This is a genomic window from Paraburkholderia sp. AV2 (assembly GCF_054968425.1).
The window spans coordinates 57,321-102,024 of sequence record NZ_JBANLK010000014.1; the positions used below are offsets into that span (position 1 = coordinate 57,321).

The 44,704-nt window shown below is 67.0% G+C and carries 41 protein-coding genes and 1 pseudogene (1 of these 42 running past the window's edge); 31 read left to right on the forward strand and 11 right to left on the reverse strand.

All coding sequences use genetic code 11. The features are described 5' to 3' along the window. The 4 genes from V8683_RS12680 to V8683_RS12695 all read left to right on the forward strand — a co-directional run. Positions 1–1,286, forward strand: partial view of an FGGY-family carbohydrate kinase gene (locus V8683_RS12680; protein ID WP_411191778.1) — the 3' portion only. Its footprint begins 256 nt before the window's first position; only the last 1,286 of its 1,542 coding nucleotides appear in the window; the start codon falls outside the window, past its left edge; the stop codon is at positions 1,284–1,286. Further along, entirely contained in the window at positions 1,283–3,022 is a 1,740-nt protein-coding gene (locus V8683_RS12685) for a glycerol-3-phosphate dehydrogenase/oxidase (RefSeq protein WP_411191777.1), read from the forward strand. Before V8683_RS12680 ends, V8683_RS12685 begins: the two co-directional genes overlap by 4 nt. 102 nt (positions 3,023–3,124) lie before the next feature. Then, positions 3,125–3,697, forward strand: a complete 573-nt coding sequence (locus V8683_RS12690) for a BON domain-containing protein (protein WP_411191776.1) — start codon at positions 3,125–3,127, stop codon at positions 3,695–3,697. 159 nt (positions 3,698–3,856) lie between these two features. Further along, complete coding sequence (locus V8683_RS12695; protein WP_462847912.1) at positions 3,857–4,084, forward strand: hypothetical protein; 228 nt, start codon at positions 3,857–3,859, stop codon at positions 4,082–4,084. Positions 4,085–4,124: 40 nt separating this feature from the next. Here the strand turns inward: V8683_RS12695 and V8683_RS12700 are convergent, their stop codons facing one another. Then, positions 4,125–5,321, reverse strand: a complete 1,197-nt coding sequence (locus V8683_RS12700; RefSeq protein WP_411191774.1) for a helix-turn-helix transcriptional regulator — start codon at positions 5,319–5,321, stop codon at positions 4,125–4,127. A 366-nt stretch (positions 5,322–5,687) separates the two neighbouring features. Here V8683_RS12700 and V8683_RS12705 point away from each other — a divergent pair, with 366 nt between their 5' ends. The 3 genes from V8683_RS12705 (at position 5,688) to V8683_RS12715 (ending at position 8,460) form a co-directional block, all read left to right on the forward strand. After that, on the forward strand, positions 5,688–5,915 hold the full coding sequence (locus tag V8683_RS12705) for a hypothetical protein (RefSeq protein WP_411191773.1): 228 nt from the start codon (positions 5,688–5,690) through the stop codon (positions 5,913–5,915). A gap of 101 nt (positions 5,916–6,016) precedes the next feature. Then, positions 6,017–6,307 carry an H-NS histone family protein gene (locus V8683_RS12710; protein WP_411191772.1) on the forward strand — a complete coding sequence of 97 codons (291 nt, stop codon included), beginning with the start codon at positions 6,017–6,019 and terminating at the stop codon, positions 6,305–6,307. A gap of 551 nt (positions 6,308–6,858) precedes the next feature. Further along, entirely contained in the window at positions 6,859–8,460 is a 1,602-nt protein-coding gene (locus tag V8683_RS12715) for a peptide chain release factor 3 (protein WP_411191771.1), read from the forward strand. 70 nt (positions 8,461–8,530) lie between these two features. On the opposite strand, the gene yedF is transcribed toward V8683_RS12715, so the two are convergent. From yedF to frmR, 5 genes are all read right to left on the reverse strand, one after another. Next, positions 8,531–8,770 carry a sulfurtransferase-like selenium metabolism protein YedF gene (gene yedF, locus V8683_RS12720; protein ID WP_411191770.1) on the reverse strand — a complete coding sequence of 80 codons (240 nt, stop codon included), beginning with the start codon at positions 8,768–8,770 and terminating at the stop codon, positions 8,531–8,533. Continuing rightward, positions 8,770–9,990, reverse strand: coding sequence for a selenium metabolism membrane protein YedE/FdhT (gene yedE, locus V8683_RS12725; RefSeq protein ID WP_411191769.1), 1,221 nt, complete (start codon positions 9,988–9,990; stop codon positions 8,770–8,772). The genes yedF and yedE overlap by 1 nt, the downstream gene beginning before the upstream one ends. A gap of 34 nt (positions 9,991–10,024) precedes the next feature. Then, the gene (fghA, locus tag V8683_RS12730) at positions 10,025–10,855 is read right to left on the reverse strand and encodes an S-formylglutathione hydrolase (protein WP_411191768.1); all 831 of its coding nucleotides are present in this window, start codon (positions 10,853–10,855) and stop codon (positions 10,025–10,027) included. 18 nt (positions 10,856–10,873) lie between these two features. Continuing rightward, a complete protein-coding gene (locus tag V8683_RS12735; RefSeq protein ID WP_411191767.1) occupies positions 10,874–11,983 on the reverse strand; it encodes an S-(hydroxymethyl)glutathione dehydrogenase/class III alcohol dehydrogenase in 1,110 nt (369 codons plus the stop codon). 68 nt (positions 11,984–12,051) lie between these two features. Then, entirely contained in the window at positions 12,052–12,327 is a 276-nt protein-coding gene (gene frmR, locus V8683_RS12740) for a formaldehyde-responsive transcriptional repressor FrmR (RefSeq protein WP_411191766.1), read from the reverse strand. 298 nt (positions 12,328–12,625) lie between these two features. Here frmR and V8683_RS12745 point away from each other — a divergent pair, with 298 nt between their 5' ends. The 3 genes from V8683_RS12745 to V8683_RS12755 all read left to right on the forward strand — a co-directional run bounded on the left by V8683_RS12745 (position 12,626) and on the right by V8683_RS12755 (position 16,821). Beyond that, a complete protein-coding gene (locus V8683_RS12745; RefSeq protein WP_411191765.1) occupies positions 12,626–13,594 on the forward strand; it encodes a helix-turn-helix domain-containing protein in 969 nt (322 codons plus the stop codon). Between the two features lie 132 nt (positions 13,595–13,726). Then, entirely contained in the window at positions 13,727–15,310 is a 1,584-nt protein-coding gene (locus V8683_RS12750) for a GMC family oxidoreductase (protein WP_411191764.1), read from the forward strand. Positions 15,311–15,324: 14 nt separating this feature from the next. Continuing rightward, complete coding sequence (locus tag V8683_RS12755; RefSeq protein ID WP_411191763.1) at positions 15,325–16,821, forward strand: aldehyde dehydrogenase family protein; 1,497 nt, start codon at positions 15,325–15,327, stop codon at positions 16,819–16,821. A gap of 12 nt (positions 16,822–16,833) precedes the next feature. Here V8683_RS12755 and V8683_RS12760 read toward each other — a convergent pair whose 3' ends face one another. Further along, complete coding sequence (locus V8683_RS12760) at positions 16,834–17,805, reverse strand: helix-turn-helix domain-containing protein (RefSeq protein ID WP_411191762.1); 972 nt, start codon at positions 17,803–17,805, stop codon at positions 16,834–16,836. A gap of 180 nt (positions 17,806–17,985) precedes the next feature. On the opposite strand from V8683_RS12760, the gene V8683_RS12765 reads away from it, so the two are divergent. The 4 genes from V8683_RS12765 to V8683_RS12780 all read left to right on the forward strand — a co-directional run bounded on the left by V8683_RS12765 (position 17,986) and on the right by V8683_RS12780 (position 23,401). Then, on the forward strand, positions 17,986–18,519 hold the full coding sequence (locus tag V8683_RS12765) for a 2,4'-dihydroxyacetophenone dioxygenase family protein (protein ID WP_411191761.1): 534 nt from the start codon (positions 17,986–17,988) through the stop codon (positions 18,517–18,519). 20 nt (positions 18,520–18,539) lie between these two features. Beyond that, entirely contained in the window at positions 18,540–19,835 is a 1,296-nt protein-coding gene (locus tag V8683_RS12770; protein WP_411191760.1) for an MFS transporter, read from the forward strand. A 2-nt stretch (positions 19,836–19,837) separates the two neighbouring features. After that, positions 19,838–20,914, forward strand: coding sequence for a 2,3-butanediol dehydrogenase (locus tag V8683_RS12775; protein ID WP_411191759.1), 1,077 nt, complete (start codon positions 19,838–19,840; stop codon positions 20,912–20,914). A 111-nt stretch (positions 20,915–21,025) separates the two neighbouring features. Further along, entirely contained in the window at positions 21,026–23,401 is a 2,376-nt protein-coding gene (locus tag V8683_RS12780) for a bifunctional acetate--CoA ligase family protein/GNAT family N-acetyltransferase (protein WP_411191758.1), read from the forward strand. 34 nt (positions 23,402–23,435) lie between these two features. Here the strand turns inward: V8683_RS12780 and V8683_RS12785 are convergent, their stop codons facing one another. Further along, positions 23,436–23,978, reverse strand: coding sequence for a hypothetical protein (locus V8683_RS12785; RefSeq protein WP_411191757.1), 543 nt, complete (start codon positions 23,976–23,978; stop codon positions 23,436–23,438). A 93-nt stretch (positions 23,979–24,071) separates the two neighbouring features. Then, complete coding sequence (locus tag V8683_RS12790; protein ID WP_411191756.1) at positions 24,072–24,908, reverse strand: IclR family transcriptional regulator; 837 nt, start codon at positions 24,906–24,908, stop codon at positions 24,072–24,074. A 355-nt stretch (positions 24,909–25,263) separates the two neighbouring features. Here V8683_RS12790 and V8683_RS12795 point away from each other — a divergent pair, with 355 nt between their 5' ends. The 9 genes from V8683_RS12795 to V8683_RS12835 all read left to right on the forward strand — a co-directional run bounded on the left by V8683_RS12795 (position 25,264) and on the right by V8683_RS12835 (position 34,291). Further along, the gene (locus tag V8683_RS12795; protein WP_411191755.1) at positions 25,264–26,343 is read left to right on the forward strand and encodes a sugar ABC transporter substrate-binding protein; all 1,080 of its coding nucleotides are present in this window, start codon (positions 25,264–25,266) and stop codon (positions 26,341–26,343) included. An 8-nt stretch (positions 26,344–26,351) separates the two neighbouring features. Next, the gene (locus tag V8683_RS12800; RefSeq protein ID WP_411191754.1) at positions 26,352–27,905 is read left to right on the forward strand and encodes a sugar ABC transporter ATP-binding protein; all 1,554 of its coding nucleotides are present in this window, start codon (positions 26,352–26,354) and stop codon (positions 27,903–27,905) included. Next, a complete protein-coding gene (locus V8683_RS12805) occupies positions 27,895–28,935 on the forward strand; it encodes an ABC transporter permease (protein ID WP_411191753.1) in 1,041 nt (346 codons plus the stop codon). Before V8683_RS12800 ends, V8683_RS12805 begins: the two co-directional genes overlap by 11 nt. 30 nt (positions 28,936–28,965) lie before the next feature. Continuing rightward, entirely contained in the window at positions 28,966–29,292 is a 327-nt protein-coding gene (locus tag V8683_RS12810; RefSeq protein WP_411191752.1) for a UxaA family hydrolase, read from the forward strand. A gap of 34 nt (positions 29,293–29,326) precedes the next feature. Continuing rightward, entirely contained in the window at positions 29,327–30,616 is a 1,290-nt protein-coding gene (locus V8683_RS12815; RefSeq protein ID WP_411191751.1) for a UxaA family hydrolase, read from the forward strand. A gap of 55 nt (positions 30,617–30,671) precedes the next feature. Then, complete coding sequence (locus V8683_RS12820) at positions 30,672–31,712, forward strand: aldo/keto reductase (protein ID WP_411191750.1); 1,041 nt, start codon at positions 30,672–30,674, stop codon at positions 31,710–31,712. A 1-nt stretch (position 31,713) separates the two neighbouring features. Next, complete coding sequence (locus V8683_RS12825) at positions 31,714–32,556, forward strand: amidohydrolase family protein (RefSeq protein ID WP_411191749.1); 843 nt, start codon at positions 31,714–31,716, stop codon at positions 32,554–32,556. A gap of 85 nt (positions 32,557–32,641) precedes the next feature. Next, positions 32,642–33,385, forward strand: coding sequence for an SDR family oxidoreductase (locus tag V8683_RS12830; protein WP_411191748.1), 744 nt, complete (start codon positions 32,642–32,644; stop codon positions 33,383–33,385). Between the two features lie 57 nt (positions 33,386–33,442). Beyond that, positions 33,443–34,291: an ureidoglycolate lyase gene (locus tag V8683_RS12835; protein WP_411191747.1), complete on the forward strand. Its 849-nt coding sequence runs from the start codon at positions 33,443–33,445 to the stop codon at positions 34,289–34,291. A gap of 60 nt (positions 34,292–34,351) precedes the next feature. Here the strand turns inward: V8683_RS12835 and V8683_RS12840 are convergent, their stop codons facing one another. Further along, complete coding sequence (locus tag V8683_RS12840) at positions 34,352–34,795, reverse strand: PaaI family thioesterase (protein WP_462880641.1); 444 nt, start codon at positions 34,793–34,795, stop codon at positions 34,352–34,354. Positions 34,796–35,082: 287 nt separating this feature from the next. On the opposite strand from V8683_RS12840, the gene V8683_RS12845 reads away from it, so the two are divergent. Further along, entirely contained in the window at positions 35,083–36,705 is a 1,623-nt protein-coding gene (locus V8683_RS12845; RefSeq protein ID WP_411191745.1) for a methyl-accepting chemotaxis protein, read from the forward strand. A gap of 24 nt (positions 36,706–36,729) precedes the next feature. Here V8683_RS12845 and V8683_RS12850 read toward each other — a convergent pair whose 3' ends face one another. After that, complete coding sequence (locus V8683_RS12850) at positions 36,730–37,824, reverse strand: AGE family epimerase/isomerase (RefSeq protein ID WP_411191744.1); 1,095 nt, start codon at positions 37,822–37,824, stop codon at positions 36,730–36,732. Between the two features lie 158 nt (positions 37,825–37,982). Here V8683_RS12850 and V8683_RS12855 point away from each other — a divergent pair, with 158 nt between their 5' ends. The 7 genes and pseudogenes from V8683_RS12855 to V8683_RS12885 all read left to right on the forward strand — a co-directional run. Beyond that, a complete protein-coding gene (locus tag V8683_RS12855; protein WP_411191743.1) occupies positions 37,983–38,669 on the forward strand; it encodes an MgtC/SapB family protein in 687 nt (228 codons plus the stop codon). Between the two features lie 162 nt (positions 38,670–38,831). After that, entirely contained in the window at positions 38,832–39,599 is a 768-nt protein-coding gene (locus tag V8683_RS12860) for a hypothetical protein (RefSeq protein ID WP_411191742.1), read from the forward strand. A 188-nt stretch (positions 39,600–39,787) separates the two neighbouring features. After that, positions 39,788–39,943: a hypothetical protein gene (locus V8683_RS12865; RefSeq protein WP_169740147.1), complete on the forward strand. Its 156-nt coding sequence runs from the start codon at positions 39,788–39,790 to the stop codon at positions 39,941–39,943. Positions 39,944–40,187: 244 nt separating this feature from the next. Continuing rightward, complete coding sequence (locus tag V8683_RS12870) at positions 40,188–41,108, forward strand: 3-hydroxyacyl-CoA dehydrogenase family protein (protein ID WP_411191741.1); 921 nt, start codon at positions 40,188–40,190, stop codon at positions 41,106–41,108. Between the two features lie 264 nt (positions 41,109–41,372). Continuing rightward, a complete protein-coding gene (locus V8683_RS12875; RefSeq protein ID WP_411191740.1) occupies positions 41,373–41,987 on the forward strand; it encodes a flavin reductase family protein in 615 nt (204 codons plus the stop codon). A 30-nt stretch (positions 41,988–42,017) separates the two neighbouring features. Beyond that, positions 42,018–42,317: a hypothetical protein gene (locus V8683_RS12880; RefSeq protein ID WP_411191739.1), complete on the forward strand. Its 300-nt coding sequence runs from the start codon at positions 42,018–42,020 to the stop codon at positions 42,315–42,317. A 151-nt stretch (positions 42,318–42,468) separates the two neighbouring features. Next, positions 42,469–44,704 (forward strand): annotated as a pseudogene (locus V8683_RS12885) (penicillin-binding protein 1A); the annotation flags it as partial.

The window sequence follows — 44,704 nt, forward strand, 5'->3', positions numbered from 1 at the left end:
ACCTCGTCGACCGCGAAGGGGCGCCGCTCGGCGCCGGAATCCTGTCGCTCGACAGCCGGGCCTCGGAGGTCCGCGATCAATGGCGCGACACCGGCGTGCTGCAACAGGCGCTGGAACTCACCGGGCAGCGTCCCTATCCGTATGCCGCCGTCAGCCTGCTCAAATGGATCGAGCTCAACGAGCCGCAGCGGTATGCGCGAATCGGGCATGTGTTCTTTTGCAAGGACTGGCTGCGTTTCTGTCTGACCGGCGTGCCGGCGACCGATCCCACCGAAGCCAGTTCCTCCTTCACCGAGGTCCGCACGCAACGCTACGGTAATGCGGTCCTCGAGCTTTACGGTATGGCGCCCCTCGGCCGCGCGCTGCCGGAAATCGTGCCGTCCGCCGCGCCGGCAGGACGCGTCACCGCGCAGGCCGCGCGGCAGACCGGGCTGAAAGAGGGCACGCCGGTCGCGTGCGGATTGCACGACGTCACGTCGAGTGCCGTGGGAATGGGCATTACGGAGCCGGGCACCGTCTCGATTACGGCGGGGACGTTCAGCATCAACGAGATCCTTTCCGATCGTCCGCAATGGGATCCGCGCTGGTCGTGCCGCAACGGCACGCGTGACGGCCAGTGGATGAACATGTCGATTTCTCCGGCCTCGTCGAGCAATGTCGACTGGTTTCTGCGGGAGTGCTTCGCGCTCGAAGCGCAACAGGCGGCGCAACGGGGGGGCTCGCTGTTCGACTTGATAGAGGACGAATTGCAGGCCGCATTTGCTGAACCGAGTTCCGTCATGTTTCATCCGTTCCTGTTCGGATCGCCGTTCGAGGAGTCCGCAAGCGCGTCATTCTTCGGAATCCGAAGCTGGCATCGTCGCGCCCATCTGGCGCGGGCCGTGCTCGAAGGCACCGTTTTCAATCACCGCTACCACGTCGAAGCGCTGACCAGCGCCTTTGCCGCGCAGCGGGCGGGCCTGACGGGAGGCGGGTCGTCAAGCCCCATGCTCGCGCAACTGTTCGCCGACATTCTGGGGATACGGATCGATATTCCCGAAAGCCAGGAAGCCAGCGCGCTCGGCGCAGCGCTTTGTGCGGGCGTGAGTACGGGGGTGTATGCGTCCTTGCCGCAGGCATGCGCGCAAGCCTGCCGGGTCCGGCGGACGCACGAACCGGATCGGGACCGTCACAACCAGTTCAGCGAAGCGTACGACCTCTACATGCAGCTTATTTCAGGCACGCGCCCGTCATGGCCGGCGCTCGACCGGGCCGCCGTGGCGCACGGTTCGCGAGACGGCCGATGATGCAGCGAACGCGCGAATCCGCTCTGGAGAGGCTGGCACGGCAACCGCGTGTCGGCGTGCTGATCGTCGGCGGCGGCATCAACGGCGCTGGTGTGTTCCGCGACTTGTCGTTGCAGCAGGTCGATTGTCTGCTGATCGACAAGGGGGACTTTGCCTCCGGCGCGAGTTCGGCCCCCTCGCGGCTGATTCACGGCGGCCTGAAGTATCTCGAGACAGGGGAATGGCGGCTCGTTGCCGAATCCACGCGGGAGCGCAACCGGCTGCTAAGGAATGCGCCGCACTTCGTGCTGCCTCTGGAGACCGTGCTGCCGATCCATTCGTTCTTTGGCGGCATCGTCCCTTCCGTGCTGCGATTCTTCGGTATGCAGACGAAGCTGGCCGACCGCGGAGCGATCATTTCGAAGCTCGGCCTGACCCTCTACGATTTCCTCGGACGTCACGAGCGCAGCATGCCGCGGCACCGGCTCGCGCTGAGAGCGCGTTCCCTGCGGGAGCTGCCCTCGCTCGATCCCACCATCAAGGCCACCGCCACCTATTTCGACGCCCAGGTGACCCAGGCCGAACGTCTCAACTACGAACTCGTCGCTGACGGCATGACCGCCGGCGACGGCGCGCTCGCGGCGAATTACGTGACGGTCGACCAGGTGAAGGGGGAGACGGTCTGGTTACGCGATCTCGTCTCGGACCGGCGCTTTCCCGTCATGCCGGACGTCGTCATCAATGCCGGCGGCGCCTGGATCGACAGCGTGAACCGGTCGCTCGGCATTCAGCGCAGGTACATAGGCGGGACCAAGGGCTCTCATCTGATCGTGGACCAGCCCGAACTTCATGCGCAATTGCGCGGCCGCATGGTCTATTTCGGTTCGAAGGACGGCCGGATCTGCCTTGTCTATCCCTTCATGGGAAAGCTTCTCGTGGGGTCGACCGATCTGCGCGTGGAGGATCCCGACCAGGTGCGCTGCGAGGACAGCGAGGCCGAGTACATGCTCGGCGTGCTCAGGACCGTGTTTCCCGGCTGCGCGCTGACCGCTTCGAACATCGTGTTCCGCTACAGCGGCGTGCGGCCGTTGCCCTGGTCCGAAGCGGCGGACCCCGGCGAGGTCAGCCGCGATCATGTGGTACATGTCGATCACCTGCCCGAAACGCGCATTCCCGTGCTCTCGCTGGTCGGCGGGAAATGGACGACCTTCCGGGGATTTGCCGAATCGGTCGCCGACGACACGCTCCGGCGCCTCGGTCGGTCTCGCCGCGTCAGCACCCACGCGGAGGCGATTGGCGGGGGACGCGGCTTTCCACGCACGGCAGCGGAGCGGGCCGACTGGATCGCAGCACTTGCCGCGCGTTGCGGAATTTCGGCCGGGCGCGCCGAAACGCTGCTGTCGCGCTACGGCTCGACCGCAGCCGAAATTGCCGCATTTTGCTCGCGCAAGCACGATGGGTCCGACGACAAGCTGCTCACCGGCGCGCCCGGTTACACCGTGCGGGAGATTCGCTACCTGTGTCGATACGAAATGGTCGCGCATCTTGCGGATCTGCTCTTCCGTCGCACGACGATCGCGCTCGCCGGCCAACTGACCGGTTCCGTACTGGCCGAAACGGCCGCGATCGCTGCGGATGCGCTCGGCTGGGATTCGGCACGCACGCAGCAGGAAATCGAGACGGTTCGCGACATCGCGCAGCATCGCCACGGTATCGCGCTCAGCGATACCGAACTCGCGCAGGGATTGGGCATTTGACCGCCCGGACGCAGGTTGTCTGAACGATTTGCTTTGGAGACCGTAGCGGCCTATCCTGGGGGCTTGAGCGGCGCGCAGGCGCCGGCGACCAAGGAGGCGGCGATGAACCGGTTCGCAACGTCATACGGTTCGCGCGGCGGGCGGTTCGCACATGGGGCGCGGGCCGCCGCACTTCTCGTCTGTCTCGCCATCGGTCTTGCCGCGCAGGCGCAGGACCAGGCACAGACCGCACCGGACCCGCAGGCTGCGCGCAAGAACTGGTACAACGACCCGTTCTTTGCGCTTTCGAATGGGGTAAGCGCTTGCCCGCTGCCGCTCGGCCCGCTGATGACGCAGGCCGAAGCTCAGGACGACGCTCATTACCGCGTCGAACGCGGCACGAGTTGCTGGCTGGCCCACCAGTGCTCGAAGCCGAACGCCTATCTCTACGATGCCGACATTGCCGCTGCCGTCCGGCAGCAATTCCAGGGCGATGTCTTGCTGACCGGCACGAGCCTCTGGATCACGGTGCAACGGCGCTTCGTCTACGCGGAGGGTTGCGTGCCTGCCGCGTTCGACCGGGACGCGTTGCAGCGGCGCCTCGAAGCGATTCCCGACGTCGAGCAGGTATTCGTGCACGTCACCGCCGACCCGCGCGGCGCGCCCCCCTACCGGACGCTCGCGCGGCCCGATTGACCAGGGTCCTGATCCGCTTCGACGATCCGCCCCGTATCCCGCGCAGCGCTCTCGCGGCATGGCACAATCCCATCGTCGAAAAAACCAGAAGGCCCATCGGGGTTCACCATGAAACATCCAGGTTCGTCGTTGTTATCCGATATGCGCAGGCTGCCTTTCGTGGCGACCGCCTGTGTGGTCCTCGCCGCACTGTCCGCGTGCAGCAGCAGCCCGCCGCTGTTCCTCTCGGACGGCCGCCCGACCATCCAGGTGCAATGTCCGGCCGCCGGCGACCGCGATTCGTGTGCCCAGCAGGCCCGCGCGCGTTGCGGCGGTACTTACGACACCGTCAATACGTCCAGCGACGGCACTAATTACAACCTCGTCTTCGCCTGCAACGCGAAGTAACGCGAGATGGCGCGGGGTGGCATGAAGTTGTGCGAAGGCCCTAGCCTTTTTCCGCGGACCGCGCCGGCAGATGCAGCAGCAGGCGCAGCAGGTCCGGCTGGCGCCGTGTCGCGGTCTTCTGGAATACCGACTGCAACTGCTTGCGCACCGTGTCGTGCTGCACGCCTACGCGCGCCGCGATTTCCTTCTGTGTAAGACCCTCCACGAGCAGGTGCGCGATGCGGCATTCGGCGGGCGTGAGGTCGAAGGCGGCCGCGAGCACCTGCTGGTCCACGGGCGGCGCGGAGCGCGGGTGATAGAACGTTAGCGCCGCAATGGCGTCGGGCTCGGCGGCGCAGGCATCGCCGGCCGTCAGCACGTTGTAGAACACATAGAGCACCTCGGGACTGCTCGCCACCGGTGGCGCGAGCGGGAGCCCGCTACGCTCTTCGCGCTCGTCCGCCTCGTCGGCAACAATCCGGATCGCGCGAAACCGCGCCGCTGCGGCCAGCGCGCCACTGCCGCGAGCGCGCAGCCGCGCCTCGCTGATCGCGATGTCCTCCTGCAGCCGCGCCTGATGGGGCGCCGCGAGCGTCAGTTGGCGCGAGCGCATGCTCACGAGCGAGGTCGCGCGCAATAGCCGCAAGGCGGGCTCGTTGCTGTGCAGGACTTCGCCGTTCGCGTTCACGAGCATCGCGGGCGGCGTTGCGCGGTGCGCGAGTTCGGAGGCATTCAGCACGTAACGTTGCGCGCAGAGGCGCGCGACGCGCGTGAGATGCACGGTGAGCCGCTCGAGGAGGGCCCGCGCGTTCGCCGGCAGCGGACCCTGTATCTCGTCGCGCCGGCAGGCGACCATGATGGTCAGCGCGTCGCTGTCGATTAGCTTGCATATCGACACCTGACGATGGCCGGCCGCCAGTGTCGGCGGCTCGAACACGGGCTGCCCGGCTGTGTGTCGCGTGGCTGCGGTGTCGCTGAAATGCAACCATCGGGCGCCGGGAAACGTTCGCAGCCATTCCAGCCGGGTGTCCTCGTGATAAAGCGGCGGGATCAGCTCCAACGGCTCGATTTGTGAAATGTTAAATCCCGAGCCATAAGAAAAGAGTTTCATCTGGCGGTTGAACGCGCAAATGTGAACCGATGCGGCGCCGGTCGATTTCAGCAGTCGCGCGCAAAAATCTTTCCACGCGCCGGGATGATCGATTGCTTCGTAAATGGCGTGCAGCAGGCCGTCATATTGTGATTCGTCGGGTTCCACGGCTTTCTCATTACTCAAGGCGGACACCGGGCACCCTGCCGGGAAATGCGCCGTGCATATTTTTTCCACAAATGAGGAATATACAGGCGTTATGGCCGCCGTTAATCTTCGGTCCGGTTTGAAGCAAATACGGCATCAGGGTGAAGGAGGCGGCACAAGGCTTCTGTTCGGCAGGCAACGGAACATCGGCGGATTGAATCTTATCCTTGGACGTCGTGAAAATTCTGCCTGTCGTGCCCGACATTATCAAAAGAATGAGGGAAAGGGATATTCGGGTTATTGCGGCAAGAGGGCGGTAAAGCAGAAATTGCGTCAATGCGGGCGATGGATCGTTCTGAATAGAGGTCGTTATTACCGGGGGCAGCAGTGAATCACCATCAACTTGAAAAGGATATAGAGCATCTCGAACGTATTGTTTCGAGACTTTCCGGCGCAGATCGCATTCCGCTTTCTTATTGGCGCGGGCGCGTTGAAATGGTATCGAGTGCGAATCTTGTACCGGCGCAGGCGCAGCGCGTGAAGCGGCTAAACGAAGCGCTCTGCGCACTCGAGGATCGTGTACGCGAAAGCGAGCGCGGGGAGACCACCCGATAGCGCAAGTCGCGCGGGTTTTTCAAAAAAATTACGCAATTTGCCACGCTCTGGCTCCAAAACAGTCACAATACGGTTGTCGACTGAACCGGAGACTATTTTTTATGCCGAGCTACAAGCAATTGACCGCCCAACTGGAAAAGCTTCACAAGGAAGTGGCCGCGGCCCGCGAAAAAGAAGTTGCGCAGGCGATTGCCGACATCAAGGCGATGATCGCCGAGTACGAGATCACGCCGGAAGAACTCGGCTTTTCCAGCCGCGGGGCCACGCCGAAGAAAAAGTCCCTGCCGGCCCGCTATATGAATCCGAAAACGGGCGAAACGTGGAGCGGCCGCGGTCGGGCGCCGGGATGGCTGGCCGGCAAGAACCGCGACCGGTTCCTCATCGCGGAATAAGCGCCGCCGGGTTCCGCAGCTTCTTTCACGCTGTTGTTATCTCTCGCCGCGCCGGGTCTCCCGTAAAGGCTCACCCCGCACGGCATTCCCGCGGCGCTCACCCTGGGCGCCGTAGCACGCTGGAGCCGCGCGCTGTCGCGGCATCCTCGACCCCAGGTGCCGGCGATCGCGCTATCGTCTGGCGCACTCCACGGCCCGCAGGTCTTCCCGTAAAATCTCACCACCCACAGCACGGCGCGCCTGCCGCGAGTCTCGTCATGCACGGCATGTCGCCGTGCCGTCCACACGGGCGACTCGAACTTTGCGTCCGTGTGCCGCAATGCCGTGTATCATTCGTCCCCGGCGTCGTTTTGCGCCGGCGTGGGTCCCGAGTTTCGGACCGGTCGTGCGATTTTCCGCGACGCCGCATGCCGGCCCGCCCGCCGACGCTTTCCGGTTAGCGAACCCGGACGCCCCGAGGACCCGGACGGCCGCCCGCGCCGCCGTCCTTGCCGCAACCCGAGGAACTGTCCGGCCCGGTTGCCCGAATTCCATCAGTGATACCCAGCCCGATGTCAGTTGCCGAACTCAAACGCCGCCGCACGTTCGCGGTCATTTCTCACCCGGACGCGGGCAAGACCACGCTCACCGAAAAGCTGCTGCTGTTTTCGGGCGCGATCCAGATCGCCGGTACCGTGAAGGGCAAGAAGAGCGGCCGCTTCGCGACCTCCGACTGGATGGAGATCGAAAAGCAGCGCGGCATTTCGGTCGCGAGCTCGGTCATGCAGTTCGAGTACGGCGACGCGGTCATCAACCTGCTCGACACGCCGGGCCACGAGGACTTCTCGGAAGACACGTACCGCGTGCTCACGGCGGTGGATGCCGCCGTCATGGTGATCGACGGCGCGAACGGCGTGGAAGCGCAAACGCTCAAGCTGCTCGAAGTCTGCCGCAGCCGCAAGACGCCCATTCTCACGTTCATCAACAAGCTCGACCGCGAAGTGCGCGAGCCGCTCGACCTGCTCGACGAGATCGAGCAGCACCTCGGCGTTTCGGCCGTGCCCTTCACCTGGCCTATCGGCATGGGCAAGGAGTTTCAGGGCGTCTACGACATTCAGCGCGACCAGGTGCGCGTGTTCCGCGCGGGCGAGCAATCGCTCGGCGGCGCGGTGGAGACGCTGCAGGGCATCGGCGACGAGGAAGGCGAAAAGCGCTTCGGCTATCACTGGAAGCGCACCAAGGAAGAAGTCGAACTCATTACCGGCGCGACACCCGAATTCGACCGCGACGCGTTCCTCGCCGGCGAGCAGTCGCCGGTGCTGTTCGGGTCGGCGATCAACAACTTCGGCGTGAAGGAAATTCTCGACGCGCTCGTCGATCTGGCGCCGCCGCCGTCCGCGCGTATGGCCGTGCAGCGCCCGGTGGACCCGGAAGAGCCGAAATTCACGGGCGTGGTGTTCAAGGTGCAGGCGAACATGGACCTCGCGCACCGCGACCGCGTGGCGTTCATCCGCGTGTGCTCGGGCCGTTTCGAGCGCGGCATGCAACTGAAGGTCACGCGCAACAACAAGACCTTTCGGGCGAACAACGTGGTGAGCTTTCTCTCGCAGCGCCGCGAAACCGTGGCCGAGGCCTACCCTGGCGACATCATCGGCATTCCTAATCACGGTACGTTGAGCCTCGGCGATACGCTCACCGAAGGCGAAGATCTGCAGTTCACGGGCCTGCCGTTCTTCGCGCCGGAAATCTTCCAGACCATCGAAGTGGTGGATCCCATGCGCGCGAAGCAATTGGGCGAGGCGCTCAAGCAGCTTGGAGAGGAAGGCGCGATCCAGGTGTTCCGTCCGCTGCACGGCGGTTCGACGATTCTCGGCGCCGTGGGGCAACTGCAGTTCGAAGTGGTTTCGCACCGCCTGTCGGCCGAGTACAAGGTGGCCGTGCGCATCATGCCCGCGCGCTATCGCCTCTCGCGCTGGGTGACCTGCGACGATCCCAACGAGCTGCGCCGCTTCACCGATGCTTACGAGGCGCGGATGGCCTACGACGCGTCGAACGCCCCCACCTATCTGGCTTCGCACGTCTCCGAAATCGAGGTCGCGCAGAAGGCCTGGCCGAAGATCGTGTTCAACGAGCTGCGCGAGCACTCGGGGGCGCCGTTCCGCAAGACGAAGTAAAAGTAAAAGCGGGATTGGTCGCAAACCCCTTCGGGGGTTTTCTCGATTGCCGAGAATTCGGTCGGTATGCTTAACGCTGAATCCAGTAATGAATGGTCGGCCCGCGCTGTTCGACCTTGAGTACGCGGTAGCCGTAGCGCTGGGCGTCCGAAGGGATGCTGTTGATCGACTGCGGGCAATCGCTGAGCACTTCGAGTACTTCGCCGGGTTGCAGGCCCGGCATGGCTTCCAGCGTCGCAACGACCGGATAGGGACAAGGCTCGCCGCTCAGGTCGAGCCGGAAATCGGCGGTTGGGGTGTCGTTCGTCATCAGATGGCTCTCCCGGACTGGGGCTGGCTTGCCGCGCGCGATCGTGCGCGGTCGAGGAAGGTCTTTTCCCACCACAGCAGCAGGAAGAAAGCGACGACAAGGCCCGCATAGGTGACGATCAGGCCGCCCATGGGCCCGAACGCATTCAGCAGATTGACCTTCGGGTAGCGGAGCGCGAGCATGGGAGCGAGGCGATCCCACTGCGCGGCGAGCAGGGTGGCGCCGGCGATGTTGCCGATGCCGACCCACCAGTAGTGGACCTGGCCTTCCATCGCGCGGTACATCCAGCCCGTTTCGCAGCCGCCCGCAACCACAATGCCGAAGCCGAACAGCACGCCGCCGAGGATCGCATTCGGGCCCGCCCAGAAGATCTTGGGCGCGATGCCAAGCTGGACGTAGCTGAAGATCCCGATCGTGCTGGCGGCCATGCCGAGCACGATGGCACGCGCCATGGCCGTGCGGCCGGTGATCCACATGTCGCGGAACGCCGACGTGAAGCAGATTTGCGCGCGTTCGATCAGAACGCCGAATGCGATGCCGAATACCGCTGCGAGACCGAGTTTCTGGGCATTGAACGCAAGGCCGGTCGCGGCGGCAAGCGCTGCGCCGAACACGGCGATGCCGATACGGAATTGCCATGGCGACCGGACGACGGGCCCGGTGCCCGACTGGCCGGGCGTCACGCGTTCGAGTCGCGCGTTGGCGCGCAGGAAGGGCAGCAACGCCACGCGCGTGCCGAAATACGACCCGACGATGGTGGACAGCGCAAACAGCCACGCATGCAGCGAGAACTGGGGAATGCCGGTGAAAAACGCGGCGAGATTGCAGCCCATGGCGAGCCGCGCGCCGAATCCGGCAATCGCGCCGCCGGCCAGCGCCTGAACCACGCGGCGCTTGCGGCGCGGCAGCCGCAGCTTGACGTTGTTGGCCCAGAGAGCGGCGGACAAACTGCCGGCGAACATGCCGAGCACCATGACCCCATCGATACGGGTCCAGGGGGCGCCGTGCAGGCCTATGACCTTGAAGTAACCCCAGTCTTCGGGATGCAGGCCAAAGGCCTGCAGGATGTGCCCGCCCCAGCGGGTGAACTCGCCGGTGACGGCCCAGAAGGTGCCTGTTACGCCGAAATAGAACGCGGACAGCACGCCCGCGGTAACAATGGCGGGCAATGGCGCCCAGAACCGTACCAGATAGTCCTGCCGGATGCGGGACCACGTCATGCCCATGTCTCCAGAAATAAACGGGGTTTGCCGCTTAGCGCAGCGCTCCGGCATGAAAAGCCACGTGCTCGCCCATGAAGCTGGCGATGAAATAGTAGCTGTGATCGTAGCCTGCCTGGAGCCTCAACTGTAGCGGATAGCCAGCGGCGCCGCAGGCTGCCTGCAATAGTTGCGGCTTCAACTGGTTGGCCAGAAACTCGTCGCCCTCGCCCTGATCCACGAGTATCGGCAGGCGCTCGGAGACGGTGCTGACCAGCGCCGTCGCATCGTACTGCATCCAGGCCGCGCGGTCATCGCCGAGATAGGCGGCGAGCGCCTTTTGCCCCCACGGCACCTGACTCGGCGCAACGATCGGCGAGAACGCGGAGACGCTGCGGTAGCGGCCCGGATTGCGCAGCGCCACGACCAGCGCGCCGTGCCCGCCCATCGAGTGCCCAAAGATCGAACGCGCCTCGCTGGCCGGAAACGCCGCCTCGATCAGCGCAGGCAACTCCGCGCTCACGTAGTCGAACATCCGGAAATGCCGCACCCACGGCATTGCCGTTGCGTTGACATAGAAACCCGCACCCTGGCCGAGGTCGTAAGCCGGATCGTCCGCCACGTCGGTGCCGCGCGGGCTCGTATCGGGCGCGACGAGGATGATGCCGTGTTCGGCCGCGTAACGCTGCGCCCCGGCCTTGGTGATGAAGTTCTGCTCCGTGCAGGTCAGGCCCGAGAGCCAGTACAGCACGGGGCACTTCTCGCCCCGCAACGCGGGCTCGGGCAGATAGATGCCGAACTTCATCTCGCAGCCGAGGGCGGAGGAGGCGTGCTTCCAGACTTCCTGATAGCCGCCGTGGCTGGCGTGTCGCTCGATGCGTTCCATGGGGATCGGGTCCTTGGCTCAGTAGTGAACGACGGTCCGGATCGACTTGCCCTCGTGCATCAGGTCGAAGGCTTCGTTGATGCCCGAGAGCGGCTTCGTGTGGGTAACGAACGGGGCGAGCTGGATCTTGCCGCTCATCGCGTCTTCCACCATGCCCGGCAGTTGCGAGCGGCCCTTGACCCCGCCGAAGGCCGTGCCGAGCCACCGGCGGCCGGTGACGAGCTGGAACGGGCGGGTGGAGATTTCCTGGCCGGCTCCGGCCACGCCGATCACGACCGACTGGCCCCAGCCGCGATGCGCGCATTCGAGCGCGGCCCGCATGACGTTGACGTTGCCGATGCACTCGAAGCTGTGGTCCACGCCCCAGCCGGTCATCTCGACGATCACTTGCTGAATGGGCTTTTCGTGATCCTTCGGGTTCACGCAGTCGGTGGCGCCGAAGGCGCGCGCGAGGTCGAACTTGCCGGGATTGGTGTCGATGGCGATGATGCGTCCGGCCTTGGCGAGCTTCGCGCCCTGAATGACGGCGAGGCCGATGCCGCCAAGGCCGAATACGGCCACCGTGTCGCCTTCCTGCACCTTCGCGGTGTTCTTCACCGCGCCGAGGCCCGTGGTCACGCCGCAGCCGAGCAGACAGACCTGTTCGGGGTTGGCCTGGGGGTCGATCTTCGCAAGCGAAACCTCGGCCACCACGGTGTATTCGCTGAACGTGGAGCAGCCCATGTAATGGTAGACGGGCTGTCCGTTGTAGCTGAAGCGGGTGGTGCCGTCGGGCATCACGCCCTTGCCCTGGGTGGCGCGCACGGCCACGCAGAGGTTGGTCTTGCCGCTCTTGCAGAAGAGGCACTCGCCGCATTCGGCGGTGTAGAGCGGAATGACGTGGTCGCCCGGCTTCACGCTCGTCACGCCTTCGCCCACTTCGACGACGATGCCGGCGCCTTCGTGGCCCAGCACCGCGGGGAAGAGGCCTTCCGGATCGTCGCCCGACAGCGTGAAGGCGTCGGTGTGACACACGCCGGTATGGGTGATCTTGACGAGAACCTCGCCCTTGCGCGGCGGTTCGACGTCGATTTCGACGATTTCCAGGGGTTTGCCGGGTCCGAATGCAACGGCAGCACGTGATTTCATGGCAGTCCTATTGAAATGATAAATCGAAGTGTTGGATCGACGGCGCGACGCGCGGAGCCCGCCGGCGATTACCGCAAATAGGTTCGAACGAGGGTCACGACATCGTCGATCGATCCGGAAGCGTCTTCCGCCGACCCGGCGGCCTGCGTGAACTCCTCGCGCAGATGGCTTTCGAGCACGCCGGCCATCACCCCGTTGATCGCGCCGCGGATAGCCGCCAGTTGCTGCAGGACGGGCCCGCAGTCGGCGCCTTCTTCGAGCGCGCGCTCGAGCGCGTCCAGTTGCCCGCGAACCTTGCGGACGCGGGTGAGGACGCGTTTCTTTTCTTCGGGGGAATGTGGCATGACGTCGTGGAGTCGAGGTACCCGGGGGCAGTATAGGTCAATACTGGCCGGGAGTATACGTGGAGCCGGGAAGGAAACCCATCAAAAACCCATCAAGTCCCAGAAAGGCCGCCATTTACCGCAGACAAGAACGCAGCGCTTGACTGGCACGGACGTTGAGCTTGACCAGAACGGACGCGGTGGTCTGCCCGCTGGCACGCCGCCCCGGGCGGCGCGGCGGCCCGGGTATTTTCCCGATTGACGCCGTTCTGGCGCGTGCCGGAGACTGCGTCGCACAGACGGGCATCCGGAAAAAATCATGTCGGCCATCAACGATGAAATCGTCACGATTTCGACGCACGCGGTTCACGGCGACGAGCGCGCCAGGCTTTGGGTCGACCACGTCGCCCGCGCGCTGATCAACGTCGAATGCAGCGGCAAATCGTCGGAAGGGATCGACGCCACGCTGTGCAAGCGCGACCTGGGCCTCTTCCGGGCCTGCGATATCGTCGCGAACCGGCATGCGGTCGTCCGCACGCCGCACGACATTCGTGCCGACCAGCGCGACGCCGTGTTCATTTGCCTGATGAACGAAGGGCAGGGGTATACGTTCCAGGACGTCGAGTGCGTTACGCACGCTCCGGGCGACATCGTGCTCTACGACACGTCCGTGCCATACGGGCACGGCTTTCCCGCCGACATGGCGATGACCGTGATCGACGTGCCGCGCGACACGTTCGAAGCGCACGTGGGGCCATGGCGCTACCGGAGTCTCGTGAAGATCGATCGCGGCGACGGCGTGAATTCGTGGGCCGCGCAGCAGATCTACCGGCTGATCGGGCAACGGCACGATCAGCCGTTGCCCGCGCGCGAACAGATTGCCGCGAACGTGCTGGAACTCGTGCAGTCGATGCTGCGCATTCACGACGGCGACGCTTCGCTGACGAAGTCGACGGTCAACACGCTGTGGCGCGCGAAGGCCTTTATCGAAGCCCATCTCGGCGACGAGGATCTCGACTGTCATGCGGTCAGCCGCGCGCTTCGCCTCTCGCCGCGCCAGCTCGCGCGTGTGTTCGGCATCGAGGGCGTGCCGATTACCCGCTACATCCTCGCGCGGCGGCTCGAACGCTGCCGCGCCGATCTGCGCGACCGCGCGCTGAAACACCTGACGGTCAGCGAAATCGCCTTCCGCTGGGGGTTCAACAACAGCGCCCATTTCAGCCGCAGTTATCGCGCGCGTTTTGGCGAAACCCCCACGGATACGCGCCCGCTTTTATCTTCCCGCTGACCCTCTCCGCTCGCGTCCGCGGCGGGCAAGCCGCGCGTCCGCCACGGTCAAGCCCGTGCGTGGCCGCCTCGCTAAGCTGATCCTTCGGGCGGCGGTGTGCTTGCCGCCGCCAATCGAAGGAGAAGAAGCGGGATGGAGACGTACGACTATATTGTCGTCGGCGGAGGCTCGTCGGGGTGTACGGTCGCGCACAGGCTCGTGAAGGCCGGCAAGCGCGTGCTGATGCTCGAGGACGGACCGAAGGACGATAGCCTGTTCATCCGGATGCCGGCGACGTTCATCCGGGTGCTGGGCACCGAACGCACGACGATCTTCGAAAGCGAGCCGCAAGCGGGTGCCGCGGGTCGCCGGACCTTCGTGCCGCAGGGCCGCACGCTGGGCGGCGGCAGCTCGGTGAATGCGATGCTGTACGTGCGCGGCACGCCGCGCGACTACGACGAATGGGCCGCGCTGGGCTGCACCGGCTGGGCCTGGCACGACGTGCTGCCGGTGTTCAAGCGCTCCGAATCGCATATGCGGCTCTCCGGGCCTCTGCATGGAACCGAAGGACCCCTGAAGGTCAGCGACACGCGCTTTCGCCATCCGCTGAGCCTGGCCTTCGTGCAAGCCGCCCAGGAAACCGGCCTGCCGTATAACGACGACTTCAACGGCGAGGCGCAACATGGCGTGGGCTTCTATCACACCACGACGTTCAACGGCGAGCGCGGCAGCACCGCGGCGACCTATCTTGCCGATGTGATCGGCAGTCCGAACCTGCGCGTGATGACCGGCGCTCGCGTGACGCGGGTACTGTTCAGCGACCGCCGCGCGACGGGCGTCGAGTGGCGCACCGGCAGCGGCGAAACGGGCAAGGCGGCTGCGCGCGCGGAAGTCGTGCTGGCGGCTGGCGCGTTGGCCACGCCCCGGATCCTGATGCTGTCGGGCGTCGGGCCCGGCGGGCATCTGCGCGAGCACGGCATTCCGGTGGTCCACGACAGCGGCGACGTGGGCGCGAACTTTCAGGACCACCTCGAAGTGTCGATCTACGGAAACAGCCACGAGCCGATCAGCCTGCTCGGCCACGATCGCGGGTGGAAGGCCCTGAAGCACGGCGCGCAATGGATGCTGACCCGCACGGGCCTCTTGACGTCGAATGTCGTCGAGTCGGGCGCGTTCATCGACACGACCGGCGGCGATCGTCCCGACATCCAGTTCCACGTGCTGCCGACGCTGGTCGGCGACGTGGACCGCGAACCGCTGCCCGGACACGGTATCTCGATCAATCCCTGCATTCTGCGGCCGCGCTCGCGCGGCTCGGTGCGGCTGCGCAGCAATGATCCGGCCGCGCCGATCCTGTTCGACAGCGGGGCGCTCGCCGACCCGGCCGACGTGGACGTGCTGGTACGCGGCGTCGCGCTCGCGCGGCGCATTATCCGCGCGCCTTCGCTTGCGCGCGTCGTGAGCGAAGCGCACGCGTCGTTCGATCCACAGCAGCCGGCCGATGCGCAACTGGCCGACTATGTGCGGCGGCGCGCGAAGACCGTCTACCACCCGGCCGGCACCTGCCGCATGGGCGGCGATGCCGGCGCGGTGGTCACGCCGCGGCTGGAGGTCAACGGCGTGAGCGGGCTGCGCATCTGCGACGCGTCCGTCATGCCGCGCATCGTCTCGGGCAACACGAACGCGCCGACGATCATGATCGCGGAACGTTGCGCCGAATTCATGTTGAAGATATGAGGGAGTACGAAACGATGAGCACGAACTTGATCGACCTGCTGCCGGAAGTCCGCGCGTTCGCGCAACGCCGGCATGAGCCGTTCATCGACGGACGGCCTGCGGTTGCGCGCAGCGGCCGGTATCGCGAGGTGTTCGACCCGGCGACGGGCGAGGTCCTCGCCCAGGTGGCGGATTGCGACGCGAGCGACGTGGACGTGGCCGTACGCAGCGCGCGTGCCGCGTTCGACTCGCGGCGCTGGTCGGGCCTGCGGCCCGCGGATCGCGAACGCATCCTGCTGCGCCTCGCCGATCTGCTCGAGGCGCAGACGGAAGCGCTGGCGCAGCTCGAAACCCTCAATCAGGGCAAGTCGATCAATCTGGCGCGCGCGGTCGAAGTCGGCGCATCGATCGAATACGTGCGCTACATGGCCGGGTGGGCGACGAAGATTCACGGCAGCACGCTCGACGTCTCGATCCCGTTTCCGCCGGGCACGCAGTACACGGCCTTCACGCGCAAGGAGCCGGTGGGCGTGGTCGCCGGCATCGTGCCGTGGAATTTCCCGCTGATGATCGCGATCTGGAAGCTCGTGCCGGCGCTGGCCGCCGGGTGCACGGTCGTCATCAAACCTTCGCCGGAAACGCCGCTCACGGCGTTGCGGCTGGCGGAACTGGCGATCGAAGCCGGCATCCCGCCCGGCGTGTTCAACGTCGTGACCGGCGATGGCGCGTGCGGAGCGGCGCTGGCCGCGCATCCGTCCATCGGCAAGATTTCGTTCACGGGCTCGACGCCGACCGGCAAGCTCGTCGGCCACGCGGCCGTCGACAACATGACGCGCTTCTCGCTCGAACTGGGCGGCAAGAATCCGGCCGTGATGCTGGCGGACATCGACGTGGATGAGGCCGTGCAGCGCGTGGCGGCAGGGGCGTTCCTGAACCAGGGACAGGTGTGCGCGGCGGTTTCGAGGGTGTACGTGCACCGCAGTCGCTACCGGCAGATGGCCGAGGGCATTGCGGCCGCCGCCACGGCGATGACGCTGGGTCCCGGCCTCGATCCGGGTGCGCAGATCAACCCGCTCGTTTCGGCGCATCACCGTGCGCGCGTCGAGACACATGTGGCGGCCGCGCGCGCGGCGGGTCTGACGTTTCTCGCAGGCGGTACGCCAGTGGAGCGTCCTGGCTATTACGTGCGCCCGACCGTGCTCGGCGACGTGCGGCCCGATGCGGCGGTCATGCGCGACGAAGTCTTCGGTCCGGTGCTCGCGCTGGTGCCGTTCGACGACGTGCACGAGGCCATCCGGCTCGCGAACGACACGCGCTACGGACTCGCGGCGAGCCTCTGGACGCGCGACCTGGGGGCGGCGATGCGCATCGTGCGCGAGATCGAGGCAGGTACGGTATGGGTCAACTGCCACGTGCCGCTCGATCCCAGCATGCCGTTCGGCGGATTCAAGCAGTCGGGCATCGGGCGCGAGTTCGGCGCGGGCGCGGTCGATGCGTACACCGAAACAAAGTCCGTCTGCATCGCGCACTGAGCGCGTCGCGGCTCACCCCCGCGCTGTTTCGCGCAGCGCGATCGGCGAGGCGCCGTAGCGCTCGCGGATCGCGCGGCTGAAATGCGCCTGGCTCGAAAATCCCCAGCGAAATGCGATCTCCCCGACGGTCGTTCTGACAAGCCGCGGATCGAGCAGGTCGGCATGCGCGCGCACGAGCCGTTCGGCCCAGATGTACTGGGCGATCGAGAGGTCTTCGGCGGCGAACAGCCGGTTCAGATGCCGCAGCGACAGCCCGACCGCGTCCGCGACGGCTTGTGGCGTCAGTTCCGGGGCGCCCAGTTGCCCGGCGATGTATTGCTTCGCCGTCAGCCGATACGACAGCGCCGCGCGCGAGGCGCCCGCACCGCGCAGCTCGGTGCCGATCAGCGCGGCGAGCAGCGTGTGCGTGCGCTCGCGAAAATCCGGCGCGTCGTGCTCGTCCGGCCGTTTCATGAAGCGTTCGACGCTCGCACGCAGCGTCGCGCCGAGCATCGATGCGGGACCGGGCCGCGACGAGATCTTCAGCGGCAGGCGGTCCACGCTCACCTCGAAGCGCTCGCCGAAGGTCGTCGCCGGAACGTCGAACAGCAACTGGCGCATCGGCGTCAGGAAGCCGAAGAGATACGGTATGCGCGTGTCGTAGATGACGATGTCGCCTTCTTCGGCGAGCAGGCAGCGGTCGCGCTGAATGAAATACGCGCGCCCGCGCACGATCTGGCAGGCGAACACGGAATCCTTCGGCAGTGCCCGCACGAGCGCCGGATTGCGTTCGATGACGTGATCGTTGCCGCGAATGTCGGCCACGCAGAGGCCCGGCAGCGCGATATCGGTCTTCGCCACGTCGGGACCGTCGGGCGACAGCGACGAGCATCGCAGGCCGACCAGCGTCGTCGCATTGAAGGCCTCCCAGAACGCGGCACGCTCCGGCAAAGGCACGTCGGTCGTCGAGCCCCGCCTGCACGATAAAAAGGTCGAATGCGTCACGTCGGCTCCTGCGGGCGCAAGGGGTACCCGTGCGCCCGGTTGGGGGAGGAAATTCCGTTACCTGGGGGGGCCGGTGCGATGTCCGGCCCGGTCAAACAATTCGTCCAGCTTAGTCAAACGCGGCCTGCGCCGTCTGGATAAAGTCCAACGTACGACGCCAACATAACGAGGAGACAGATCGTGGTCCACCAGGCCGTATCCGAATTCTGGCAACACATTGCACCGATTGCCAATCCGTTCAAGCCCGACGCGTTGCCCGAAGCGTACATCGCGAATGCGCCGACCGACGACGAGCGCTACTACGTGCCGTTCACCGAAACGGTTTCGTCGCGGCCGCTGTGGATCTCGCCGCAGCAGAACAAATGGTGCGACGTCCTGATGGCCAAAAGCGCGGGGCTCGTCAATCGCCACTATCACCCGCATGAAGTGTTCGCTTACACGATCTCGGGCAAGTGGGGCTATCTCGAGCACGACTGGACCGCGACGAAGGGCGACTTCGTCTACGAAACGCCGGGCGAGGGGCACACGCTCGTCGCGTTCGATCATCCGGAGCCGATGCGGGTCTTCTTCATCGTCAAGGGACCGCTGATCTGGCTCGACGAGGCCGGCAACCCGGACGGGTATTTCGACGTCCATTCGTATATCGCGATGTGCAAGGCGCACTACGAGAAAGTCGGTCTCGGTGCGCAGGCCATCGAGCAACTCTATCGCTGACGCGCACAACGAGGTCAGCCATGAATTCCTCCCCTTCCCGAGGCATCGCGACGTATGAAAACAGGCTGCTGCTGATCCTGTTCGTGACGTTCGGCTTCGTCTTCTTCGACCGGCTCGCGCTGTCGTTCCTGTTTCCGTTCATGTCGGCGGAGCTGCATCTGAGCAACGCGCAGCTCGGCATGATGTCTTCCGCGCTTGCGCTCACGTGGGCGCTCTCGGGCGCGATCACCGGCGCCTGGTCGGATGCGCGCGGCACGCGCAAGCCGCTGCTGGTCGTCGCCGTGCTCGGCTTTTCCGTCTTTTCGGCGCTGTCCGGGCTCGTCGGCGGCTTCGCGAGCCTGATCGCGTTTCGCGCCTTGATGGGCATTGCGGAGGGGCCCGTGTTGCCGCTCTCGCAGTCGCTGATGGTCGAGAGTTCGACGCCGGGCCGCCGCGGTCTCAACATGGGGCTGCTGCAGGGCTCGGCCGCCGGGCTGCTCGGCGCGATGGTCGGGCCGCCCGTGGTCATCTCGATCGCGACGGCCTACGGCTGGCGCGAGTCGTTCTACGTCTCGTGCGTGCCGGGACTGATCATCGCGTTCTGCATCTGGCGCTGGGTGCGCGAGGTGCCGCCGGGCGGCGCGCAGCACGTGCAGGCCGAGGTAGGCGTCCACCCTGCCGGTGCGGGTGTCGGCCGCTGGGCGTTGCTGAAAGAGCGCAATATTTTGCTGTGCGTATTGATCAGCTGCTTCTTCCTCACCTGGTTTATCGTCATTATCTCGTTCGCGCCGACGTACCTTGTCAGCGGCCGCCATTTCTCCGCGGCGGACATGGGCGTCGTGATGACCTGTCTTGGCGCGGCGTGGGTGTTCTGGGGCTTCGCCGTGCCCGCGATCTCCGACCGCATCGGACGCAAGCCGACGATGATCGTGTTCGCGCTGATCTCGGCAACGTGTCCGGTCGCGATGGTCCATATCGGCTCGATCTGGGCGCTTGGCGCATTCGTGTTCGCCACGTACACGGGCCTCGGCTGCTTCACGCTGTTCATGGCAACGATTCCCGCGGAGACGGTTCCGCCGCGCGCCATCGCGAGTGCGCTCGGTCTGATCATGGGCGCGGGCGAACTGATCGGCGGCTTCGTCGCGCCGACCGCCGCCGGCTTTGCGGCAGACCGCTACGGGCTGTCGCTCGCGATGTGGCTCTCGGCGAGCGGCGCGATCGTCGCCTGCCTGCTGTCCTTCGGTCTGGTGGAAACCGCGCCCGCCGTGCTGCGCAAGCGCGCCCTTGCCGAGGCAGCCGGGAAACCGCTCGGCATGCAGAACCTCGGAGGCCGTTGAGGATGCGTGCGCTTCAATGGTTCGGGCCGCGCGACGTGCGGCTCGTCGAGATCGACACGCCGCGCGTCGGGCCGGACGATGTCCGCGTCGAGGTGGCGTACTGCGGGATCTGCGGCAGCGACCTGCACGAATACGCGGATGGCCCGCACGCGATTCCTGTCGAGGTGCCACATGCGCTGTCCGGACGCGTCGCGCCGCTGACGCTCGGCCACGAGTTCTGCGGGACCGTCGCCGAAGTCGGCGCGAACGTGACGACGCTGCGCGTGGGCGACCGCGTTGCTGTCGAGCCCGAATACCGGTGCAGCCAGTGTCTCTATTGCCGGTCGGGGTCGTACAACCTGTGCGTTTCGATGGGATTCGCCGGCCTGATGGGCGACGGGGGGATGGCCGATTTCGCGGTCGTGCCGTCGTACATGCTGTACCGCTTGCCGGACGAGGTGAGTCTCGAACAGGCGGCGGTGCTGGAGCCGGCCGCCGTGGCGTTGCACGCGCTGCGACGGGGGCAGTTGAATCTCGGCGAGACGTGCGCGATCGTCGGGCTTGGGCCGATCGGTCTGCTTCTGATCATGCTGGCGAAGCTGCAGGGCGCAACGGCGATCGTCGCCGTCGACGTATCCGCCGAGCGGCTGGCCGCGGCACGGCGGCTCGGCGCGACGCAGGTGCTCGACGCGCGCGAGCATTCGCCCGACGCGCTGCGGCAGGCGATACGCGGCGCGACCGGCGGGCATGGCGTGCACGTGAGTTTCGAGGCGGCGGCCTTGCCGGCGACGTTCGAAACCGCGATGAGCGCGTTGCGCAAGGGCGGCAATCTCGTGATGGTCGGACTGATGCCGCGCGCCGGCTTCGATGCGTTTCGCGCCGTCAACGACGAACTGAGTTTTACCGCGAGCGTAGGCTATCGCCAGGCATACGAGGACTTGCTGCGTATCGTCGCGTCGGGCGCGCTCGATCTCACGTCGATCGTGACGAAGACCGTGCCGCTCGAAGACGCTGTTCGCGAAGGTTTCGACGCGCTGCTGGCGGATCGCAGGCAGATCAAGATCCTGGTCGCGCCGGCGCGGCCACCGCTTCGTTCGTGATCCGCCTCCTCGCGCAACCTTGCGCGAAATCCACGCGCCGTTCACCCGATTCGCCTATCCTGACTCCGTGCCGCGGCGCAAGCGCCGCTATCCCGACAGTCAGGAGCGCCCGTGACCGTACGTAATCTCGACGCAGTATTCCAGCCCAGGTCGATCGCCGTGATCGGCGCCTCGCGCCGCGTGGGCAGCATCGGAGAAATGGTGTGGCGGCGCGTGATCGAAGGCGGCTTCGCCGGGCCGCTCTGGGCCGTCAATCCGCGCCGCACGGGCGACGAGCAAGGCTTCGGCGGGCATCCCGTGCTGGCGGACGCAGGCGACCTGCCCGAGGCGCCCACCGTCGCCGTGATCTGCACGCGGCCGTCTACGTGGCCCGCGCTCGTGCATCGTCTGGGCGGCATGGGCACGCGCGCGGCGATTCTGATCGGCGAGGTGCGCACCGACACCGACCGCGCCGATCTGCGCCATGCGCTGGCCGCCGCGCGGCCGCATCTGCTGCGCATCGTCGGGCCCGGCAGCGTGGGCGTGCTCACGCCTGCGCTCAACGCGCAGCTCGGCGCGGCTACGTCGGTAGCGAGGCCGGGCGGCGTCGCGTGGGTCTCGCAGTCGAACGTGCTCACCAACGCCGTGCTGCGCTGGGCCGGCGCGCGCGGGCTCGGTTTCTCGCACGTGATTGCGCTGGGCGACGAAGCCGACGTGGATGCGGGCGACGTGCTCGACTATCTCGCGAGCGATCCCGCCACGCGCGCGATCCTGCTCGAACTCGACACCGTGCGCGCGCCGCGCAAGTTCATGTCGGCGGCGCGCGCGGCGGCGCGCAACAAGCCGGTGCTCGCGCTGCGCAGCGGCCGCGACGATCCGGCCGACGGACTCTACACGGCGGCGTTCCGGCGCGCGGGCATGGTGCGCGTGGACACGCTGGACGACCTGCTCGACGAAATCGAAACGCTGGGTGTGGGGCGCGTTGCCACGAGCGACACGGCCACGCTCATCACGAGCGATCGCGGCGTGGCGACGCTGGCGCGCGACGCGTTCAACGAGGCGGGCGACACGCTCGCCTCCTGGACCGACGAAGCGCGTACGGCAATGGAGAAGGCGTTGCCGAACGTGCGGGCGGCCAATCCGCTCGTGCTGGGCGAAACGGCGAAGCCCGAGCACTTCGCGCTCGCGCTGCAGGCGCTCGGGCCGCATCCGAAGACGGGGACGGTTTTCGTCGTGCACGCGCCCACGCACAGCGCGCCGGTCGACGCGGTGGCGCGCACGCTGATCGAGAACCAGCGGGTGGCGTATCGCGGCATGCTGGCGTGCTTTTTCGGCGGCGTGAGCGACGAAACGCGCGATGCGTTGCACGCGCACGGCATTCCGGTGCATACCACGCCGCGGCGCCTCGCGCGCGCGTTCGCGCGTCTCGTCGATTACCGGCTGGGCCGCGAACTCCTGATGCAGACGCCCGAGGGCACGCCCGCGCAGCAAGCCGGCGCGATCGAGGCGGCGCAGGGACAGACCTGTGCCGCGCTGGCCGCGGGGCACAGCGAACTTGCGGGCGAGGCGGCGGCGAAGCTGCTGGGGCTTTTCGGCCTGCGGGCCTGGACGCCTCCCGAAGGCGAGGCGGCGCGCGCGGCGAAGCCGGTAGTGGAAGTGACGGTCGAGTTCCGCGACGACGAGAACTTCGGCCCGGTGTTCTACTTCGTTGCACCGTCGCCGGACGGCATCGCGCCGCCCATACGCGTGTACGGGCTGCCGCCGCTCAATCCAATGCTGGCGCGCGACATCGTCACGCAGTCGCCCTATGTGCCGCGCGTGGATCCCGCGGCCACGCTGGCCGTGCTGATCACGCTGTCGCAGATCGTTTGCGACGTGCGCGCGATTGTCGGCATGCACGTCACCTTGCGCGTGCTGCCCACCGAAACACTGATCGACGTGCCGCGTCTCATGCTTGCCGAGAAGCGCAGCCGCTTCGCGATCATGCCGTACCCGCGCCGGCTGGAGGAAACGCTGGACTGGGGCGGCGAGCGCGTCACGATCCGCCCGATCCGCCCCGAGGACGAGGCGCAGCACCGCGCGTTCATCGAGTCGATGACGCCCAACGATCTGCGCCTGCGCTTCTTTTCGGCCGTGCGCAGCTTCGATCACTCGCAGCTCGCCCGCATGACGCAGATCGACTACGACCGCGAGATGGCGCTCATCGCGACCGTGGACGACGAGCACGGCAAGCCGCGCACGCTGGGCGTGGTGCGCGCCGTGGCGGACCCGGACAACGAAACGGCCGAGTTTGCGGTAGCGATCATGTCGAATCTGAAGGGCAAAGGGCTGGGCCGTCTCTTGATGGAGCGCGCGATAGCGTATGCTCGCACGCGCGGCACCCACTGGCTGGTGGGCGAGGCGCTGCGCGAGAATGCGCCGATGATCGGCCTCGCGCGCGCCTGCGGTTTCACTGTGGCGCCAACCGAAGATCCCGGCGTGGTGGGTTTCCGGATGGCGCTGGATTAAACCGCGGCGGGTTAAGCGTGGGTGGAGTCAGGCATCAGGCCGCAATCTTCGCGAGCGCGTCGTCCACCTGGCCGCGCGTGAGCGAGAGTTCTTCGAGCCAGGCCTCGGCGTAGCTTGCGCCGGTTTCCTTTTCGAGGCGCGCGATGGTCGCGGCGCAGCGCGCGGCGTCCTTCGGCGTGGCGATGAAGGTCTTGACCGACTGGCCGCCCTGGAACGCCTCGAAGAGCGGTGCGCGGATTTCTTCCGGCAGCGCGCGCGTCCACTGGTGCGTCTTGCCGTTGAACGTCAGCGAGGGCGGCAGCACGCGCTCCTTCTTCGTGGCCGGAATCAGGCCGTAATTGCGCGCGGCTTCGGCAATCTGCTCGGGCGAGAACAGCTCGTCGGGCGTGATCTCGAACTGGTCGATCGCGGTCTCGACGGTCTTCATCGCGTCCGCGCGGTCGTCGCGCTTCTTCTGCGCGCGCGCGACGATGTCGCGCAGCTCGTCGGCTTCGTCGGTCGTGATCGTGAAGCTGGCCTGCTTCTGCTGAAGCTCGGAAAAACGCTGGAATTCGTGATCGGTCAGAAGTTTCGCCATGAGGTGTGGAGTACGCGGTATGCCGTATTTTGCGGGGCCGCCATTCTAACCGGTTTGGATGCACGCGTTCCAGTTGGCGCGGCCGCCCGCGCCTCAGCCTTCCTCTTCCCGAAACATCGAAAGCTCCTGCACCGTTGCCCGCAGCATCTGCGTCGCTTCTTCCAGCGAAGGCGCCACATACTCGTCGATGCGCTTGAGGTACGGGCAGGTGAGGGCCGCGATGGCCTGACCGGCCGGCCCGAGCACCGGGAACGTCACGTCGGTCACGCCGAAGATCTGCTGACTGTCCGTGCGCGAAAAGCCGGCCTCGCGAATCTGCGCGCAGGCCGTTTCGAGCGCCGCGTGGTCGATCGTCACTTCGCCTTTCACCTTCGTGTGTTCCGCGAGCATGTGCGCGCGCTGCTCCGGCGTTTGCCAGGCGAGGATCGAGCGGCCCGAGCTCGTATCGACGAGCCCCACGCGCGAGCCGAGCCGCACCGCGATGCCCCATGTGCCGGGTCCGTCCACCTGGGCGATCACGAGCAGGTTGCCGCGGTCGTACATCGCGAGGTGACACGACTGTTCGGCGTCGTTGGCGAAGTGCTGCATGAGCGGCAGCGCCTGAACGATCAGCCGTTCCGTGGGCGGATGGCGGTGCGCGAGCGCGAAGAGTTTCAGGCTCAGCGCATAGCGGTCGCCCGCTTCGGAGCGGATCACGTACTGGCGCGCCACGAGCCGCTCCAGCATCCGGTAGATCTCGCTCGCGTTGCGTCCCAGCGCCTTCGTGATCTCCGCCCGCGTAAGGCCGCCGCGCTGTTCCGCGAGCAGTTCGAGGATGTCGAGACCCTTGTCCAGCGCGGGTGCGCGGTAGCGGTCCACGTCGTCCTTCTCGTCTTTTTCTTCCCGTTCGTCCGGCCCGCGGCCTTTGCGGTTTTTCTGCTGGATGTCCATCGACGTCCTCTCTTGTCGTGACCCGATTATCCGGGGCGCGATGCACCGCGCGGCAGGGGCCCCAGGGAAAGCACCGAGCCTTGCTGCGCTGCACATGTCTTGACCAACGAATATCCGTATATGAATAATACGTTCACTGATGAATGAAGATACATCAGGGTTGTACTGGAAGGGAAGGGCAGTCGCAACGGCAGCGCCGGCAGTCCGGTCACTCCAGACGGGCGCGGCGCGGCCAACATGCAGGTTCACAAAGGGATCGCCATCAGCGCTGAAGCGCGAACGGCGATCGACAGCTTTGCATGAGACCGGAGTAAGCGCTAAAGCGCCAACTCCGGATCGACAAAAGGAGACAGACATGGCGTTCGCATCCGGGCCCGCGACGGCCCGCCGTTCCACCGAATCCCGCCAGGCCGGCAAGCTGGCGCGTGCCGCCGCGAAGGCGCTCTGCGTTGCCGCGGCCTGCACGGCCGCACTCGCCGCGACAGGGCCGGCGCAGGCCGCCGACCTGGGCAAGGTCGGCCTCGGCCTGCCGCTCTTGACCTCGCCCTTCTGGCAGTCGTACGACAATTACCTGTCGACGTACGCGAAAGAGATGGGCATCGACATCCTCGCGCCCGTCAATTCGAACAACGATCCCGCGCAGCAGATCACCGACATGAACAACATGGTGAATCTGGGCGCGAAGGGCATCGTGGTCGGGCCGATCGACTCGGCGGCGATCAGCCGCGCGCTCGACAACGCCGCGCAGAAGGGTGTCAAGGTCGTGGCCGTGGACGTGGCGCCGACGCAGGGCAACGTCGCGATGGTGGTGCGCGCCGACAATCGCGCCTACGGTTCGAAGGCGTGCGACTACATCGGCCAGCACGTGAAGTCCGGCAAGGTCGTGCAGATCATGGGCGACCTCGCTTCGGTGAACGGCCGCGACCGGTCCGAGGCGTTCCGCGCCTGTCTGAAGCTGTATCCGAACCTCTCGCTGCTGGAGATTCCGGCGGGCTGGAAGGGCGACGTGGCGGCAAGCGCGCTGGACAGCCTGCTCACCGCGAACCCCGACGTGAAGGCGATCTACATGCAGGCGGGCGGCGTGTATCTCTCGCCGACGCTGCAGACGCTGCGTCGCAAGCAGATGCTCTTCCCGGCGGGCGATCCGAAGCACATCGTGATCGTGTCCAATGACGGCATTCCGCAGGAATACGAAGCAATCCGCAAGGGCGAGATCGACGCCACCATTTCGCAGCCCGCGGACCTCTATGCGAAGTACGGCCTGTACTACATCAAGGCCGCGCTGGAGGGCAAGACGTTCAAGCCCGGCAAGACCGACCACGACAGCACGATCGTCCAGCTTTCCACCGGGATCCTGGAAGACGAACTGCCCGCGCCGCTCGTGACGAAGCAGAACGTGGACGACAAGAACCTGTGGGGCAATACCGTCAAGTGAGGGCCCAGATGAGCGATCGAACGAGCGGCCAGAATCAGGATCTGCTGCCTGTCGTGGAGGCGGAAGGCGTGACGAAGCGCTACGGCTCCACGGCGGCGCTCGCCGGCGTGAGCCTGCGCGTCATGCCGGGCGAGTCGCACGCGCTGGTGGGCCGCAATGGCGCCGGCAAGTCCACGCTCGTTTCGATCCTCACGGGGCTGCGCAAGCCCGACGAGGGCACGGTGCGCTTCAATGGCGAGACCGCGCCGCCGCTCGCCGACCGCGATGCCTGGCGCGAGCGCGTGGCGTGCGTCTATCAGCATTCCACGATCATCCGCGACCTGAGCGTGGCCGAGAACCTGTTCATCAATCGCCAGCCCAGACGGCGCGGCGTGATCGACTGGCAGGCGATGCGGCGCGACGCGCGCGCGCTGCTCGACCATTGGCGCATCGACGTGCGCGAGGATGCACGGGCGGGCGATCTCACGGTGGAAGCGCGGCAGCTCGTGGAAATCGCGCGGGCGCTCTCGTACGGCGCGCGCTTCATCATCCTCGACGAGCCCACCGCGCAGCTCGACGGCGAGGAGATCAAACGGCTCTTTCGCCGCATCGACGAGTTGCAGCGCGAGGGGGTGACGTTCCTCTTCATCTCGCACCACCTGCAGGAGGTGTACGAGATCTGCCAGGCCGTGACGGTGTTGCGCGACGCGCGCCATATCGTCAGCGCGCCGGTGGCGGAGCTCCCGCGCGAACGCCTGATCGAGGCGATGACGGGCGAGCGCGGCGGCCTGAACGTTGCCGACGCCGCCGCCCGCGCGCCGCTGCCCGCCGAGGCACAGGTCGTGCTCGACGTGCGGGGTATTACAGGACACGACTACCGCGACGTATCGTTCGCAGTGAAGCGCGGCGAAGTGGTCGGCCTCACGGGCGCGACGAGCAGCGGGCGCACGAGCGTGGGCGAGGCGATTGCCGGCCTGAACGCGCAGCGCTCGGGCGAGATTCGCGTGAAGGGTGCGGCGCTGAAGCCCGGCGACGTGCCCGCCGCGCTCGCGCAGGGCGTTGCGTGCGTGCCGAAGGACCGGCACCACGAAGGGCTCGTGCTCACGCAGTCCATTGCGGAGAACGCCACGATGACCATCGCGGGCCTGCTCGGCCGCTTCGGCATCGCGCCGCCTGCGAAGAAGCGCGCCATGGGGCAGCGCATGATCGAGGCGCTCGGCATCGTGGCGCAGGGACCGGAGCACGTCGTTTCCGGACTCTCGGGCGGCAATCAGCAGAAGGTCGTGATGGCGCGCGCGCTGGCGAGCCATCCGGACGTGCTCGTGCTGATCGATCCCACCGCCGGCGTGGACGTGAAGTCGAAGGAGGCGCTGCTTTCGGTCGTCGATCGCGTGCGCGGAGGCGAAGAGGGCGAGCAAGGCGGCAAGGCCGTGCTGGTGGTGTCGAGCGAACTCGACGATCTGCGCACCTGCGACCGCGTGCTGGTGATGTTTCGCGGCGAGATCGTGACGGAGTTCCCGGCGGGCTGGCAGGACCACGAAATGATTGCATCGATCGAAGGAGTCAGTCTTCATGAAGCCTAGTGTTTCGACGTCCGCGTTCGCCGCGGGCGAGCCCGGCCCGCTTTCCACGGGGCAACGCGCGCGGCCGCGCATCGAGCTCGCGCGCCTGCGCGACTTCGCCCTACTGCCCGCGCTGCTGCTGCTGATCGTGATCGGCGGCTTCGTGAGCCCGAGCTTTCTCACGAAGGCCAATCTCATCAGCGTGCTCGGCGCTTCGGCCGCGCTCGCGCTCCTCGTGCTTGCCGAGTCGCTCATCGTGCTGACCGGCAAGTTCGACCTCTCGCTCGAATCCACCGTGGGCATCGCGCCCGCTGTCGGGGCGATGCTCGTGATGCCGGCGGCGTCGGCAGGCTTCGGCCTGCAATGGCCCGCGTTCGTGGGGCTCGTCGCGATTCTCGCCGTCGGGGCGCTGATCGGTTTCATCAACGGCTTTCTCGTCGTACGGCTGCGGCTGAATGCGTTCATCGTCACGCTCGCCATGCTGATCGTGCTGCGCGGCATGCTCGTGGGCGCGACCAAGGGCGGCACGCTGTTCGACATGCCACCCTCGTTCTTCGCGCTTGCCACCACCATCGTGCTGGGGCTACCGCTTTCGGTCTGGCTTGCCGCCGTTGCGTTCGCCATCGCCGCGTTCATGCTGCGCTATCACCGCACGGGCCGCGCGCTCTACGCGATCGGCGGCAATCCCGACGCGGCGCGCGCCGCCGGCATTCGCGTCGAGCGCATTACGTGGGGCGTATTCGTGCTGGGCAGCATCCTCGCGGCACTCGGCGGCCTGATCGTCACGGGCTATGTGGGCGCGATCAACGCAAACCAGGGCAACGGCATGATCTTCACCGTCTTCGCGGCGGCCGTGATCGGCGGCATCTCGCTCGACGGCGGCAAGGGCACCATGTTCGGCGCGCTCCTCGGCGTGCTGCTGCTGGGCGTGGTGCAGAACCTGCTCACGCTGGCCCAGGTGCCCTCGTTCTGGGTCCAGGCGATCTACGGTGCGATCATTCTCGGCTCGCTGATGGTGGCGCGGCTCGCGGGCGGCGAAGCGCAGAACTGACCGGCAAAATAGCAATCGCGGAGAAACAACGTGAAGAGCGGCACCCCCAACACCGACTTTCGCCTGATTCTGCTCGCGCCCGAGGACAACTGCCTGATTGCGGCGGCGCGGCTGGAAGCGGGCACGGTCGTCGAGATCGAAGGCGAGCGCGTGACGTTCGCGAAGACGATCGAGCTCGGCCACAAGGTTGCGCGGCGCGCGCTCGCGAAGGACGAGAAGGTGCTGCGCTACGGCGCGCCCATCGGCCACGTGACCGGGCCAGTGGCGCGCGGCGAGCATCTGCATACGCACAACCTCGAAAGCGACTATCTGCCGACCTACACGCACGACGCCGGGCACGCGTACGTGCATCACTGACGCTTAAACGTTTTTCGCAGGCAGGACACCCGTCATGAACGACACCCGCATCACCCCGCCTCTCGAAGGCTGGCTGCGCAGCGACGGCCGTAAGGGCATACGCAACGTCGTCGCGGTGGCCTATCTCGTCGAATGCGCGCATCACGTCGCGCGCGAGATCGTCGCGGAGTTTCGCGAGCCGCTCGACGCGTTCGACGACGGCGCCATACCGGACGATTCCCCCGTGCATCTGATCGGCTTTCCGGGCTGCTACCCGAACACCTATGCGGAAAAGATGATGGAGCGGCTCACCACCCATCCGAACGTGGGCGCGGTGCTGTTCGTCTCGCTGGGCTGCGAGAGCATGAACAAGCATTACCTCGTTGAGCAGGTGCGGGCCAGCGGCAGACCCGTAGAAGTCCTGACGATCCAGGAGAAGGGCGGCACGCGCAGCACGATCCAGTACGGCGTGGACTGGGTGCGCGAGGCGCGCCGGACGCTGGGCGCGCAGCAGAAGGTGCCGATGGGCGTCGGCGAACTGGTGGTCGGCACGATCTGCGGCGGTTCGGACGGCACGAGCGGCATCACGGCGAATCCGGCCGTGGGCCGTGCGTTCGACCAGCTGATCGAGGCGGGCGCAAGCTGCATCTTCGAGGAAACCGGCGAGCTCGTGGGCTGCGAGTACCACATGAAGAACCGCGCGGCGCGACCCGAACTCGGCGAGGCTATCGTCGCCTGCGTGGCGAAGGCCGCGCGCTATTACTCGATTCTCGGGCACGGCTCGTTCGCGGTAGGCAACGCGGACGGCGGGCTCACCACCCAGGAAGAGAAGTCGCTGGGCGCGTATGCGAAGAGCGGCGCCTCGCCTATCGTCGGCATCGTCAAGCCCGGCGACGTGCCGCCCACGGGCGGTCTTTATCTGCTCGACGTGGTGCCCGACGGCGAGCCGCGCTTCGGCTTTCCCAACATCAGCGACAACGCCGAGATTGCGGAGCTCATTGCCTGCGGCGCGCACGTGATTCTCTTCACGACGGGGCGCGGCTCCGTGGTGGGCTCGGCGCTCGTGCCCGTCGTCAAGGTGTGCGCGAATCCGCTGACGTATCGCAATCTGGCGGGCGACATGGATGTCGACGCGGGGCGGATTCTCGAAGGCCGCGCGACGCTGGACGAAGTCGGCCGCGAAGTGTTCGACGCGACGCTGGCCGTCGCGGCGGGCGCGCCCTCGAAATCCGAGGCGCTCGGGCATCAGGAGTTCATCCTGACTTACAAAACCTTCGAGCCGGTGGGTCCGGCGTGCCTGCCCGCGGGGGCGCGTCTGCCCGTGGTCGGGATCGCGGGGCATTGACGCGCGTCGCACGCGGCGTAATCTTTGAACACGGTTCTTTCGGGAGGCACGAGGCATGGCGCAGGAACGGCATCCACAGGTGGCAGGCAGGCGGCGCATCGGCCGCACGGCACTGGAGGTGAGCGCGCTGAGCCTCGGCACGGCGCCGCTCGGCGGGCTCTACCGCGATCTGACCGAGGAGGAGGCGCAGGACACCGTCGACGCCGCATGGGACGCCGGCCTGCGCTTCTTCGATACGGCGCCGCACTACGGGCACACCAAGGCCGAGCATCGGCTCGGCGCGGCGCTGCGGCGCCGTCCGCGCGGCGAGTTCGTGCTCTCGACGAAGGTGGGGCGGCACTTCGTGCCGCGCACGCATCCTTACGACGGGAGCGAGGGCTGGCAGGATCCGCTGCCGTTCGAAGCCATCTACGACTACACGCGCGACGGGATACTGCGTTCGTTCGAGGACAGCCAGCAGCGGCTCGGCATCGTCGAGATCGACATCCTGCTCGTGCACGACATCGGCCGGTTCACGCACGGCGACCGGAATGCGCACTATTGGCGGCAGTTGACCGAGGGCGGAGGCTTTCGCGCTCTCGACGAGTTGCGCTCGGCCGGCGTGGTGAAGGCGCTGGGCTTCGGCGTGAACGAGCGCGAAGTGATCCTCGAAGCAATGCGCGAATTCGACATCGACTGTGCGCTGCTGGCGGGCCGCTACACGCTGCTCGAACAGGCGCCGCTGGACGATCTGCTGCCGGCGTGTCTCGAACGCGGCGTGAGTCTCCTGCTGGGCGGGGCGTTTAACTCGGGCATCCTCGCGCACGGGCTTTCCGGGGACCGCAAGTTCAACTACGGCGATGCGCCGCCCGAGGTGGTCGAACGCGTGGCGCGGCTCGAGGCCGTGTGCCGCGGCTTCAATGTGCCGCTCGCGGCCGCCGCGCTGCAGTTTCCGTATGCGCATCCCGCCGTCGCGACGGTGCTCAACGGCGCGCGCAACCCGGCAGAAGTGCGCGAAAACGCAGCATCGTTCGAAGTGGTCATTCCTGCCGGCTTGTGGACCGCGCTGCGCGACGAGGGTCTCATCGATCCGCGCGCGCCGCTGCCCGCCCACTGACATGACGACGAACGCACGGATCGACGCCCACCAGCATTACTGGGACCCGGCACGCGGCGATTACGGCTGGCTGACGCCCGATCTGTCCGCGCTCTACCGCACCTTCGGCCCGGCCGATCTCGCGCCGCTGCGCACGCGCTGCGGCGTGACGCGCACGGTTGTCGTGCAGGCCGCGCCGACGGTGGAGGAAACACGCTACCTGCTCGCGCTGGCGCGCGACGATGCATCGATCGCGGGCGTGGTGGGCTGGGTGCCGCTCGACGACCCGCAGGCGCCGGCGTTGATCGCCGATCTCGCGCGCGAGCCGAAATTCCGGGCCGTGCGCCCGATGCTGCAAGACTTGCCCGACGACGCGTGGATTGCCACGGCCGATACGTCGCGCGCCATCGACGCGCTGATTGCACACGACCTTGCCTTCGACGCGCTGATCTTCACGCGCCACGCGCCTGCACTTGAAATCTTCCTCGCGCGCCATCCGGCGCTGCGCGTGGTGATCGACCACGGCGCGAAACCGCCGATCCGTGACGGCGCCGCGGGATGGTCCGCCTGGGCCGATGCCGCGACGCGGCTCGCGCGTTTTCCGCAGGTGCACGGCAAGGTTTCGGGGCTCGCCACCGAAGCGGCGCCGGGCTGGGACGACGCGATGCTCGAACCTTACGTTACGCATCTGCTGAGCGCTTTCGGCGCGCAGCGTCTCATGTGGGGCAGCGACTGGCCAGTTCTGAACCTGAACGGCGACTATGAGCGCTGGCACGCGTGCGCGCATCGTCTGCTGCGCAGCTTGAGCGAAGCGGAGCGCGCGGCGGTGTTCGGCACGAACGCGGCGGCGTTCTATCGCCTGTGAGAACCCCGACACGAGGCAAGATTCTTCATCCCCTGAATGCGGCGAGGCGCGCAGCACCCGGCCGCGATTCCAACCGGAGCAGCTTATGGCACAACGACTGGCCGGCAAGACGGCCTTGATTACGGCGGCGGGGCAGGGCATCGGCCTCGCCACCGCCGAACTCTTTGCGCGCGAAGGTGCGCGCGTGATCGCAACCGACATTCGTCCCGACGCGCTCGCGGGGTTGTCCGTCGAAGCGCGGCGCCTGGACGTGCTCGACCCGAAGGCCATCGCCGCGCTCGCGGGCGAGCTGGGCGCCATCGACGTGCTGTTCAACTGCGCGGGCTTCGTGCACGCGGGCTCCGTCCTCGAAGCGAGCGAAGAGGACTGGGACTTCGCGTTCGACCTGAACGTGAAGGCGATGTACCGCATGATCCGCGCGTTCCTGCCCGCGATGCTCGAAGCGGGCCGCGGCTCGATCATCAACATGTCGTCGGCGGCGTCCAGCGTGAAGGGCGTGCCCAACCGCTGTGCTTACGGCGCGTCGAAGGCGGCTGTGATAGGGTTGACGAAGTCGGTCGCCGCCGACTTCGTGACGCGCGGCATTCGCTGCAACGCGATCTGCCCCGGCACCGTGGCCTCGCCTTCGCTCGAAGAGCGCATCGCGATGCAGGCGGGTGCACAGGGCACGAGCGTCGATGCGGCGCGCGCGGCCTTCGTCGCGCGTCAGCCGATGGGCCGCGTCGGCAAGCCGGAGGAGATTGCCGCGCTGGCGCTCTATCTCGCCTCGGACGAGTCGTCGTTCACGACCGGCCAGGCGCACGTGATCGACGGCGGCTGGGCGAACTGAGCGCACCGCACCGCGCCGCGATTGAACCGCAGCCATGTTCCAGAGGAAAGACAGACGATGAAACTGCTTCGCTATGGGCCGAAAGGCCATGAAAAACCGGGCCTGCTCGACGCCGAAGGCCGCATCCGTTCGCTTTCGGGCGCGGTGGCCGACATTGCCGGCGACGTGCTCTCCGACGCGGGTCTGGCGCAACTGCGCTCGATCGACCCGGAAACGCTGCCGATCGTCGAGGGCAATCCGCGCCTTGGGCCCTGCGTGGGCCATATCGGCAAGATGGTGTGCATCGGCCTGAATTACGCCGATCACGCCGCCGAGTCCGGCATGCCCGTGCCGCCCGAGCCCGTGGTGTTCAACAAGTGGACGAGCGCCATCGTTGGCCCGAACGACGACATCGAGATTCCGCGCGGCTCGAAGAAGACCGACTGGGAGGTGGAATTGGGCGTCGTGATCGGCAAGCACGCGAAGTACGTGGACGAAGCCCACGCGCTCGATTACGTGGCGGGCTATTGCGTCGTCAACGACGTTTCCGAACGCGAATGGCAGATCGAGCGCGCCGGGCAGTGGGACAAGGGCAAGGGCTTCGACACCTTCGGCCCGACGGGCCCCTGGCTCGTCACGCGCGACGAGGTGCCCGATCCGCAGAATCTCGACCTGTGGCTCGAAGTGGACGGGCATCGCTACCAGAACGGCAACACGCGCACGATGATCTTCCCGGTCGCGAAGCTCGTGTCGTATCTGTCGCAATGCATGAGCCTGCAGCCGGGCGACGTGATCTCCACCGGCACGCCGCCGGGCGTCGGCATGGGCATCAAACCCTCGGCCATATTCCTGAAGCCGGGCCAGACGGTGCGCCTTGGCATCCAGGGCCTCGGCGAGCAGATGCAGAAGACGCGCGCCGCCGAGTAAGCGGCTGCGCGCACCGGCGAGGGGGCCGCGCCCCTTCGTCTCGCTCGTCCCCCTCGTTTCTCAGCCGGCGGCCTCCGGCTCGCCGCGCCCCGGTCGTTCCGGGAGCCGGCTCACCGTTCCCTGCGCGAGCGCCACGAGGCGCGCGTCGCCGTTATCCATCACGAACACGCTGCACTGGCAGGTTGCCTGCTGTCGTCCCGCATGCACGACTTTCGCGCGGGCCACGAGCGTCCCGTTGAGCGCGGGCCGCAGATAGTTGATCTTGTATTCGCCGGTCACGACGCGCGGGCCGAGCGCCAGCGCTCCCGCGAAAGTCAGCGCGTTGTCGGCGAGGTAGCTGATCACGCCGCCGTGCACGAAGCCATGCTGCTGCCGCAGTTCGTCCCGAATCGTCAGCCGCAGCGTCAGCTCGTCCTCGCCCACATGCATCAGTTCGGTGCCGAGCAGCACGCTGAACGGCTGCGCGTGAAGCGCCCCGCGCGCGCGATCCACCAGATCAGTCATCGTCGGATTCCCCGGGTCCAGGCCCGCATGGTTTCCTAACCACTCTAGGAAGTGCCTCGCTGCGGCGCAAGGTCAATCGGCGCCACGGTGCCCTGAATTGTTGCGGAAAATGCGCGCAATGCCGCAAGAATTGTTTCTGCATTCATGCAATTTGCATTCCGGGGCGGTTTTTTCGCGGTTTTGGGCTCAAAACAACGTTTGCGCGGCCGTAAACGCAGATTGGGCGTGAGCGACCACATGCTGCGCGCCGGTTTTTCCCCTCAGCCACCCGACCCCAGGTGTTCAAGATGTTCAGCAAGATCAAGGTCGCTTCAGGCCTGTTATGTGTGCTCGTCGCCTTCTGCGTGCTGCAGCTCGTGACGGCAGGACTCGGTTTCTGGGCGCTCACGCGCACCCACGACGACGTGGACAAGCTCTCCCGCGTGGCCCTGCGCCAGACCAACGCGGCCAACGAAATCACCCAGCAGTTGATGGACGCGCGCATCAACCTCTCGCGCGCGGGCACGCGCATGGTGCGCGGCGGCACCGAACCCGCCGACATCGTCGGTCACGCGCGCGAGCAGCTCGCCACTGCCGACCGTACGTTCGCCGCGCTCGCGAACGTGCCGCCCGTGGACGAGGAGGACCGCGCACACATCGATGCGCTCACGCAGCGCTACCAGGTGTTTCACAAGGCGCTCTGCGAACTGGCTCAGGACCTCGATGGCAACAACATTCAGGCTTTCCTCGACCAGCCCACGCAGTCTTACCAGGACGCCTACATCGCCGAACTGCACAGTTTCGCGCAGTACAGCGCGGCGGCGAGCCGCGACTCGCTCGATTCGATCGATACGCGCATGGCGCTCTTCAAGTCGGTCGGCCTCGCCATCCTCGTCGGCCTGATCGCGCTCGTGGTGGGCGTGCATACGGGGCTGCGGCGCGGCGTGGTCGCGCCGCTCGAAGAGGCGGGGCGCCATTTCGAGCGCATTGCGCGCGGGCGTCTGGACGAGCGCGTGGCCGCGCGCGGCGACAACGAGATCGGCCGGCTCTTCAGCGGCCTCGCGATGATGCAGGCGAGCCTCGCGCGCACGGTGCACACGGTGCGCGAAGCGGCCGGCTCGATTCACGTGGGCGCGAACGAGATCGCGACCGGCAACGCCGATCTCTCGGCGCGCACGGAGTCGCAGGCCGCCTCGCTCGAAGAGACCGCCGCGAGCATGGAAGAGCTGACCGGCACGGTGCGCAACACGGCCGACAACGCCCGCGAGGCGAGCGCGCTCGCCGACGCGGCGCTCACCGCCACGGCGCGCGGCACGTCGGTGGTCACCGAGGTGGTCGAACGCATGCAGGGCATTGCCGACAGCTCGGACAAGATTGCCGAGATCATCGGCGTGATCGACGGCATCGCCTTCCAGACCAACATCCTCGCGCTGAACGCGGCCGTGGAGGCGGCTCGCGCGGGCGAGCAGGGCCGCGGCTTCGCCGTGGTGGCGGGCGAAGTGCGCGGGCTCGCGCAGCGCAGCGCGCAGTCGGCGAAGGAGATCAAGACGCTCATCAGCGAGTCGGTGGCGCAGATTCGCGGCGGCTCGGAACTGGTCGCGCGCGCGGGCGAGGCGATGGAGCAGGTGTCCACGTCGATCTCGCGCGCCACGCAGATGATGACGGGCATCAGCGCCTCGTCGCTCGAACAGAGCGCCGGCATCGAGCAGGTCAACCAGGCGGTCTCGCAGATGGATCAGATGACGCAGCAGAACGCCGCGCTCGTAGAGGAGGCCGCCGCGGCCGCCGCGTCGCTGCACGAACAGACGCAGCAACTGGCCAATGCGGTGGCGGCCTTCGAAATCTCGCCGGCCGTCCTCTCGGACGGGCGGGCGCTGGCAACGGCCGGCGCGTTGCGCACCGAGCCCGAAGCGCAGTTGTTGCTGAGCTGATCCGGGCTTGCGTTGCCGCCGCGTTTAGCGCGGCAGCGCGAGGTACGCCGTGAGCAGGTGATAAGGCGTCGTCGACGGCATGTCGGCGCGCGCTACGTCGCCCGCCGCGTCTCGGCACTCCACCCACCCCTGCGGCGTGAGAAAGCGCCCCGCGAAGCGCTCGATCTGCGTGGGCAGCGTCGCGCCCGCGGCGGCGTCGCCGCGCGTCGCGACTGTCGCGATAGCGCGCAGGTATTCGGTCTGCGCCCAGATCCGCTGCGTCGGGTCGATCACCCGCCCGCTTTCGTCGAGCGCTGCCGCCACGGCGCCGCTCGCCGGGTCCACGCCGTGCTGCACGGCGAACGGGAACGCGCGCGCGAGCGCCTCGTCCAGCCCGGACGCGCCCAGCCGCCCCGCGGCGCACGAGGCCAGCCAGAACCATTCGAACTGATGTCCGGGTTCCAGCCGGTTGTCGGCTGAGCCCAGGGGCAGTTCGGCGATGCAGCCCGTCGGCGCGTGCACGAAGGTGCGCGCCACGGCTTCCACGAGCCGCGCGATCGCCGTATCGAAGGCGGCGTCGCCGGTGGCCTCGCGCGCGGCGAGCCAGGCTTCGGTCAGATGCATCAGCGGATTCTGTATGGGCGTGCCCGTCACGGTCGCGAAAGAGGCGTCGAGCGCCGCGTTCAGGAGTCCGTCCCCGGCGGCGAAGCGGTCGACGATCAGCGCGGACGTGCTCTGCGCCAGCTCCAGCGCCGCCGCCACGCCGAAGCGTGCGCCATAGACCGAGCAGGCGAACACCACGAAGGCGTGCGTGTAGAGGTCCTTGGTGGTGTCGAGCGGTGCGCCCTGGGCATCGACGCTATAGAACCAACCGCCGCGCGCGCTGTCCTGAAAATAGTGTCGCAGCGATTCGAACAGCGTATGGGCGTGCGCCGCGTCGCCGGCCTGGGAGAACACGAACAGCTGGCGGGCGCAGGCCATTGCGCGGTAGCGCGTGACCGGCAGCGGCGCCGCGCCGGCGGCTTCCACGGCCTCATAGGGCAGGCGCAGCGCCGCGTTGAAGCCCGGACCGCGCCACAGCGGCAGGACGATGCGGTCGAAGTGGTCGCGCAGTCCTGCTGCGCCAATGAGTGTGTTCATGGTTGGGCGTTGCCGGGCGCCGTGGCCCGCAGTAAAAGATCGTCGGCGATTTTACGCCGAGCGGCGCGGGCGCAGCGAGGGCCGCCGTTCGCGCGCTGTCGGCGCACCGGGACAAACAGGGCGAAACCCGTCCATACCAATAAAGGAGAGTGGCAACCATGCTCAGTAATGCGGAACTCATCTCGCGGCTCGTGCTGGCCGCCGCCCTCGGCAGCGTGATCGGCTTCGAGCGCGAACGGCTCTCGTGGGCCGCGGGGCTGCGCACGCACATGCTGGTCAGCGTGGGCTCGGCGCTCATCATGATCGTTTCGGCATTTGGCTTCGCCGATGCCCTCAAGACCGATCACGTCGTGCTCGATCCTTCGCGGATGGCCGCGCAGGTCGTTTCGGGCATCGGCTTTCTCGGCGCCGGGTCGATCCTGCTGCGCGGCGAGATCGTGCGCGGCCTCACCACCGCCGCGAGCCTGTGGTCGGTCGCGGCCATCGGCCTCGCCGTGGGCGGCGGCCTCTACACGGGGGCCATTGCGGCGACCATCATCATTCTGATCATCCTCGCCGGCATCAAGCCGCTGGAGCGCCGCTTCATCACCTTCCGGCAGCGCCGGCAACTGACGCTGCTCGTCGAGCGCGGCAAGCTCACGTTCCATTCGCTGCACGATGCGCTCGGCACTTCGAGCTCGCGCGTGAAGCAGTTCGTCGTGCAGCAGAGCGACGACTCGGCCGAGCTCGACGAGGTGATGATCACGCTGGCCCGGGTTTCTTCGATGGAATACGAGGCCATCTGCACCGTGCTGCGCCGGCTGCCGGGCGTGAAGGAGTTTCGGGAGGACGACACGCAGGGCTGAGGCTGAGGCGGTGCGAGGTTGGGCCGAACTGGGCCCGAATCTGGCCTGAGTTCGGCCCGGTCTGCATCCGCGCCCATGCGACAATGCAGCCTCGAATCCATCATACGAAGACGTCGCGCCGTGGCCGGACCAGCCCGTGTGACGCAGGACGCCTCGATCCTTATGGCAGATACCGCTGACAACGCAGAAACCCTATCCTTGGGCGCCGCACGCGCGGCGGCGCGCGACGAGAGCACCCTCGATCTTTTCCACAACGACCCGGCCCCTACGCCTGCCCAGGCGCCGGAGGTGGCGAAGGTCGAGGCGGAGCCCGCGGCTGGACAAGGCGGCAAGGTGGAGGCGACGGCGGTTCAGGCGGCGCCGGCTGCCGCGGTGGCGCCGCGCCGGGCCGCGCGGGCCAAAAGAGTCGCGGCGACGCCGAGCCGGCCGGACGGCGAAGCGGAAAGCGATGCGAAGGTGGGGGAACCTGTTTTGGCGCCGGTGGCCGCGAGCGAGCCGCCCGGCGACAGCCCTGCGCCCATCCGGCCCGAGCCCGACAATGCCCGCGTGGCGGTCCTGGCGGACACGGTCGCGGCACTCCACGGCGTGATCGCCGACCAGCGCCGCGCGACGACCGATCTGTCGCGCCGGATGAAATGGATGCTCGCGGGGGTGACCGGCGCACTGCTGGTGACGGTGGCGGCCGGCGTTATCCAGACGGTCGTACTCGCGCGTCTGGCTTCCGATGCGAGCGCTCAGCAGCAACGCCTCGCGCAGATGATGCAGGACCAGCAGACGGCGCTGGAGAGCGCGCTGGCGCGTCTTGCGGCGCCGCCGGCCGCGCCCGCATCGGCACCGGTTGCAGCAAGCAGCGTGACCCGTCAGGCAAGCCCCCGCCACGCCCAGCACGCCGCTACGCACGCTCGTCGCGCGCATCCGGCCAGTCACTGAACTCCGGCTTGGCCCTCGATAATGGCCCTTGGCCCGTTGCGTTGATGCAACGCACCAACGAGACTCCCCCTTATGCGACGGAGTGTCGCAGTTTTTTTGCTGCGATGCACTAGCGGCTTCATAGGGAAAACCCTATAATGCTCTTGTCCTAGGGAAAACCCTGATCGTCCAACTAACCGGGAGCCGCCATGAGCTTTATCTTCGCACTGGTCCAAAAGGTGAGCGACCTCTTCGCCTCGCCCTATCTGCCGCTGGATTCGGATTATTCGTACGAAGCGCGCCACCGCGAAGCCGAACGCATCCGCCTCGCGCGCTATATGCCTTTCGGTATGCCGCGCGACTAAGCGCTTCGCATGGGGCCGGCGTAAGGGCTGAAGCTCTGACTCCGGCTGGCAGCACGATCGGTTCGAGGCGGCGTCGGCCGCCGGTCTCGCCGCATCGAAGCTGCTTCGAATCCGATTCGCCACACAAGGCCGGTTCCCGTCTGGGAGCCGGCCTTGTTGCATTGGGCTCCCTGCGTGCGCGCCGGCGCTTGCCCTGAGCAGACGCTATCCTTGCCGTTTCTGAATCGGGCAACAGGGAACGGGTATGAGCGAAAAGGTGACAGTGGCGGGCGTGGTCGGCACGGGATTAATGGGCGTCGGGATTGCGACGCAGTGTGCCCTGCACGGGCTTCGAACCCTCGTGTACGACGTCGACCCCGCGCGTCTCGCGGATGTTGCAGCGAAAGCCGGGGCCGTGCTGGATGAACTGATCGACGCCGGCCGCATCGACGTGACGGCCAAGGCCGCCGCGCTGGCGCGCATCGAGACGACCGGGCAACTGGACGTGATGGCCGGCGTGCCGTTCGTGTTCGAGGCCGTGCCGGAGGTGCTCGAACTGAAGCACCGGCTCTACGCACAACTGGGCGCCGTGCTGTCGCCGGACGCGATTCTCGCGAGCAACACCAGCGGCTTCGAACCCGACGCGCTCGCCGCGCCGCTGCCCGCTCCCGAACGCTTCGTGATTGCGCACTTCTGGAACCCGCCGCATGTGATTCCGCTCGTCGAGGTGGTGCCGGGGCGGGCGACGGCACCCGAGGTCACGGCGCGCACCGCCGCGCTGATGAGCGCGATCGGCATGGAGCCGGTCGTGCTGGCTAGGGCGATTCCGGGCTTCGTCGGCAACCGGCTGCAGTTCGCGGTGCTGCGCGAGGCGCTGAACATCGTGCGTTCGGGCGCGGCGACACCCGACGTCGTGGACCGCGTGATGAAGGCGTCGCTCGGGCGGCGCTGGGGGATCGTCGGGCCGTTCGAGAGCGCCGATATGGGCGGCCTCGATACCTTCGTCGATATTTCGTCGCATCTGATGCCCGAACTCGCCAAGGACGAAGGCGTGATCGATTTGCTGCGCGAGCAGGTGGAGGCGGGGCGTGTGGGTGTGCGCAGCCGCGCGGGCTTCTACGATTGGGACGACGAGCACTTCGCACGCGTGAAGGCGGCGCGGCGCAAGCTGATCGCGGGCGGCTGACGTCGCGCGGATTGTTTGCGGGCGGGTGCTGCACAAATTGGGCAGCGTGGCGGAAAAGCGTTGCAGGTCAAAGGGTTGGGCCAGGTGTGCGCAGGTTATCCACACGTCTATCCAGCATTTCTGTGGACAAGCTCGCACCGGGTGGCCTGGCACCCAACCGGCGCCACGCGTGTCATAGTTCTAACCCATGCGTACCCGCCGCGAGCCGCTCAAGGCCTCGGCCTTCGACTTGCCAATAAGCGCCACTGAACACCACCGAGCCCCATGCCGAACACCTACTTCTACGACCCCTCCGCCGGTCACGGCCTCCCGCACGACCCGTTCAAGGCGATCGTCGCGCCGCGCGTGATCGGCTGGATCTCGAGCCGTTCCGCCGACGGCGGCCTGAACCTCGCGCCCTACAGCTTCTTCGGCGCGTTTGCGACGTTCCCGCCCATCATCGGTTTCTGCAGCGAGGGCCGCAAGGACAGCATCAGCAACATCGAGGCAACGGGCGAGTTCGTCTGGAATCTCACGTCGAAGGCGCTGGCTGCACAGATGAACCGCACGTCGGCGCCCGTTGCCGCCGACGTCGACGAATTCGCGCTCGCGGGCCTCACGCCGGTGCCCGGCCGCAACGTGAGCGTGCCGCACGTCGGCGAATCGCCGGCCGCGCTCGAATGCCGTCTGCTGCAGGTGGTGCGCCTCTCAACCCTCGACGGCACGCCGATGGACAACTGGCTTGCGCTCGGCCAGGTGGTGGGCGTGCATATCCGCGAGGAATTCCTCAAGGACGGCCTGTTCGACACGTACGCCGCGCAGCCGGTCATGCGCGCGGGTTACCGTGCCGACTACGCGCAGATCGGCGAGATGTTCCAGATGGTCCGGCCGACGGCGTAAGCCTCGCGGCCTTCGTCAGGAGAAACGTATATGCAGAGTCCAACGGGGTCGGTGGTGGCCCTCAGCTCGGCCGCCGCGACGATGTTTTCGATGGGCATGCTTTTTCTCGGCTACTGGGGGCTGCACGAGCCGTCGCCCTGGCATTTCGGCGAGCGTGTCGTCGTGGTGGTCGCGCTGGCGGGCTTCGCCTGCCTCGGCAGCGTGCCGTTTCTCGCCACCTCGCCCATGGCGACGCCCGACGACGAGTCGCGCATGCGCATGGCGCGCCGTGCCTTCCTGTGCGGCGTGAGCGCGCTCTGGTGCGCGATCGTCCTTTCGCTGATCGTGTGAACGTCTGAGCCTTTGAAGCGCAGGCCGCCCGTCGCCTGCCGGAGCGCAGGGGGAATTTTGATACGATGCACGCTTTTCCAGCCGATCCCTTGACTGCGTGAAGCGTTACGTGTCGTTCGTCCGCGATCAGTTCGCCCAATGGTCCGCCCGCCTGAAGCCCGCCCTCGCAGCCGGCGCGGCGCGTCTCCAGCCCTGTGCCGCGGCGGCCTGCGCCCGGCTCAAGCCGCTTTTCGCGCGGGCGCTGCATCATCTGCGGCATCCCACGCGGCGTGGCGTCCTCTGCGCCATCGCCGCCGTTCCCGCGCTGTTTATCCTCTATGTGCTGGTGCTGATCCCGTTCACGCCGGGCATCGGCGATATCCGCAAGGCGCGCGTGGACGAGCCCGCGCAGGTGCTCTCCGCGGACGGCAAGCTGCTCGCCGAATTCGAGCCTTCGCACCGCGAATGGGTGCCGCTCGACGAGATCTCGCCGCATATGGTCGATGCGCTCATTTCGACCGAAGATCACCGCTTCTACGAACACCACGGCATCGACTTCAAGCGCACGGCGGGCGCGGCGCTGCATACGTTCTCGGGCGACCGCCAGGGCGGCTCGACCATCACGCAGCAGCTCGCGCGCAACCTCTATCCCGACGAGATCGGCCGCGCGCCCACGCTCACGCGCAAGATCAAGGAAGCGATCACGGCGCTCAAGATCGAGGCCGTCTACAGCAAGCCGCAGATCCTCGAAACCTATCTGAACACCGTGCCGTTCCTCTACAACGCGTACGGCATCGAGATGGCGGCGCGCACGTATTTCGGTGTGTCGGCGGACCAGCTCGACATTCTGCAGAGCGCGACGCTCACCGGCATGCTCAAGGGCAACGCCTATTACAACCCGGTGATCAACCCCGAGCGCGCGCTCGCGCGGCGCAACACCGTGCTTGGGCAGATGGTGAAGTACGGCAAGCTCACGCCCGCGCAGTACGCGACGCTTTCGAAGAAGCCGCTGCGTCTGGACTTCGAACGGCAGACCGAGCCGCCCGGTCCCGCGCCGCACTTCGCGCAGCAGTTGCGCCGCTGGCTCATCGCGTGGGCCGACCGCAACGACTACAACATCTACTCGGACGGACTGGTCGTAAGGACAACGGTCGATTCGCGCCTGCAGGCGATGGCGACGGCCGCGCTCACGCAGCACGCGAACCAGTTGCAGGCGATCGCGAACGGCACATGGGGCGGCAAGGGCTGCACGGCCGGCAACGACCTCTTCCGCACCTTCATGCGCGAAACGCCCGACTACAAGAGCGCGCGCGACGCGGGCGCGGACGACGCGGACGCCCTCAAGCAGCTCGCTTCGGACCGCGCGTTCATGCGCGCGCTGTGCAAGGACAAGACCGAGGTCGAGGCGGGCTTTCTCGCGATCGACCCGCGCACCGGGCAGATCAAGGCCTGGGTGGGCAGCCGCGATTTCGCCGGCGAGCCCTACGATCACGTCCAGCAGGCGCGGCGCCAGCCGGGTTCGACGTTCAAGCCGTTCGTCTATGGCGCGGCCTTCGCGGCGGGCGCGAAGCCGACCGACACCTTTATCGACCAGCCCGTCGAAATCCCGCTCGCAGGCGGCGAGATCTGGCGCCCGGACGACGACGTGCCGCCCAGCGGCAAGCCAATGACGCTGCGCGACGGGATCGCGTATTCGCGCAACCGCATCACGGCGCAGTTGATGGAGCAGGTGGGGCCGGACAAGGTGGTGCGCCTCGCGCAGGCGATGGGCGTGCGCGACAGCGAGCTCGACCCGGTGCCGTCGCTCGCTCTCGGCACGAGCCCGGTCACGCTCAAGGAGATGGTGTCGGCCTACAGCACGATCGCCAACGACGGCGAATACCTGGAGCCGCGCATGGTCACGAGCATCGAAGACCGCAAGGGCAACGTGCTCGCCGAGTTCGCGAACGCCTCGCCCGAGCGTGCGCTCTCCGCTTCCGCCGACCGCACGCTGATCGACGTGATGCGCGACGTGGTGAACCACGGCACGGGGGCGAGCATCCGCACGCGCTTCGGCATTCGCGCGGACGTGGCGGGCAAGACCGGCACGACGCAGGGCAACACGGACGGCTGGTTCATCCTCATGGACCCGCAGCTCGTGGCGGGGGCGTGGGTAGGGTTCGACGACGGCCGCGTGACGCTCGACGACTACTGGGGGCAGGGCGCGCGCAGTGCATTGCCGATCGTCGGCGACTTTTTCCAGCGGGCGCTGCGCGCGCGCATCGTCGATCCGCGTGCGCGCTTCGATACCGAGGTGAAGCCGGGCGCCTTCGAGACGTTCCGCGAAACCTTCCGCGAGAAGCTCGACGTGTGGATCGAGAAGTTGTTTGGGGCGAAGCCGAAGGCCGCGGCACCGGTCGCGCCGGTCA

Excerpts from the sequence above, each read along its gene's own strand:
- V8683_RS12685 (WP_411191777.1), top strand. The coding sequence starts at position 1,283 with ATGATGCAGCGAACGCGCGAATCCGCTCTGGAGAGGCTGGCACGGCAA.
- V8683_RS12690 (WP_411191776.1), top strand. The coding sequence starts at position 3,125 with ATGAACCGGTTCGCAACGTCATACGGTTCGCGCGGCGGGCGGTTCGCA.
- V8683_RS12710 (WP_411191772.1), top strand. The coding sequence starts at position 6,017 with ATGCCGAGCTACAAGCAATTGACCGCCCAACTGGAAAAGCTTCACAAG.
- V8683_RS12715 (WP_411191771.1), top strand. The coding sequence starts at position 6,859 with ATGTCAGTTGCCGAACTCAAACGCCGCCGCACGTTCGCGGTCATTTCT.
- yedF (WP_411191770.1), bottom strand. The coding sequence starts at position 8,770 with ATGACGAACGACACCCCAACCGCCGATTTCCGGCTCGACCTGAGCGGC.
- yedE (WP_411191769.1), bottom strand. The coding sequence starts at position 9,990 with ATGACGTGGTCCCGCATCCGGCAGGACTATCTGGTACGGTTCTGGGCG.
- fghA (WP_411191768.1), bottom strand. The coding sequence starts at position 10,855 with ATGGAACGCATCGAGCGACACGCCAGCCACGGCGGCTATCAGGAAGTC.
- V8683_RS12735 (WP_411191767.1), bottom strand. The coding sequence starts at position 11,983 with ATGAAATCACGTGCTGCCGTTGCATTCGGACCCGGCAAACCCCTGGAA.
- frmR (WP_411191766.1), bottom strand. The coding sequence starts at position 12,327 with ATGCCACATTCCCCCGAAGAAAAGAAACGCGTCCTCACCCGCGTCCGC.
- V8683_RS12745 (WP_411191765.1), top strand. The coding sequence starts at position 12,626 with ATGTCGGCCATCAACGATGAAATCGTCACGATTTCGACGCACGCGGTT.
- V8683_RS12750 (WP_411191764.1), top strand. The coding sequence starts at position 13,727 with ATGGAGACGTACGACTATATTGTCGTCGGCGGAGGCTCGTCGGGGTGT.
- V8683_RS12755 (WP_411191763.1), top strand. The coding sequence starts at position 15,325 with ATGAGCACGAACTTGATCGACCTGCTGCCGGAAGTCCGCGCGTTCGCG.
- V8683_RS12770 (WP_411191760.1), top strand. The coding sequence starts at position 18,540 with ATGAATTCCTCCCCTTCCCGAGGCATCGCGACGTATGAAAACAGGCTG.
- V8683_RS12775 (WP_411191759.1), top strand. The coding sequence starts at position 19,838 with ATGCGTGCGCTTCAATGGTTCGGGCCGCGCGACGTGCGGCTCGTCGAG.
- V8683_RS12785 (WP_411191757.1), bottom strand. The coding sequence starts at position 23,978 with ATGGCGAAACTTCTGACCGATCACGAATTCCAGCGTTTTTCCGAGCTT.
- V8683_RS12790 (WP_411191756.1), bottom strand. The coding sequence starts at position 24,908 with ATGGACATCCAGCAGAAAAACCGCAAAGGCCGCGGGCCGGACGAACGG.
- V8683_RS12795 (WP_411191755.1), top strand. The coding sequence starts at position 25,264 with ATGGCGTTCGCATCCGGGCCCGCGACGGCCCGCCGTTCCACCGAATCC.
- V8683_RS12800 (WP_411191754.1), top strand. The coding sequence starts at position 26,352 with ATGAGCGATCGAACGAGCGGCCAGAATCAGGATCTGCTGCCTGTCGTG.
- V8683_RS12805 (WP_411191753.1), top strand. The coding sequence starts at position 27,895 with ATGAAGCCTAGTGTTTCGACGTCCGCGTTCGCCGCGGGCGAGCCCGGC.
- V8683_RS12815 (WP_411191751.1), top strand. The coding sequence starts at position 29,327 with ATGAACGACACCCGCATCACCCCGCCTCTCGAAGGCTGGCTGCGCAGC.
- V8683_RS12820 (WP_411191750.1), top strand. The coding sequence starts at position 30,672 with ATGGCGCAGGAACGGCATCCACAGGTGGCAGGCAGGCGGCGCATCGGC.
- V8683_RS12825 (WP_411191749.1), top strand. The coding sequence starts at position 31,714 with ATGACGACGAACGCACGGATCGACGCCCACCAGCATTACTGGGACCCG.
- V8683_RS12830 (WP_411191748.1), top strand. The coding sequence starts at position 32,642 with ATGGCACAACGACTGGCCGGCAAGACGGCCTTGATTACGGCGGCGGGG.
- V8683_RS12835 (WP_411191747.1), top strand. The coding sequence starts at position 33,443 with ATGAAACTGCTTCGCTATGGGCCGAAAGGCCATGAAAAACCGGGCCTG.
- V8683_RS12840 (WP_462880641.1), bottom strand. The coding sequence starts at position 34,795 with ATGACTGATCTGGTGGATCGCGCGCGCGGGGCGCTTCACGCGCAGCCG.
- V8683_RS12845 (WP_411191745.1), top strand. The coding sequence starts at position 35,083 with ATGTTCAGCAAGATCAAGGTCGCTTCAGGCCTGTTATGTGTGCTCGTC.
- V8683_RS12850 (WP_411191744.1), bottom strand. The coding sequence starts at position 37,824 with ATGAACACACTCATTGGCGCAGCAGGACTGCGCGACCACTTCGACCGC.
- V8683_RS12855 (WP_411191743.1), top strand. The coding sequence starts at position 37,983 with ATGCTCAGTAATGCGGAACTCATCTCGCGGCTCGTGCTGGCCGCCGCC.
- V8683_RS12860 (WP_411191742.1), top strand. The coding sequence starts at position 38,832 with ATGGCAGATACCGCTGACAACGCAGAAACCCTATCCTTGGGCGCCGCA.
- V8683_RS12865 (WP_169740147.1), top strand. The coding sequence starts at position 39,788 with ATGAGCTTTATCTTCGCACTGGTCCAAAAGGTGAGCGACCTCTTCGCC.
- V8683_RS12870 (WP_411191741.1), top strand. The coding sequence starts at position 40,188 with ATGAGCGAAAAGGTGACAGTGGCGGGCGTGGTCGGCACGGGATTAATG.
- V8683_RS12875 (WP_411191740.1), top strand. The coding sequence starts at position 41,373 with ATGCCGAACACCTACTTCTACGACCCCTCCGCCGGTCACGGCCTCCCG.
- V8683_RS12880 (WP_411191739.1), top strand. The coding sequence starts at position 42,018 with ATGCAGAGTCCAACGGGGTCGGTGGTGGCCCTCAGCTCGGCCGCCGCG.